Raw genomic sequence first — 57,671 nt, forward strand, 5'->3', positions numbered from 1 at the left:
TGCGCCGCCAGCTCACACAGCAGGGTATTGTCTATCCTCCCGCTTTTCAGCAGGTCAATCATTTCATCACTCAAACGCAGGTCTGCAAGATCGGCGTTTGGGTGATTTTTCATTTCAGACAGCCCCAGCAGATAATCAGCGGTCACACCGTAAAACTTCGCCAGCCGGATAAGGGCATAGTGGCTGATGTCCTTGAAGTCTTCCGTTTCGTAACTGCCCAGCGCAGACTTGGAAAGCCCGGTCTGCTCCGCAAGCTGCCCCAGCGTCAAGCCACGCTCCACACGTAGGTCTTTTAATCGCTCTTGTATGGATAAAGACATATTCACCCTCCTTGCTAGCTCAACGAAAGAGAAGCCGTTATGCTATGTACTATGCTCATAGCATAACGGCATAGGCATTTACAGTTTTATTTTACCATTTGCTACATCTTCACGAAATTTATCAACAAGCTTCGCTGTCAGCTTGGATTTACCGTAGTGTTCAAGTACAAAAGTACGATAACTTTTTCCATCTACAAGCACATCACTTTTTCTGGTCAACAACCAATTTCCGTTACCTCCTCCCTGTTCTCTAATATTCCAGTCTTTCCCATATCTTTTATAGATTTCATCTTTTTTACCTTGAACAGACATTGATTCGCTTGGAATATAAACAATTTGCATAATAGCTCCTCCTTTATTTTGTGCAAGAAGACCAGAAACCTGAATTTGTCTTTTATCTTTTTTTGATTATATCACAAATCCGAGAGCGTGGAAATAGGGAGTTTTTCAGGCTGATTTCCTACCTCTTGGATATACGGCACAGGCGGTCAAAAAGGTGTAGACTTGGGATAGTTCATCGATGGACAAGCACCTTGGAAACAGAACACGCCAAAGAAAACGGAGGGACGCATGAGCAAAAGACCCTATCAACACCTGCCGCCGCTGGAACACAGGCCGGACGGCTCCCCCTACCGCATAACCCCGCCCCAGAAGAGACGAGCCAGCGGCCTGATACGCCGGGAGTGCTGCAACTGCGAGGACGGAAACTGCCTTGCGCTGGACGATGGCGACACCTGCGCCTGTCCGCAGATGATTTCGTTCTCCGTCTGCTGCAAGTGGTTCCGCTGGGCGGTCTTGCCGCTGGACAGGACGCTGGAAGCGGAGATTTACCGGGACAGGGACTTGAAACGCTGTGCGGAGTGCGGCGGTGTGTTCGTCCCGAAGTCCAACCGGGGCAAATACTGCCCGGACTGCGCCGCCAGAGTTCACAGGCGGCAGAAAACAGAAAGTGAACGGAAAAGGAGGTCTGCTGTGGACAGTTAAGAGCGGGAAAAGCCTTGATTTGCAAGGCTCCGCAAGCCCTCAACCGGGGCGGCTGGTATCATTTATCATTCGCCCCGGAAAACGGGCCTCTAACCGTCCACAAAACACGCTATGACAAACACGATTTATATTCACCAGCCGGAAAAGGCGTTCAGTTTCACCCGGCTCCCCAATTTCCTTTTTGAAGCACCCACATTCCAGCCCTTGAGCAACGAAGCGAAGGTGCTGTATGCCTTTGTCCTGCGCCGGGCGGAGTTGTCCCGGAAGAACGGCTGGGCGGACGAGTACGGGCGGGTCTACCTGTACTACCCCATCTGCGAGGTGGTCGCTTTGCTCCGCTACGGGCGGCAGAAAGCGGTCAACACCCTGCGGGAGTTGCAGTATGCGGGGCTGGTGGAAATCCAGAAACAGGGCTGTGGAAAACCCAACCGCATTTACCCGAAATCCTATGAAGCGGTTCCAAACACCGACTTCAAGAAATCCGGTTATGGTACGCCGGAGGGCTGAAAACCGTACTTGGCGAGTACGAAAATCAATCCTCTTGAAGTACGGAAATCTGACGGTATATAGAAATACAGAGATTAAAACCATCTATTTACATTCATTCCATTCCAATCCTATCAGAGATATTTTCGGCGGGAAAACCCGCCGGAAAGGAATGGAATGGGGAAAGGAGTTCAATGGCACAACACGCAATTTTGCGATTTGAGAAGCACAAGGGCCACCCGGCGGGGCCGCTGGAAGCCCACCATGAACGGAAAAAGGAGCAGTACGCCAGCAACCCGGACATTGACACCAGCCGGAGCAAGTACAATTTCCACATCGTCAAGCCGGATGGCCGCTACTACCATTTCATTCAGAGCCGCATCGAGCAGGCCAGATGCCGCACCCGCAAGGACAGCACTCGGTTTGTGGACACGCTGATTACCGCCAGCCCGGAGTTTTTCAAGGGCAAGTCCCCAAAGGAGATAGCGGCCTACTTCCAGAGGGCGGCGGACTTCCTCATTGACCGGGTGGGCCGGGAGAACATCGTTTCGGCTATGGTACACATGGATGAAAAAACGCCCCATCTGCACTTGGTCTTTGTGCCGCTGACAAAGGACAACCGCCTGTGCGCCAAAGAAATTATCGGCAACCGGGCCAATCTGACGAAGTGGCAGGACGATTTTCACGCCTGTATGGTGGAGCAGTACCCCGACCTGGAGCGTGGGGAAAGCGCCAGCAAGACGGGCCGGAAGCATATCCCCACCCGGCTGTTCAAACAGGCGGTCAACCTCTCCAAACAGGCGAGGGCCATTGAAGCGGTTCTCTCCGGCATTACCCCGCTGAACGCCGGAAAGAAGAAAGAGGAAGCCCTCTCCATGCTGAAAAAGTGGTTTCCGCAGATGGAGAACTTCTCCGGGCAACTGAAAAAATACAAGGTCACAATCAATGACTTGTTAGCGGAAAATGAAAAGCTGGAAGTCAGGGCAAAGGCCAGCGAAAAAGGCAAGATGAATGACACGATGGAACGGGCGAAGTTAAAAAGCGAACTGGACGATATGCGGCGGCTGGTTGACCGTATCCCGCCGGAGATTTTAGCGGAACTGAAACGGCAACAGCGGCAGCATGGAAAGGAAAGGTGATCTTATAAGTAATATCAGATACAAAAAGGAAATCGAAATCGTGACTTTTCAGGGAAAGGAAATCACACTGGAAAATCTCTCCCCGGTGTTCACGCCGGAACAGGAAGCAGCCAAACGCCGGGAACTGGAACAGCAGCTTTATGAGGTGTTCCGCAAGTACGCCGACAAGCGGGAGAGTGAGGAAGCCGGGACATAAGGTTTTCCAAACCCATCATTGATTTGCGGGGCTGCTGGCGGTATAATAGAACTGTCAGCAGCTCCGTTTCTTTTTTAAGAAAAGGAGCGACAATATGAACAATCGGATAGACGCAATCTATGCAAGACAATCGGTAGACAAAAAGGACAGCATTTCCATTGAAAGCCAGATTGAATTTTGCAAATACGAGTTGAAAGGCGGTAACTGCAAGGAATACACAGACAAAGGGTACAGCGGCAAGAACACAGACCGTCCGAAGTTTCAAGAACTGGTGCGGGACATCAAGCGGGGCTTGATTGCAAAGGTCGTGGTTTACAAGCTCGACCGTATCAGCCGTTCCATTCTGGACTTTGCCAACATGATGGAGCTGTTCCAGCAGTACAATGTGGAGTTTGTGTCCTCTACGGAAAAGTTTGATACCTCCACGCCGATGGGACGGGCCATGCTGAATATCTGTATCGTGTTCGCCCAGCTTGAACGGGAAACGATACAGAAGCGGGTAACGGACGCTTACTACTCCCGCAGTCAGCGGGGCTTTAAGATGGGCGGGAAAGCCCCTTACGGCTTCCATACGGAGCCTATCAAGATGGACGGTATCAACACAAAGAAGCTGGTGGTAAACCCGGAGGAAGCGGCCAATATCCGGCTGATGTTTGAGATGTACGCCCAGCCCACAACTTCCTACGGGGACATTACCCGGTACTTTGCCGAACAGGGGATTTTGTTCCATGGCAAAGAGCTGATACGCCCCACGCTGGCGCAGATGTTACGCAATCCTGTCTATGTGCAGGCAGACCTTGATGTGTACGAATTTTTCAAAAGTCAAGGTACAGTCATTGTCAATGACGTTGCCGATTTTACGGGCATGAACGGCTGCTATCTGTATCAAGGGCGAGATGTAAAGGCCAGCAAGAAAAACGACTTAAAAGACCAAATGCTGGTACTGGCTCCCCATGAGGGTATCGTCCCCTCCGACACCTGGCTGACCTGCCGCAAGAAGCTGATGAACAACATGAAAATCCAGTCTGCCCGGAAAGCCACCCACACATGGCTGGCAGGAAAAATCAAGTGCGGGAATTGCGGGTATGCTCTTATGAGTATCTACAATCCCTCCGGCAAACAGTATCTCCGCTGCACGAAACGGCTGGACAATAAAAGCTGTCCTGGCTGTGGGAAAATCATCACTTCGGAACTGGAAGCGGTTGTTTATCAGCAGATGGTAAAGAAGCTGGCAAGCTACAAGACGCTGACAGGAAAAAAGAAAGCGGCAAAGGCAAACCCGAAAATCACCGCCCTGCAAGTGGAACTTGCCCATGTAGACAGCGAGATTGAAAAGCTGGTGGACAGTCTGACGGGGGCAAACAATGTCCTGTTCTCCTATGTGAATGTGAAGATAGCGGAACTGGACGGGCGCAAGCAGGAACTTCTGGCAAGGATAGCGGAGTTGACTGTGGAGGCCATCAGCCCGGAACAGGTCAGCCAGATTTCCGGCTACCTCGATACCTGGGAGAATGTATCTTTTGATGACAAGCGGCGTGTGGTGGATTTGATGATCACCACCATAGCCGCCACAAGCGACAGCTTGAACATCACATGGAAAATCTGACTGGCGGCACCCCTCCCGTCAGATACCTACCCTGTGTAGTCCCTTGTAAACTGTACTTTGGAGGAAACAAAAGAACAGTACCACCGTCTTTATGACGTGATCCATGCTTCTATCACCGAATATGAAGAAACCTACCAGACCCGTTTAAATCATTTCCAGATTGCGTCTCTGACCCTGATTTTCCGAAAGTTTATCAATCGGAATAAACTGGCCGGGCGCAACCGGAAGAAGCTGGTCATCGTAACGAACTCCTCTATTGAGAAGATTGATTTTTTTATGGAGCGAATGAAGTTCCGGGTAGACGCAGAACTTCTGGACGTCATCAACATCAACGAACTGTATCTTCTCCCCAAATATGACTATGACTTTCTAATCGTATTTTCCAATCGGATCGCAACCATGCTGGACGCCCTGGGATATTCCTGTGTGAAGCTGCATTTCTATCTGACAGAACCGGATTTTGATCTGCTGAACCAACTGGGCTTCTCGACCTCCAGAAGGAAACTGAAAATCCGTCCGTTTCTCTCGGAGCTTCAGGGAATGGACGAAAAAGCTGCTGCGGATTACCTCCTGGAACACTATTCAGATTATTTTCTGGAGTAGCGTGATAGACAGACAAACTCCCCGAGAATCCCATTTCCCGGGGAGTTTTGGTTTTTACTTTCTTTTAGTACCTGCAGTCCTCAGATCCGCTCCGGGCGTTCTTGCTGCTCTTTGCGGAGCTTCCGGACTTGGCGCTGTTTTTACCGGCGCTGTTTTTCGCGGAGCTTTTGGTATTGTTCATATCGGTGTAGTTTTTGCTCTCGCTGTTGTTCATGTTGTCGGTGTAATTTGCCATAGCTGCTGCCTCCTTGTGAAATGCTTTTTCTTTACACTTCTAGTATGACTGCTACGGCGCAAATTATTTTTCCAGTTTCTGGTTTTTCACCAGCCGCCAAACAACAGAATCAGCAGGCGTACCAGAAACAGCACAATCGCTATCGGAATCAGAACCGGCAGCACCAGGGACAGAATGCCTCCCACAATGGCACCAATCAGAATGAGAATCAGAATGATAACCACCGCCACCAGCAGCTTGCCGTACCAGGTATTGAAATTAAACCGCTTATACTTGATGTCAATGCCGCCGTCATCGTTAAACTCTGCATGGAAGCCCTTCTTAGCTTCCGGCTCTTCCTCATAGTACGTATAGATCGGGTCGCTTCCGTAGCCGTCGTTTCCCTGGGTATCGATGATAGTTCTGGCGATCAGCCTCGGATCCCCAAGCTGCTCCAGAACCTCCTTTTCGCTCTTCCCTGAAGCGATTTCCTGGGATATATAATTCTGGTAATAACGCACATTATCTTCTACGACAGCCGGTGCTACTTCTCCGGTCAACGCAGCGCGCAGCGTGCTTACAAATTCATTCCTGTCCATCTGTTACCTCTGCCCTTTCTCCGGTTTCCTCCGGCGTCTCGCTATCCTCATCCTCTGCTGCCTGAGCATTCTCCATCTTCCGGTTCTTTCTCTTTTTCCTCAGTTTCTTAATAACAAGCAGCACAATCAGCAGAATGACTACTGCCGCACCCGACAGGATATACAGCAGTATGCCGCCCGGCTCCTCTGTAACACAGAAGGTAATCTCAGCGCTGTCCGCGTCGAAGACCAGATAGCTTCCGTCCTTCTGATAGGAAAGCTTCTTCCAGCTTCCGTCCTCATTCAGGCGGTACAGTCCCGGCTTGCCCTTCATCTCCGGAGCGATAAAGCGAAGCTTATAGGATACACTGTCTGTCAGGATCGGATCCCGCAGGGTTGAGGTCCACTGCTCCAGTACCCTTCCTCTGGTGGGTACCTGCTCCGTATCCTCCTCTGCCTCCACCAGCACCAGCTTGGCGTCCAGACTAAAGGTTCCTTCCGCCAGCAGTGTAGAATGGGCCAGATCCCGCATCTGGTCGCTGGCTACTGCCGTAGATTCCGTGGTATACAGAACGTCCAGATCCTTCGAGAAGGTCATATCTGACAGATCCGCCTCTTCCCATTTTCCATTATATCCATCCTTCTTCGGAATATCCGGATACTCCACGTCAGACAGATCCGCGCCATACTTGAAGGGAACCTGTTTCAGCACCTGCCCGTCTGCCACAAACCGCAGCTCGAAGTTCAGGAAATCGGACGGGATCCCCGCCGTTGCCGCCACGGTCTCAAAGTCTGCCGGCTCTGCCTTTCCGCCATAGCTGATATCATCTACCGCACCGTAAGCATCACCCACAAAATAATTGCCGCTCAGCTCGCCTTCTCCGTCCCGGTCTCCTGCAATGCTTCCGATATACTCGTCTGCCTCTGTAACCTCGATCAGGCTGTAGCAGTCTTTGATGTCCCGTCCGTAGCCTGCGATACCACCCACGTAATTGCCGCCCTCCAGGGTGCATTTTGCGTAGGAACGGCGGATCTGCGATACGGAATATCCCGCGATACCGCCCACATAATTGCCGTTGGTGCTTAAGGCGCTGCCGTAGCCCTCGCTGTCCACAACCAGGCCCAGGGCCATATTTCCCACCACGCCGCCTGCGTTATCCTTCTTGGACGTAATTTCTCCCTTGTTGGCGCAGTGCTGGATAATCGCCTTGGTCTCCAGGGTGAAGTTCAGGGTACCCTCGCCGATCTTGCTGATGTCGTCCTCCGGATCCGTATCGTATTCAATCGCCATGGAACCGGCGATACCGCCCACGTTGACGTCGCCCTCGATCTCCCCGAAGTTCTGGCAGCCATAGGCCTTGCCCCGGGTGGTTTTTTCAATCTCTTCGTCAGACACGTCTACGATTTTATCCTCGATGGAGTCGCTGGTATCGTTGGCATCCGTCACCAGATCCAGCATGGTATTCATCACCTTGCTGAACTGGGTGTTGATTTTGCGGAAATCGTCGATGGTATCCTCCGTCATATCGGAAATCTGGTCTCCCAGCTTCTCCAGCTGCTCGGAGATCCCTCCCACTGCCGCGTACAGGCGCTCTCCGTCCGCCCGGTAGTCATCCCCGAATTTTTCAAAGGACAGATCCATGCCGGATATGTCCGCGCCCATTTTTTCCAGCGCCGCCTTCATAGCCGTCAGGGCTTCCTCAATCTCAGAGGACATAGAGCCAAGACCGTCCAGGGCTTTCTGTACCGCATCCTGGACGTCTGGATCCCCCAGCAGATCGCCAAGCTTCTTCTGGGCGTCGTTCCATGCGCTAAGGCCCGCGTTCATATCGTCCGCCGCGTCGCTCAGGCCGGTAATCAGTTTCGATACATCTTTATCGGAGTCATACTGCTTCAGCGCGTCGGAAGCTTTCCCGGACGCACTGGCCAGCTTATCCGAAGCCGTATTCATGGAATCTTTTACACTGTCCAGCTCGTCCTTATGGGCCGGACCGGTTATCGTATCCAGAATATCGTTTATCTTCCGGATTTCTTCATTGAGGCTGCCTGCCGCGCGGGAAAGCTGTGTCAGCGCCTCCCTGGCGTCCTCCACGCCGGCCTTAATTGCCGCCTCTGATTTACTGATTTTTTCAATATTGGTGTCGGCCCACTCTGTGGTTCTCTTTGTCAGGGACTTGGCGCTGCTTTTGGCGTCGTCCGTATAACCGGAAATCTTATCCATCCGGCTGGAGATACCGGAACGGGAATGGTCCATATGGCCAAGCGCATTGTCCACCAGATCGCCCAGCTTATTGATCTCTCCCCGCAGCTCTTCGATTTTGTCTTCATCGAACCGCAGCGTCAGATCCGGCGCCATCTGTCCGGTCACGCCGCCCACATCTTTCCGTCCCTCTACGGATCCGTAATTCTGATTTCCGCTTAAGTATCCGGAAGAACGGCCTGCGACGCCGCCCACGTTGTAGCCGATATGGGGATATCCGATTTTTCCTTCATTGGTGCAGTTCTGGACTGCTCCGGAGGAATAGCCGCAGATACCGCCGGTATCGGTCGTGGTGTTCACAATCTCGCTGGCCTTGTCGTCACCGGTCAGCTGCTTCAGATTCGTGTCCAGATTCAGGTTTTCCAGGCTTCCGCCCGCCTCGTAGTCCCCGGTATTGATTTCCGCTTCGTTCGAACAGTTGATAAGCTGACCCAGATTTCTTCCGGCAATGCCGCCGGTGCTGTGAGTTCCGCTGAAATTGCCGGAGGCGGAGGAATTGTAGATCGAACCGGTCTGTTCGTTGATTCCGACGATGCCGCCCACATTCGTCTCTGCCTTGATGGTTCCGTCAAAGGTACAGGACAGAATCTGTCCGCTGTTGCTGCCTGCGATACCGCCGATATTTTTCTTACTTCCGGTGGGCGCCAGGCTTCCTTTTATATGTAAATTTTTTACTGTTGCGCTTTCCTGCACATACCGGAAGAAGCCCTCGTTGGAGCCGTCCCCCTGAAAGCTTAAGCCGGAAATCGTATGTCCGCCGCCGTCAAAGGTACCGCCAAAGGTGGGAATGGATTTGAATTCCAAATCTGTCAAATCCAGATCCGCTGTCAGCACAACTGTCTTTCCCTGGGACCAGGTATCCAGCCTGCAGTTCTTCGCCAGCTTTATCAGATCCTCCGTGTTTGCGACAGTGATCGTTTCACTCTCCGCACAAACCGGAACCCCCTGGGAAAAAGCCAGGGACAGCGTCATCACAGCCGCCAGAACTACTTCTGCTGTCCGTTTCATTTTACCAGTCATCCTCTTCGTCCTCCTCTTCATCCAGCTTCTTCACCTGCTTGATATCCACGACTGCCGTAATGTCGCCGTCCACGACTCCGTGAATCTCCGCATCCACCTGTCCGGAGATATAGCCTCTCACACGGCCGTCCACATGAACCTTTCCACTGACGCTGTGGGTCCGCTCCGGGTATTTGATATTGAAGCTGCTGCGCTCCAGAATCTTATCGCCCAGAATCAGGATAGCCGGCAGGATCGCCATAACCAGAAACATGGAAATAATCGTTCCACGTCCCAGACACACGCCGATACCGTAGATAGCCGGGTTGGTGGTAATCAGCGCAATCAGGACGCCCGCCATTGCCAGAATAGCTCCGGAGGTGATAATCGTCGGAAACGCCTGATTCAGGGTCGTGACAATCGCTTCCTTTACGGACATTTCCTTCTTCAGCTCCGTATACCGGTTGGCAATCACGATGGCATAATCAATGTTGGCGCCCATCTGGATCGAGCTTACTACCAGGTAGCCCAGGAAGAACAGCGGCGTACCCGTCAGATAGGGCACGGAAAAGTTAATCCAGATACTGCCCTGGATCACGATAATCAGCAGAATCGGCATACCGACGGACTGGAAGGTAAACAGCAGGACAATAATAACGAACAGTGCCGACAGGATACTGATCATCAGATTATCCTGGCTGAAGCTGCTGGACAGATCATAGTCGCTGGTGGAATTTCCCACCAGATAAAGCTCCGCGTCCGCGCCGTAATGCTTCTGGGCCACCTTGCGGATAGTACTTAAGAATTCAAAGGTTTCGTCATTTTCCTCGGGCAGATTCAGGCTGATCAGCATACGGGTGTATTTTTCACTCTGCAGCTGCTCCTGACCCTTAATCAGCTGGTCATGCAGATCGTCCAGCTTATCTACCTGATCCTGGTCCAGATTTACATAATCCAGATGGTCATAGGCAAACAGGAACATATCCAGCAGCGGCACCTTATAGCCGTCCAGGTTGTTGATGATATGTCCGTATTCCTCATGATCCACTGCGTAGGCGGAATAGATAATCCGCGCTTGCTCAATGTCCAGATCCGCCAGCTCCGCAAACTGCCGGGGCGTCAGGGAATCTGTCAGCATATGGGAATCGGATTTCTTCGACTTTGCCGTCTGGGATCCGTCGTCCTCGTCCATGGATACCTCAATGTTGGAGAGACCCGTGGTATAATCCACCTCGTCGTAGGTTTCCAGCTCCTCCAGCACCGCCTTTTCCTTATCGTAATATCCGGACGGAACAATCAGCGCCATAATATTGGTATCGCCAAAGGTCGCCTTTATCTTTTTCTCTTCCAGCTGTGTCTCACTCTGATTCAATGTGTCAATATTGTTCTGGCTGAATACATAAGGGCATTTATTGGAAAAATAGCAGCCGAAAATGATAGCCACCACAAAGAGCGGCATCAACAGCGGATAGATCTTCGTAATCACCCTGCCCCAGCCGGAAATATTGGGAATAAACTCCCGGTGGTGGGTCCGGTCAATCCATTTGCTGAAAATCATCAAAAGTCCCGGCATCAGGGTAAATACCACGATCATACTGAAGATAACGGCCTTGATCAGCACGCGGCCCAGGTCGAAGCCTATCTGGAAATGCATGAACATCATAGCCAGCAGGCCGGACATGGTTGTCATGGAGCTGGAGGAAATCTCGATGATCGCCTTACTCAGCGCGGCAATGCAGGCCTCCCGGGTATCCAGGTTCTCCCGCTCCTCACTGAAGCGGTGACACAGGATAATCGCGTAGTCAATGGACAGGCCCAGCTGCAGAATCGAACAAACCGAGTTGCTGACAAAGGAAATCTCGCCAAATACAAAGTTAGTTCCCTGATTCAGGATAATTGCCGCGCCAAAGGTCAGCAAAAGCACCGGAATCTCCGCGTAGGTCTGGGATGTAAAAATCAATACCAGAATAATAATGACAATTACAATGCCCATGATCACGTTGATCTCCTGGGCCAGGGTCACGGACATATCATTGCCCACCTCACCGGACACCGATACATCATAGTCCGAAAGCAGCGTTTTGATATCCTCTAGCGCCTGCTCACTGACCTCACTGTCTGCCTCGTCCGTATAGGTAACCGTATACAGGGCGCTGGCTCCCTTAAAATGATCCTCGGTGTCGTCAAATTCCACCGAATCCACGCCCTTGACCTCTCCTATCTGCTCCACCAGGGCATCTGCCTGGGGATATGTAATATTGGAAATCATGATCCGGGAGGTTCCATAGGTAATGAAATTCTTGTTCATGATATCCAGTCCCTGCCGGGTCTCCGTCGTCTCCGGCAGATAATCCGTCAGTTCATTGTCCACCTTCACCCAGGACTTCGCGAAAATACTGAAGACAAACGCCGCAATATAAATCAGGAAAAACAGATTCCGTTTATCTACAATAAACGTGGCGATCTGCACCATGGGATTTTTTTTCTGTTTCTTTTCCTCCATAATAAAACGCTCCTCGTGTTGAATCGGGATTAAAGCTCCTGAAACCGCTGTACCAGATACGCGGTCATCTCTTCCATGGACTGTCTGCTGCTGTCCAGATAGATATCATAGCTCTCCGGCGCGCTCCAGTCCTTCCCGGTGTGGAATTCATAATATTTCCTGCGATCCTTATTGACCTTTTTAATCAGGGTCTCCGCCTCTTTTTCCGTAATATGCTTCTGCTCCGTCTTTCGCCTGATACAGGCCTCCATCGGCGCTGACACAAAGACGCTCAAGACCTTCGCGTCGGTTTTCCTCCGCAGGATATCGTCCGCGCAGCGTCCGATGATCACCGCGTCCGTCTTCTTGGAAATATGGCGGATCACATCTCCCTGGAGCTTGAAAAGCGCTTCCGACAGCGACGCTCCCTTTGGCACATGCCGGTTGCCTCCGGTCACCATCTCATACATCCAGGGGTTATGCTTTTTTTCATCAAACCGGGCCAGGTAGTTCTCTGCCAGGTCGCCGCGCTCTGCAGCCATGGAAATCAGATTCTGATCAAAAAACGGAATACCCAGGGCTTCCGCCACGCGCTCTCCCAGCTCGCGGCCACCACTGCCCAGCATTCTTCCAATGGTTAGTATTTTATGTGCCATAATGCCCTCCTCCGGATCGCAAACGTTCTCTTGTTCTCCATCTCTCTGTCTATATTATATAGCAGACTCCTGGGGAAATAACAATACACACTTTTATAAATTTTGTTACCTGAACGGTATAACGAAAAAAGGAACTCTGATTTCTCAGAATTCCTTTTTCTTCAGCGTGGGCGAGAGGATTCGAACCCCCGACCTTTTGGTCCGTAGCCAAACGCTCTATCCAGCTGAGCTACGCCCACATTTCAGTCATTCACAAGTGCTGTTTCTTGACTGCCTGATTATAATAACACATATCACAGGGTAATGCAAGCGCTTTTTTAAATTCAGAATTTTCTGTCTATTTATCACCCGCCTTATCCAGGGCATTGGCATCCACGCCAAAGTTCTGCAGCAGATACGGGCTTCCATATCCAGCTGTTCCCGGTATCACGGTAGTTCTCCTTTTTGCTTTGTAACGACGACAAAAAAGCTCCGAATTCTCATCTTACGTAAGAATTCGGAGCTTCTTTTCATGCCGGCAACCGGAATCGAACCGGTACGGGAGGTTAGTCCCGCAGGATTTTAAGTCCTGTGCGTCTGCCAGTTCCGCCATGCCGGCATAGCGACCCGAATGGGACTCGAACCCACGACCTCCGCCGTGACAGGGCGGCGCTCTAACCAACTGAGCCATCGGGCCATATGAAATTGTATGTGTAGTTCTTTAAAGTGGACCCACGGGGACTCGAACCCAGGACCGACCGGTTATGAGCCGGTTGCTCTAACCAACTGAGCTATGGGTCCGTAATGACTCCTACGGGAATCGAACCCGTGTTACCGCCGTGAAAGGGCGATGTCTTAACCGCTTGACCAAGGAGCCGCATGTTTTGTTGCCCCTGGGGGCCAAAGTGTCGCAGCACAGAAATGTCCTGAACATTAGATATGCTACCACACTTTTACCCATTTGGCAAGTATTTTTTTTATTCTTCCAGACCGAAAGCGTCATGCACTGCATTGACGGCTCTCTCTGCATCCTTTTCATTGATCAGAACGGTGATACGGATCTCAGATGTGGAAATCATATTGATGTTGATATTCTCATTAAACAGAGCCTCGAACATCTTCGCCGCAACACCCGGATTGGACATCATGCCGGCTCCTACGATGGACACCTTTACAACCTCCTTCGTGCATGAGATACTCTTGCCGCCGATACGTGTCATGTTAGCCTCGATGATCTTTACAGCCTCGTCTGCCTCGTCCCGGGATACGGTAAAGGAGATATCCTTACTGTTCTCACGTCCGATGGACTGCAGGATAACGTCTACATTGATTCCCTCTTTTGCCAGCATATTGAAAAGACGGAAGGCAATTCCCGGCTCGTCCTTCAGACCAATTACTGAAATTCTGGCTGTATTTCTGTCCAGCGCTACGCCGCTGATTAACATTCTTTCCACACTCGTTTCCTCCTTCACAACTGTTCCTTCATGATCGTTTAAACTGGAGCGTACCACAAGCTGTACGCCATACTTCTTTGCCATCTCCACAGACCGGTTGTGCAGGACGCCTGCGCCAAGGGTTGCCAGATCCAGCATTTCATCATAGGTAATCTCTTCCAGCTTCCGGGCCTTCGGTACAATACGCGGATCTGCGGTATATACGCCGTCCACATCCGTGTAAATCTCGCAGGCATCCGCATGCAGGGCTGCTGCCAGCGCTACTGCGGTCGTATCAGAGCCGCCGCGGCCCAGTGTGGTATAGTTGTCGTATTTATTCACACCCTGGAAGCCTGTTACAATCACGATACGGCGGTGCTCCAGCTCGTGCATGATACGGTCTGTATCGATGCGCTTCAGGCGCGCGTTGCCGTGTACCCGGGTGGTATGCATCATAACCTGGAAGGCATTCAGGGATACCGCCGGAATATCCATGGTGTCAAATGCCATTGCCATCAGCGCCACGGAGATCTGCTCCCCTGTGGTCAGCAGCATATCCAGCTCACGCTTGGGCGGATCCGGATTGATATCCTTCGCCTTGGCAATCAGCTCGTCTGTGGTTTTGCCCATTGCGGAAAGGACAAGTACAACATCGTTGCCCTTCTTGAAATCCTCTGCGCATCTTCTTGCCACATTCATAATGCGTTCCTTGTCGCCCACAGAGGTTCCGCCAAATTTTTTCACTATCAGCATTGCTTTTTTCTCCTCATTTTTTCTTGCATCTATCCAAACGTGGGTGGTATCTCTGCCATCTACGCGGAAAACAGTTTGTCTATCAGCTCATAGCCGTGAGCCACTTCTATGCCTCCGGCCTTCGCCGCCTTCTCATTGTATACGCCGACGCCGCCTTCCAGATCCTTTCTGCTGTCATAGAGCAGATAGGGAACCGGATCGCTGGTGTGGGTCCGCACCCGGATAGGCGTGGGGTGATCCGGAAGAATCATCATCCGGTAATCCTCGCCGGAGGCATCCAGCTCTGCCTTCAGCTTTGCAATCAGGCGCTGATCCAGATATTCGATAGCCTGGACCTTGCGCTCTACGCTGCCCTGGTGCCCCATCTCGTCAGGCGCCTCCACATGCACATACACAAAATCATAGCCGTCCTTTAAGAGCGCGTCCGCGGCTGCCTGAGCCTTGCCCTCATAGTTGGTGTGAAGCTGGCCGTTGGCCCCCTCCACCTCAATATTTTTCATGCCTGCTCCCACAGCAATTCCCTTCAGGAGATCCACCGCGGAAATCATGGCTCCGGTTTTCTGATTCTTTTCTTCAAATGAGCTCAGGGCCGGTCTGGTGCCTGCGCCCCAGAACCAGCAGGAATTTGCCGGATTCAGCCCCTGCTCCTTCCGTTTCTGATTCAGCGGATGCCCGGACAGGATCTCATAGCTTCGCTTCTGCATTTCCCGGAGAACCGGATCTGCCGGAAGGTGAGCGCCTACCTTCTGTCCCAGCACATCATGGGGCGGCGTCAGCTCTACCACGCTGCCCTTCTCCCAGATCAACAGATGACGGTAGCTGGTTCCTACATAGAAATGATAGCCGTCCTGTTCCAGTTCTTTCCGGAGGGCGTCCAGAAGAACTGCCGCATCCTCCGTACTGATTTCACTGGAGCTGTGATCCAGAATCGTCTTTTCCTCATAAGGCCCATCCCCGTCGGACACAGTAATCAGGTTGGTGCGAAGGGCGATATCATCGGGCTTCATATCCACTCCGATGCTTAAGGCCTCCAGCGGAGAACGTCCCGTATAATACTGCTTCGGATCATAACCCAGTACCGACAGATTTGCCGTATCGCTGCCTGGCTTCATGCCCTCGGGAATGGTGTGGGCCAGTCCTATCTCTGCGTTTTCTGCCAGCTCATCCATAGCCGGCGTCTCTGCGTATTCCAACGGCGTCCGGCCGCCCAGGGCCTCGATGGGCTCGTCTGCCATACCGTCGCCCAGTACAATCACATACTTCATCGCCGTCTGTTCCTCCTGCTTTCTTTGTTTTCTCTATTCTCTCGCCAGGATCTTCAGATAATGGATTCCCGGCTGGTTCTCTATCTGATCAATCATCGACGACACATCTCCCGTAGTCGGCAGAATATCCACCGTCAGGGTCAGAGCCGCTACTCCGTTGATGGGAATCGTCTGATGAATCGTCAGAACATTCCCCTTGTAATCGGCAATGGTTTTCAGAACCAGAGAAAGAAGACCCGGCTCGTCGTCCATCTGTAATACAAAGGTGATACTTTTTCCCTTGGAGTTATCATGGAAGGGAAAGATATCGTCCTTATATTTATAGAAGGAACTCCGGCTGATACCTACCTGATCGGTCGCCTCCTGCACCGTGATGGCCTTGGAAGATTCCAAAAGACGCTTGGCTTCCACCACCTTCAGGAGTACCTCGGGAACTGCCTTCTTGGTTACTACAAAATACTTACTGTTTTCTGACATATTTTCCTCCATGGTTTTGGCTTCTGTATGCCATTCAAAAACACTTGTGTGTCTGTCGTGGAATTGACTGTTAGAATAGTATCACACTCTAAGAAAGATTGCAAGCAAAAATGATATAGAAAATCTCCGGGATTTTCTATATCATTTTCAAAGCTTATTCTTCTTCCGGTTTAACGGTAATCCACTTCAGATACGCATTGATAAAGGGATCGATATTTCCGTCCAGCACTGCGTTCACATTGCTGATTTCCTGACCGGTCCGATGATCCTTTACCAGGGTATAGGGCTGCATGACGTAGGAACGAATCTGGTTGCCCCAGCCAATTTCCTTCACCTCGCCCCGGATACCGGAAAGCATCTCCTGATTCTTCTGCTGTTCCAGAAGATACAGCTTGGCCTTCAGCATCTGCATAGCCTTATCCTTATTCTGGAACTGGGAGCGCTCATTCTGGCACTGTACCACGATACCTGTAGGCAGATGGGTGATACGGATCGCCGATGAGGTCTTGTTGATATGCTGGCCGCCCGCTCCGCTGGAACGGTAGGTATCGATACGCAGATCCTCGTCCCGGATCTCCACATTGATGTCGCCCTCGATATCCGGCATAACGTCCAGGGATACGAAGGAGGTCTGCCGCTTGCCCTGTGCGTTGAAGGGTGAGATACGCACCAGACGGTGTACGCCCTTCTCGGACTTCAGATAGCCGTAAGCATTCTCGCCATTGATCTGGAAGGTTACAGACTTGATTCCCGCCTCGTCGCCGTCCAGATAATCCAGCACCTCCACGGTAAAGCCCTTCTTTTCTGCCCATCTTGTATACATCCGGTACAGCATACCGGCCCAGTCGCAGCTCTCCGTACCGCCTGCGCCCGCATTCAGCTTCAGAATGGCGTTATTTCGGTCATATTCTCCGGAAAGCAGGGTCTTGATGGTCATGGAATCCAGCTTCGCCGCAAAGGCCTCCAGCTCCTCCTGTACCTCCGGAACCAGCTCCGGATCAGGCTCCTCATTTCCCATCTCGATGAGGGTCTCGATATCCTCATACTGCTGCTCCAGGGCGCGGTAGTCCTCTGCCTCGTCCTTTAAGTTCTTCAGCTCCTTCATGCCCTCCTGGGACTTTTCGGGATCGTCCCAGTAGCCGGGAGCCTCCATCTCTCTCTCTAATTCTTCGATTCGCTTTGCCTTGTTAGCCAGGTCAAAGTGAATCCCTCAATTCTACTAATGGTCCCTGATAGCCGTTCAGTGTATATTTAAACTGATCTAATTCTACCATTTTCCCACCTCTTTCTTTTTCAAAATTCGCGCAGTCACGCTATTTTCTTAGTATAGCAAAAGGAGCCCTGTCCGTCAACAGAGCTCCTCTTTCTTCTTATTATATAAAGCATTATACCTCAAACATCAGGTCGCCGTAGGAGGGCATGGGCCACATCTCCTTATCGACGATCATCTCCAGAGCGTCAACCGGGGCGCGAAGCTCGGCCATAGCCGGTACGATTTCCTCATGGAAATAATGTGCCAGTTTGCTTCCCTCCGGAACCTCCTCAGATTTCTTATCCAGGTCGATCAGCTTCTGCAGGGCTACCTTGGTATCGGAAAGCAGTCCGCTGGTTTCAGCCAGGAGCTCGCTCTGTACGCTTGCCTCCGCGCCTGCCGCGGTTACGGAATTCACCGTGTCAGCCAGAGACTTGGTGTACTTGATGACCGCCGGGATAATCTGCTTGCTGGCAATATCGATCATAGCCTTAGCCTCGATGTTGATGGCCTTTGCGTAGGTCTCATACTGAATCTCCGCACGGGATTCCAGCTCGGCTTTGGTAAATACATGGAACTTCTCAAACAGAGCCACTGCCTTCTCGGTCGTCAGGGCCGGGATAGCGTCTACCATGGACTTGATATTGGGCAGTCCCCGGCGCTCCGCCTCTTCTACCCAGGCGTCGGAATAACCGTTTCCGTTGAATACGATTCTCTGGTGCTCGGTCAGATATTTCTTGATCAGGTCATGAACTGCCAGATCAAAGTCTTCCGCCTTCTCCAGTACGTCAGAAGCCTCCGCAAATGCCTCTGCCACGATGGTATTCAGCACGATATTCGGGGCTGCGATGGAATCCTTGGAACCGACCATACGGAATTCAAACTTGTTGCCGGTGAAAGCGAACGGTGAAGTCCGGTTCCGGTCGGTAGCGTCCTTGGTCAGATCCGGCAGGGTCTTGACGCCGGTCACAAGCTTGCCGCCCTTCAGGCTGTGTGTCGCCTCGCCGGTGCTGATCAGCTGCTCTACTACATCCTCCAGCTGCTCACCCAGGAATATGGAGATAATCGCGGGCGGTGCCTCATTTGCGCCCAGACGGTGATCATTTCCCACGTCTGCCGCTGACTCACGAAGCAGATCCGCATGAACGTCTACGGCCTTCAGGATGCAGGCCAGTACCAGCAGGAACTGGATATTCTCATGGGGTGTGGTGCCCGGATCCAGCAGGTTGATGCCGTCGTCTGTGGTAATGGACCAGTTGTTGTGCTTACCGGAGCCATTGACGCCCGCAAAGGGCTTCTCATGAAGCAAGCACTGCAATCCGTGACGGCAGGCTACCATCTTCAGGGTCTTCATGACGATCTGGTTGTGATCGACTGCCACATTGGCCTCCGCGTAAATCGGAGCCAGCTCATGCTGTGCCGGCGCTACCTCGTTGTGCTGGGTCTTGGCTGTCACGCCCAGCTTCCACAGCTCCTCGTTGACTTCCTTCATGAAGGCAGCGATACGCTGACGGATATTGCCGAAGTAATGATCGTCCAGCTCCTGTCCCTTGGGCGGCATAGCGCCGAACAGGGTACGGCCGGTGTAAATCAGGTCTTTTCTCTGCAGATATTTAGCCTTGTCAATCAGGAAGTACTCCTGCTCCGGTCCTACGGACGGGGTCACCTTCTTTGAGGTGGTATTTCCGAAGAGACGAAGGAGTCTCAGCGCTTCGGTGTTGATCGCTTCCATGGAACGTAAGAGTGGCGTCTTCTGATCCAGCGCCTCACCTGTGTAGGAACAGAAGGCGGTGGGGATACACAGAGTCGCTCCTGCCGCATCCTGTCTTACAAATGCAGGAGAGGTGCAGTCCCAGGCTGTATAGCCTCTGGCCTCGAAGGTGGCTCTTAAGCCTCCGGACGGGAAAGAAGACGCGTCCGGCTCGCCCTTGATCAGCTCTTTACCGGAGAAGCTCATCAGAACCTTACCGCTCTTATCCGGCGCGCTGATAAAGGAATCGTGCTTCTCGGCAGTCACTCCGGTCAGCGGCTGGAACCAGTGGGTATAATGGGTGGCTCCCTTTTCGATAGCCCACTCCTTCATTTCATGGGCAATGACGTCTGCGGTTGCCAGATCCAGCTCCTTGCCCTCCTCGATGGTCTTCATCAGCTCCTTGTATACCTTTTTCGGCAGACGCTCCTGCATGACAGCGTCGTTGAATACGTTGGAACCAAAGATTTCAGCTACATTTGTAAATTCACTCATGATAGACTCCACCTTTCTGTCGCAGTGTGATCACAATCAAAAGAGGGCGCTCCGGTTATCCCGGAACGCCCTCGTTCACATCGCTTTTTAATATGCTAATACCATACACCGCTTTTTTTCAAAAATCAAGCAAAAAATCGCAAACGGTCTATTTTTTTGCAATCTTACAGATTTATTTAAAATAATTTTTCAAATTTCTATAAAATTGCATAAACCTATACTTCAAACAGCAGATCGCCGTAAGAAGGCATGGGCCACATATCCTTGGCCACCAGCATTTCCAGCTTATCTACCGGCTGACGCAGGGCCTCCATGGCCGGAACCACTGCCGCCTGGATATATTCTGCCCGTTCCTTTCCTTCTGCTTTGCCGGCTGCCCTTTCATTTTCCTCGCTCAGGGCCTTTAAGGCTGCCTTGGTAGCGGCCAGCAGGGAAGAGCACTCCTTCAGGAGCTCAATCTGTACGCTGATGTTGGCCTCCGCGCAGGCAGAACGAATCTGGTTGATGGAGGTTGCCAGAGCCGTGGTGTACTGCAGGACGGAGGGAATGATATGCTTGCTGGCGATATCCACCATGGAGCGTGCTTCGATATTGATGGCCTTGGAATAGGCTTCGTACTGAATCTCCGCCCGGGATTCCAGCTCCGCTCGGGTAAATACGCCAAACTTCTCAAAGAGCTGTACTGTATTCTCCTCGGTCAGCACCGGAATGGAATCTACCATGGTTTTGATATTCGGAAGTCCTCTGCGCTCGGCCTCCGCCACCCACTCGTCCGAGTAGCCGTTGCCGTTGAAGACGATACGCTGGTGCTCCGAAGCATACTGCTTGATCAGGTCATGCACCGCCAGATCAAAGTCTTCCGCCTGCTCCAGTACGTCGCAGGCGTCAGAAAACGCCTCTGCCGCAATGGTATTCAACACCACATTGGGCTCTGCCACAGAATCCCGGGAGCCTACCATACGGAACTCAAATTTATTGCCGGTAAAGGCAAAGGGAGAGGTACGGTTCCGGTCAGTGGCGTCCTTGGCGAAATCCGGAAGGGTGCGCACGCCGGTGTGGAGATGTCCTCCCTTTAAGCTGTGAGTTGCCGCGCCGGTACTGATGAGCTGATACAGCACATCCTCCAGCTGGTCGCCCAGATAGACGGAGATAATCGCAGGCGGAGCCTCGTTGGCTCCCAGACGGTGATCGTTGCCCACATCGGAAGCCGACTCCCGAAGCAGGGCCGCGTGCTTGTCTACCGCCTTCAGAATACAGGTCAGCACCAGAAGGAACTGCACATTCTCATGGGGCGTTCTGCCCGGCTCCAGCAGATTGATGCCGTCGTCGGTCGTCAGGGACCAGTTATTGTGCTTGCCGGAGCCATTGACTCCCGCAAAGGGCTTCTCGTGGAGAAGACACTGGAGGCCATGCTGGTAAGCTACCTTCTTCAGGGTCTCCATGATCAGCTGGTTGTGGTCCACCGCCACGTTGCACTCGGCATAGATGGGAGCCAGCTCATGCTGTCCCGGAGCCACTTCATTGTGCTGGGTCTTTGCCGACACGCCCAGCTTCCACAGCTCCTTATTCACGTCCTCCATGAAATCCGCAATCCGCTCGCGGATGACGCCGAAGTAGTGATCGTCCAGCTCCTGTCCCTTGGGCGGCATAGCGCCGAACAGGGTACGGCCGGTAAAAATCAAATCCTTACGCTTCAGATACTTCTCACGATCCACCAGGAAATATTCCTGCTCCACGCCGACGGATGGGGTGACCCGGTGAGAGGTGGTATTGCCAAACAGTCTTAAAAGCCGCAGGGACTGCTTATTGATGGCCTCCATGGAACGCAACAGCGGCGTCTTCTGATCCAGCGCCTCGCCCTTGTAGGAGCAGAACGCCGTCGGGATATAGAGAATCGCCCGGGAGCCGTCCTGGTCCTTCTTTACAAAGGCGGGAGAGGTGCAGTCCCACGCCGTGTAGCCTCTGGCTTCGAAGGTGGCCCGCAGGCCTCCGGACGGGAAAGAAGATGCGTCCGGTTCGCCCTTTACCAGCTCCTTGCCGGAGAACTCCATCAGAACCTTTCCGTTTGCCTTCGGTGCGGATAAAAAGGCGTCATGCTTCTCCGCGGTCGCTCCGGTCAGCGGCTGGAACCAATGGGTGTAATGGGTTGCGCCCTGCTCCAGGGCCCACTCCTTCATCTCATGGGCTACTACGTCGGCCACCGCCAAATCAAGCTCCTTGCCCTCCCGGATGGTCTGCTTTAACTCCTTGTAAATCTTCTTGGGAAGCCGCTCTTCCATCACAGTATCGTTGAATACATTTTCGCCGAAAATCTCAGAAATGTTTGTTTTCCCTTCCATCATACTCTCCCTGTATCGTCTCGTAAAAAATTTCTTTGTCTACTACTCTAGCACGAAATATTTCTGCTGTCGATATAGAATCCCCCGATTTTTTATTAATTCTGCTACTATACTTTTATTACTTATCCCCGTCTTTCTCCAGCACCAGCTCCTCATGGAGCTCCTCCGGAATGCGGATCTCCACCGCCCTCTGATTATTCCTGATTTCCACCCGGGTGTGCTCGCCGCCGAACTCTCCGTCCAGGGTCCAGGGCACCGGTTCCTCAGATTCGATCACAACCCGGGAGCTCCGGAAGGAATACATGTATTTTGTATCAATCTGTTCAATCAAAAGCGCAGCCAGTATCTCCTGCAGCTCCATGGGGTTCTTCGGCCGGGCTATGAAGGTCATCTCAAAGACGCCGTCGTCAAAGACCACATTTTTGCCGATGATACTCTTAAAGCCGCCCACCGACTTGGAGTTGGTGATCATGCCAAAGAGGAAATCGCCCTCGAAGGAGGCCTCCTGGCTGGTTACCTTAAGCTTGTAGGACTTCACATTTACCAGCTGCTTCATGCCCTCCAGCACATAGGCCATATGCCCCAGCACATTTTTCACTTCCTGCTTGGTGGTATAGGACACATCGGTAAAGATGCCGAAGGCCGCCACATAGATAAAGGTCCGGCTATTGAAGGATCCCACGTCTATGGCATAATCCACGCCGTGTACGGCAACCTCTGCCGCCCGATCCATATTGACGGGAAGCTGTAAAGATCTGGCAAAATCATTGCAGGATCCCGCCGGGATATACCCCACCGGAAGCTTGTTTTTCCGCTGCATCATACCGGTCATCACCTCGTCCAGCGTGCCGTCGCCACCGCTGCAGACTACCAGATCGTAACCCTCCGGCAGCTCTCGGATCTGATCCACCGCGTCCTGGGGCGCCCGGGTCGGATAAATGGTAATGGCATAGCCAGCGTCAGCCATGACCTGTATGATACCGTACAGCTTTCCCCGGATATTTTCCTTTCCCGCATGGGGATTGTAAATAAAAAACAGTTTCTTCTCCAAATGCAGCATGATTCATCACCTCATTCAAAAATAGAATCCTGCGAAGCAGGATTCTCCGCCTGTCTTCTATGCAAAAATTCCACCGATTACCGTATAGGATAAAACGGTCATGATAAAGGACGCCAGCATAATTCCCAGAATCACTGCCGGGAAGGCCTTCTTGAACTTAATGCCAAGCAGGGCGGCAATCAGGGAGCCGGTCCACGCGCCGGTACCCGGAAGCGGAATGCCTACGAACAGCAGAAGTCCCCAGAACTCATACTTCTCAATCTGATCCTTTTTTCCCATGGCCCGGTTTTCCATCTTTTCCACAAAGGGCTTTAAGTGCTTCGTGCCCTTCAGCCAGGTAAAAATCTTCGTGATAAACAGCAGAATGAACGGCACCGGAATCAGATTGCCCACAATGCAGATGGGGATCGCGCGCCACATGGGCACATTCAGGAAAGCCGGTCCGGCTGCCAGGAGTCCGCCTCGAAGCTCCAGGATCGGAATCATGGAAATGATGAAAATAATCAGTTCTTTCGCTGCAGATCCTCCCAGATTCTGCACAAACCATTGTACCAGTGTCTCTGTCATAATAACTTAATTTCCTTTCTTTCTTAAAAATGCAAGCAAGGCATCCATCTCCTCATCTGTGCCTACGGTAATCCGCAGATAGTTGTCGATTCGCGGCGACGCGAAATAGCGCACATAGATGTCTTCCTTCTTCAGTTCCTCAAAGAGCTCCTTTGCTGGCCACTCCTTATGTGTGGCAAAAATAAAGTTAGACCGGGAATCCGGGAAATCAAAGCCGAGATTTCTCAGCTCCTTCTTGACCCGCTCTCTGGTCGCGATAATTTTTCCCACAGTTTCTTTAAAATAAGCCTCGTCCTTTACCGCAGCCGCTCCAAGTTTCAGGCTTGGCAGATTCATGGTATAGGAATTAAAGGAATATTTTACATCATTCAGGTACCGGATAAGCTTTGGCTGTCCCACCGCAAAGCCAATCCGCATGCCCGCCATAGAGCGGGACTTGGAAAAGGTCTGTACCACCAGAAGGTTCTCGTACCGATCCACCAGCTCCAGGGCAGAGGGGCCTGCAAAATCCACATAGGCCTCGTCTACGATCACAATGCTCTCCGGATTCTTCGCGATGATTTCCTCTACCTCAGAAAGCTCCATATAGATTCCGGTGGGCGCATTGGGGTTCGGGAAAATGATTCCTCCGTTTTCCCGGAAGTAATCCTCCTTCACGATCCGGAACTCCTTATCCAGCGCCGGACGCTCATAGGGAATCCCGAACAGGTCTGCCCAGACGCTGTAGAAGGAGTAGCTGATGTCCGGAAACAGCACCGGCTTCTTTGAATTGAAGAAGGTCTGAAAAGCCATGGCAATGACATCGTCCGATCCTACGCCCACAAAAAAGCAGGCCGGATCCCTGTGGTAATAATCCGCCAGGGCATTCACCAGCTCTGATGCCGCCGGATCCGGATAGAGACGGAACCGATCCAACTCCAGCTCCTCCAGGGCCTTTCGGACGCCCGGCGCAGGCGGATAGGGGTTCTCATTGGTGTTCAGTTTGATCATGCCCGGCCGGTTCGGCTGTTCGCCCGGCGTATAGGGAACGACCCTGCGGACATTTGCTTCCCATGCTTTTCTCATTTTCTTCACTCCTCTTTCTGATATCCTTACATCTTACAGTAGTCCCTGCTCTCTTACAACCCCTTTTTCAATTAAAAATACGGGTTTATATGACATCTTTGCCTGACGCAGGCCTTCCTCACCCAGATCCTCCTCCCGATTCAGGTAGGTGTAGGCTGCGCCCTCATGAAGTGCAAACTGCTGGTTGATAACCGTATAGGCTCCCTGCACCTCTGACAGAGCCTTCTCAATATGCACAATCATGGTATCCTTTTTATTGCCGGGCTCTCCCACTGTATAGGCCACGATTTTTCCGTTGACCCTGAGGGCGCCGCCCTTGAAATGCAGCTCCTCAAACAGCCGCAGGGCATTGAGAGCCACACAGATTTCCGCATGCTTCTCGTCGTCCGCGTCGCAGCCGTTCTCATTCCGCCAGGCCAGTCCCATCTGGAAGCATTCCTCCACATTTTCCTTCGTGATGGGCTCATAGGACCAGTCCGGGTACAGGGTCATAAACCGGTTCACATGATTCTTCTTACTGTGATATTTTCTGCCGGACAGCGTCGCCAGCTTTTCCGTCTCATAGACATAGTCGGCGTAATCCCGGTCAAACTTGATCGCAAAGCGTCCCGGATACAGCTCCTCAAGCTTCGCGAAATCCTCTTTCGTAATGTTATGAAGCTGGAAAATTTCTCCATTTTCCCTGCAGTGCTCCATCAGCACGTCCAAGGTCTTCTTCTTATCCCCCGGCCCCACCGGGTAGGTATAGGAATAGACGCCGTCCACTTCACCAAAAATCAGGTTGTCCTCCACAATGGCAAAGCCTGTATTGTAAAAGCGGGACCACAGATAGATGTTTCCGAAGGTCATCTCACAGCTTCTGGTATCCGCATAAGACAGATACCGTTCCAGCAATTCCCGGTCTTCCAGCTCCGGGCGCTTCATTTTTAATTCCATAAATCTCCTTTTGGCACTCTATGCTCACATATTGTACAGATTTTCGTAGACTCCGTGCAGATTCATCAGTTCTTCATGGGTGCCTTCCTCGGCGATTCCCTCCTCGGTCAGCACCAGAATCCGCTCCGCGTTGCGGATCGTAGACAGACGATGGGCGATGACAAAGGTGGTCCGCTCCTTCGCCAGCTTTTCCAGTGATTCCTGCACGATACGCTCGCTCTCGTTGTCCAGGGCGCTGGTGGCCTCGTCGAAAATCAGGATCCGCGGATTCTTCAGGAATACCCTCGCGATGGAGAGCCGCTGCTTCTGTCCGCCGGAGAGCTTCACGCCCCGCTGGCCGATATCCGTGTCATATCCGTCCGGAAGCTCCATGATGAAATCATGGGCGTTGGCATTTTTTGCCGCCTGAATAACCTCTTCCCGGGTGGCGTCCGGTCTGCCGTAGAGAATGTTGTCCATGACGGTGCCTGCGAAGAGATAGACGTCCTGCTGCACGATACCGATCTGGTTCCGCAGGCTTTTTAACGTCACGTCCCGCACATCATTTCCGTCGATGCAGACGCTTCCCTCCGTCACATCATAAAACCGGGGAATCAGACTGCACAGGGTTGTCTTTCCTCCGCCCGAGGAGCCCACCAGGGCCACATAGCTGCCCGCCGGTACCGTCAGATTGATATGATCCAGTACCTTTTCCGTAGCCTCCTCATAGCGGAAGGTCACATTCCGGAATTCCACCGTTCCATTCACGCTGTCCAACTCCTTCGCGTCCTCTTTATCCGCGATATCCGGCTGGATATCCATGATTTCCCGGAATCTGGTATAACCGGAATAACCGTTCTGGAACTGCTCCGTAAAGTTGATAAGCTTCTTCACCGGCTCTGTAAAATTCGCTATGTACAAAAGGAAGGTAATCAAATCCGGAATCTCCATGGTTCCGCCGATAATAAACCGTGCTCCGGCCAGCACCACCAGAATGGTCACCGCCGTCAGCATGGCGTTCAGCACCGAATGATAGGTTCCCATATAGAGATAGCTGCGGCGCTTGGTGGCCAGGAAGCGGTCATTTCCTTCCCTGAATTTTTTCATCTCAATGTCTTCGTTGGCAAAGGACTTCACTACCCGGATTCCCGACAGGTTGTCCTCGATCTGGCCGTTGATATCCGCCATCTTCACACGGTTCTGCTTGAATACCCGCTTCATCCGCTTATTGAGATATAAGGCAAATACCAGAATCAGAGGCAGGAAGCAGGCGGTCAGCAGGGTCAGCTTCTGATTGATCTGTCCCAGGATTACCAAAGCTCCCACAATCTTAATCAGGGAAATAATGATGTCCTCCGGTCCGTGGTGCAGAAGCTCTGTGATCTCAAACAGATCGTTGGTCACACGGGACATGAGCTGTCCCACCTTCTGGTTATCATAGAAGGTAAAGGAAAGCTTCTGATAATGCTCGAAGATATCATTTCGCATGCCGTATTCCATGCGGGCTCCCATGCAGTGTCCCCAGTAGGTGATGTAAAAATTACACACCAGCTCCACCAGAAGAAGGCCGCCCATCAAAAGGCTCAGGCGCACAATGGTCTGCCAGGCCAAGCCGCTTTCCTCATAAATCACCGTACCGGTAATGTACCGGACGATCAGCGGCAGCACCAGGCTCACGCCGGCTCCCAGAATGGCAAAAAACAGGTCCAATGCCAAAAGACCCTTATAGGGTCTGTAATAAGAAAAAATGCTTACTTTTTTGTGTTCTGTCTTACTCATATTCTACCTAATTTAAGGGCGCCGCAGGGACGCCCTTATCTGTTGTCAGCTTCTATCTGTCCTTCGTAAATTGTTTCAGGAAAACAGCTTCTCCTTGTATACGCCGTCCGCAATCAGCTTCTTAAAGGAATCTACTACAGACTGCTTGTCCTCCTTGTAAGTAACGCCAAACCATTTATCCTTGGTCTCCAGCACGCTTACGGTTGCTTTGCCGCTCTTCAGAAGACCGTCGATGATACCCGGAAGCAGGTACTCTGCCTTGATATCTCCGGGCTTAACGCCCTTTAAGAATTCCGCAAAGCCGGTCTCTACCACATCCAGGAACTCCGGCGTCAGTCCCCACATATTCATGGATACGTAGCTGTTCGCGTCGATGGGAACCAGCTTGCCATCCTCGCCCGGTACTGCCGCGCCGCCCTCGTATTTCACGATGCCGCCGGTCTCTACCACGTCTGTCAGGAAGCCGTCCTTCACCTGGCATACGCCTCTGGTTACCGCGCCGTTGTCACTTAAAGTATTGCCCAGAATGAAGCCTGCCATGCAGAAATCGAACTTTCCCGTCTCCTCATGATCGGCCACCAGGTAGTCATGTACCTTTACAAAGGCTTCCTTACCGTAATAATCGTCCGCGTTGATTACCACAAAGGGCTCCTCCAGAAGACCCTTGCAGCTTAAAACTGCCTGACCGGTTCCCCAGGGCTTAGTCCGTCCTTCCGGTACCAAAAAGCCTTCCGGCAGATTGTCGATGGCCTGGAACGCGTATTCTACCTCCGTAATCTTCTCGATCCGGTTTCCGATGATTTCCCTGAAATCCTTCTCCAGATCCTTGCGGATAATGAATACTACCTTATTGAAGCCTGCCTCCAGAGCGTCATGGATGGAATAATCCATGATAATCTCTCCGTTCGGTCCTACCGGCTCCAGCTGCTTAATTCCTCCGCCGAAGCGGCTTCCGATTCCTGCGGCCATTACTACCAGCGCTGTTTTTTTCATGTGTCATATCCTCCCTTTTTTTGGTATCTTCTACCTTTATACACTCTTCATTGCATTGATGATGTGTAATACATTCTCTTCACAAAGCTCATCTGTCAGGGCTTCCACCATAACGCGGAGCAGCGGCTCGGTACCGCTCTTTCTCACCAGAACGCGGCCCTCTGTTCCCAGACGCTCCTCCACCTCGCGGATGGCCTTCTGCACCTCCGGATGGTTCAGGGTTTCGTCCATATCCTGCACCCGGAGATTCTCCAGAAGCTGCGGATAGATCTTTACCTCGCCTGCCAGGGTACCCAGAGACGCCTTTTTCTCCAGCATAACCTCCATGATCTTCAGAGAAGTCAGGATTCCGTCTCCTGTGGTGGCATGCTTGCTGAAAATGATATGTCCGGACTGCTCGCCGCCCAGCTGATAACCATTTTTTACCATATTCTCATAGACATACTTGTCGCCCACTGCGGTCTTCTCATAACGCATTCCCACCTGATCGCAGGCCTTGTAGAGACCCAGGTTGGACATAACGGTGGTAACGATGGTGTTGTCTTTCAGGGCGCCCTGCTCCATCATGTACTTTCCGCACACATAGAGAATCCGGTCGCCGTCCACTACTTCGCCGTTCTCGTCTACGGCGATACAGCGGTCCGCGTCTCCGTCATAAGCAAAGCCCACGTCCAGTCCCTGCTCTTTGACAAACTTCTGCAGCACCTCGATATGGGTAGATCCACAGTTGGTGTTAATGTTGGTGCCGTCCGGCTCATTGTTGATCACATAGGTCTTGGCTCCCAGTGCGTCGAATACGCTCTTGGCGATAGCTGAGGAGCTTCCGTTGGAGCAGTCCAGTCCTACCCGGATATTCTTAAAGGAACGGGTGGGCAGAGAAATCAGATAACCAATATAGCGGTTTCTTCCCGCCGCGAAATCAATGGTTCTTCCGATATTCTCTCTGGTAGCCAGCGGACGCTCTTCGGTTTTACCGTCGATATAGGCCTCGATTTTCTCCTCTACCTCAGCCTCCAGCTTATGGCCCTGGCCATTGATGACCTTGATTCCGTTGTCATAGAAGGGATTGTGGCTGGCGGAAATCATAATACCGCAGTCAAAGCCCTCGGTACGTACCACATAAGACACGCTGGGCGTCGTCGTTACATGGAGCAGATACGCGTCCGCGCCTGAGGCTGTGATGCCTGCCGCCAGGGCGTACTCAAACATATAGCTGCTTCTTCTTGTATCTTTACCAATCACAATTTTTGCCTTGTGATCTCTTCCATAATACCATCCCAGGTATCTTCCTACCTTAAATGCATGTTCTACGGTCAGTTTTACATTGGCCTCTCCGCGAAAGCCGTCGGTTCCAAAATACTTTCCCATATTAAACTCCTTTTACTGTCAAAAGGGCGCACTGCGCCCTGACTCATTCTTTGCCCCTATTATAGCAGACTTTGGAAAATACACAAGATTTATTTTGCCCCCAGTCGCCCCGGCGGATGGATCCGGCAGCTTCCGACCAGCTCCCGGACGCTGTCCAGATAGGCCGCAAGATTCTGGGCTTTTTTTATCTTTTTCCCGTATTTTTCCCCGTGTTCAAAGAGATGGATCTGGTAAAACCAGAGCTCCTTCACCTTAAACAGCACGTTGCGTTCCCCGATATCCAGAGCCAGATATCCGTCCACAATCCGCCGGTGAAATTCCAGGAAGCTGTCCCGCTGCTGCTTTTCGTTCCATTCCTTTTCGCCCCGGATCACAGGCAGCAGCCCCGGATTCAGGATAAGCCCACGGCCCAGCATCAGCCGGTCTGTTTCCGGAAATTCCGCTTCGAATTCCTTTACCTGCTTTTCCGTAAACAGATCGCCGTTATAGCACAGGGGAGCCCTGCTCTCCTGCAGGGCGTAACGAAAGCTCTCTTTTCTTGGGGTATTTTTATAATAATCTGCCTGCAAACGGGGATGCAGAATCAACTCCTCCAGAGGGTACTGATTGTAAATGGCAAGTAATTTTCCAAATTCTTCCTCGCTTTCCATGCCGAGGCGGGTCTTTACCGACAGCCTCATGCCGGAGGGCAGCTTCTGAAAAACCTCCTCCAGAAAACAGTCCAGCTCCTCCGGATACGCCAGAAAGCCGGATCCCTTTCCCCGGGTTACCACCGTCCTGGAGGGGCAGCCCAGATTCAGATTGATTTCCGGATAACCCATTTCCTGCAGGATCTCCGCCAGCTCCAGAAAGCCCTCCGCCCGGTTAGTCAGAATCTGCGGCACCACATACAGTCCCTTATTGTGCTCCGGCAGAACCTCATTTTGCTCCTTCGTCTTCATGCTGCGTTTTTCATGGGGCTCCAGAAAAGGGGTAAAATATTTATCCGACGGGCCGTAAACGGCCGCCTGGGCATTGCGGTAAATAAAGGTAGTGACGCCCTCCATGGGGGCCAGATAGATCTGGGGTGACGGCATAGCGTGTGCTCCTGTTCTCTTTGGTTTTTTCTTTTTATCTTATCATACCATCGGTTCTTTGTGAACCTTTGGTTGACCCCTTCCGGCTTTTGCGCTATTCTATTTAAATAAGTATGTAATCCGGAGGTTTTTATGTATACACTTTCCTACTTTCTGCTGGCCCTGTTCAGCCTCTATATCAGCGGCTTTGCCTTTTTCCGCTGGGACGCTTCCTTCCTGCGGAATATGGACTGCGCGCCTGTACAGGCTCTGTTGATTCTGGCCTTTGGCCTTCTGCTTGCTTCTGCCCTGGTGCTGCTATACCGGCTGATCCGGGAGCTGTCCGAGGAACGTCAGAAGCGGCTGGGGCTTATCCTGTTTCTGATCCTGGCTCTGGGACAGCTTGCCTTTCTCGCCCTGATCCGCCCACAGCTTCGCTACGATCCCTTAAAGATCTTCGATATGGCTGTGGAAATGCTGCGGACCCGTACCATTTCCGGCACCTATGAGACGGGGTATTTCGCCCGCTACACCAACAACTATCCCCTGACCATTCTGACCTACTGGTTTCTCCGGCTGCTGACCGGACTGGGCGTACCGGAAAGCACTTTTATGCTTGCGGTGCAGCTGGTCAATGTGGCCTGTATCCTTATTTCCCTGGGGCTCGGCTATCTGATTTTAAAGGAGCTGAAAGGAAGAACGGAAGCTGTCTTCTTCCTCGGCGTCTGCGCGCTCTGTCCCCTGTCCTATGTGTGGGCCGGGTATTTCTATACCGCCAACTGCTCCATGCCCTTTCTGATGGGAATCCTCTATCTCTGGATCCGGATCAAGGGGCTGTATGCTTCCGCTGACCGGACCGTCGGCGCTCCCTTCCATTCGATCGTTCTTCGGCTGGCAGGGCTGTCCGCCCTTCTCGGGCTTGTCACGGTCTTTGGCTTCAAGCTCCGGGCGACAGCCGCCATCGGACTGATCGCAGCCTTTCTGGACGGCGCGCTGCTGCTCTGGCGCAGACGAAAGGAAGGCATGGCCGCCCTGGCCGGAAATCTGACGCGGACCCTGTGGGCCTCCGCCATCGCCTTTCTTCTGACGGCCTCCCTTTCCTTGGGCTTCTTCTCTGCGGCTGTAGATACTTATGTAAACTTTGATTACAAAAACACCGGCTTTCCCGCCGTCCACTGGGTCATGATGAGCGCCCGCTGGGACGGCTCCTTCGACCAAAACGATGAAAATTATACGGTAAGCTTTGCCACAAAGGAAGAAAAAACCGCTGCCGATGTAAAGGTCTTAAAGGAACGGCTGAAGGAGGCCGGACCGATGGGACTCCTTACCCTCTCCGGCCGGAAGCTTTTGAACACCTGGGTGGACGGCACCGACAGCTTCCGGGCCGAGGACAGCTACGCTTCCTATGGAAAGCCCTATGACTATCTGATTGGAAATAAGAGCGGCCTGCTGCTTATCTACACCCAGGCCTTCCGCGCTTTACAAATGCTGGTCATCGGGCTGGGATCCCTCTGTGCCCTCGCCGCGCTCCGGCGCAGGAAAAAGCCCTCCCGGATTTTTCTCCTGCAGCTGACACTGCTTGGCGGCATGGCCTTCCACCTTCTCTGGGAGACCAACCCCCTTTACAGTATCGGCTTCACCTACCTGTGCCTGATGCTCCTGGCCGACGGAATAGCCCGTTTTGCGAAAGCCCTTCCCGATTATACCCTGTCCGGTCGCCTCTGGCTGGTTCCTGCTGCAGGTACCCTTTTGCTTGCGCTGCTTCTGGCCTTTGCGAAAAAAGAGCTGGTAGATACGCCCATCGAGGCGTATGACTACGCCATAGATCAGTACCAGTACGCAGGCGGCTACGACGGCTACGTCACCTCCTACGACCAGACCTATGTACAGACCTTTGTGACCGACCAGCCCTTCAACCGGCTCTCCATCCGGGTTGTCAATCCGCTGGATGATTATAACCAGTCGGCCTTCTGTGTGCGTCTGACTGATGAAAATGGCGCAGTTGTCTACGAAAACAACCGCTTTCTGTCCGGTCTGGTGACAAAAAGCGCCCTCTATGAGTTTCTTCTGGAGGATATTGTGCCGAAGGGCAGAACAGCCTACACCTTGGAAATCTGGCCGGGATATATCGAAGACGAAAATAGTCTGGAATTCCTGTCCTACACCACCGGAAACTGGGATCTCTATCCGGACGGGCAGCTGACGGTAGGCGGCGAAACTGTGGAAAAGGGAGATCTGGCCTTTGCGGTGTACCGGTATCAGGTGACGACTTATTTCAGTCTGAAGCAGTATCTGGCGCTGTGCGCAGGGCTGCTGCTCCTCTCCGTCGCCGTGACGCTGCTGGCGCGGAAAGAGATTCTATAAATAAAGACGGCGGGAAATCAAACAAATAGGACGCTCATTTTCCATATCCCATGTTCGCCCGTTTCTCATTACAGCAGTATGTCTAGCTCGGACTAAAGTCCGTTCTATCCATACAGCTGTTTCGAAAAGGCGAACATCTGGATATTGGAAAACTGGCGTCCTTTAATCTTTATTTGCCAGCAGCAGATATTCCGCATTTTCATGCAGCACTTCCGTATTCTGTAATAGCTCTATATTCTCTTCGTAATGGAGCCGGTCTACGTAGAGAACCGCCCGGCCATCTTCCCGCAGGAAGCCTTCGATTCCGCCGTCCTCGCAGTGGAAATCTCCGCTGATCTCCGCCAGAAACAGCATATTCTGATCCCACTCCCCGATGTTCGTCGGGTCCTCCCCCGGCACATAAACGTAAGCTCTTTCTCCCGCGCAGGCGGCGTCCCGGCTGACGCTTTCCCGGATAAAAAGCTGGAAGGGATCCCCGTGGGCTTCCCGAATTACATGAAAATACGCGTTTTTCATGTAAATTGCAACAAGTATGACGCTGCAGATTGCGGCAGTTATACCCACCAGGGTGCGAAACCAGGTGAATTTTCCACTTGCGCATGTGATTTTTCCACTGTAGTCCACAGACTGCATTCTGAGAACCGCCGTTGCGTCTTCGGAATCTATAGCCTGTCTGCTATCCGGCAGGGTCTCTCCCGCCAGCGGCAGCCGTATGAGCCAGCCCAGAATCACCGCAGTCCCTAAAGCCAGCGGCACGGTACAGGGATAGCAATACCAGATAAGCTTGGTTCCAATAGCGGAAAAGCTTAAAAAGGGAAACATAAACCATAACAGGATTCCGCCTCCCTGCTCCAGCAGTTCCCGGTTCCATGCCTTCTTTTTCCACAAAACCAGCAGACCACCCAGAATTCCGACTGCGCAGATGAGCAGCTGCCAGCGATAGATAAAGCCCTCTGCCCCAAATACTGTGTCATAATAGAAACGGAAAGGAAACTGATGTCCCTCAAAGTTGGAGCTGCCGGTACGGGCCAGCAGATCTACCTCTATCATCTTTTTCAGAAAGAAGAGGCCGTCCTTTGTAAAGCGCCAGCCAAACCACAGCAATAGGGGAGCGAAAACGGACAGCAGAAAGCCGCCCCATTCTTTCTTTGTGAAACGCAGCATTTCCCCATTTGCCAGCAGATACATAGCGCCAATGGCCATAATCATACCCGCATGCCAGCTTTTGGTCAGAAAGGCCAGGGAGAACATCAGACCACAGAGATATACGTTTTTATGGTTCTTCTTCACGGACAGCATGGCCAGCATAGCCAGCGTAAAGAACAAAAGATACAGCGAATCCGCGTCGGCTGCCCGGGCCAGATGGGCAGACAGGGGGCGTTCATTGGCGCAGAAAAAGCCCAGCACCAGAAGGGAAGATTCCCTGTTGTACCGTTTTGCGAAGAGCGCACAGGCCAGACCCGTCAGCAGATAGGCCAGGGCCGAAGCAAACCGCAGGCCGAACACGCTGTAACCGAAGAGCCGAAAACCCAGCAGGATGCCCCAGTAGCTGACGGAGGGCTTCAAGTTCCAGTCGTCCACCTGACCATTGTAAGTGTGCTGGATATAATCCCCATTCCGGATCATTTCATAGGCGTTGACCCCGTGACGGGCCTCGTCCCAGGAATCCACATACGGTACGTCCAGGCAGCGGAAGCAGTAAAAGGCAAGCGCAAGGGCGCCTGCCGCAAAGAATACCCAGTAATATTTTTCGAACAGTCTAAGCAGGAATCGGTAACCTTCCGCGACTTTATCTGTCAGCTTTTTCCCTGTAACCATGTCATTCTCCCAACATACTCTCTAACGTGCCGCAGTACACACTGTACATGACCGCCGCGAACTGATCGTAGCCTGCTGCGCCCGGATGCAGGGCGTCGCCCTCTTCAAAGTTTGCCCCGCTGTTGTGCATCAGTCCCAGGGGAATCAGCACCACGTTTTTTTTATGACCAAACCTTTTTGCCATGGCCTTCATCAGATCCATCACCCGCTTGTCGGAACGGTTCTTGAACTCTCCCGGCAGGAAGGCCTTACCGTCCTGCTTCACCATGGTTCCGATTTTCTCCTGATCTCCCCAGTACAGGGTATTCACCAGATAAATGGGAATGTCGCTTTCGTGACGGCGGATATTATCCACCATCTGCGCGATGGCGTCTACCGTATCGGAAGGATCGTCCTTCAGACCGTTGGTTCCCAGAAAGATCTGAATCGCGTCCGGATCGATCCCGGTGGACAGCTTATAATACTTCCAGTCAAACATATTCTGAACCGGATCGTAAAAGGGCTGGACTCCTTCCTTTTTGCCATCAGAATAGAACTCCGTCGGCTCCAGATAGTCCTGTGCCGAAAAGCCGCTCCGTCCCTCATGGCTGTACCGCGTCCAGCCTCTTGTTCCCGCAAAGGTGATTTTGTCGCCGGACAGATGGTAAATGGTCCGGTACCATTCCCGTCCGTCTGACAGACTGTCACCGATATTTACGAGAGAATATTCCCCGTCCAGCTGCTCCACCACGTGGAGGGTGCTTTTTAGGGTTTTCACTTCATTTACATTGTAATCATATACCGTCAGAGTCAGGTCGTAATCACCCACCTGCTCCTTTTTTCCGGTCACGGAGAACCGGTCCTCCAGATTCTCGCCGATTTCGCAATCCCAGTTGCAGGCATAGCCGTCCCGCAGCCCGGACCAGACCACCTGGTCGTCATACAGCTCTACGGTGCTTCCCACCGCCACATAGATGTCCTCCGGCAGATAAGCTTCCACCTGCGGTCTGTATTTTTTCAGCTCCAGCTGCAGAATCACATTCCAGACCAGCAGCCCGATGATGACCGCCGCCGGAATCAGCAGAAGAAGCTTCTTTTTATCTCTGATTCTGCTCAACATTTGTCTCCTTACAGATGAAAATGGGCCGGTGCTTGGTTTCCATATAGGTCTTCGCCAGATATTCGCCCAGAATTCCGATACAGAACAGCTGGATACCGCCCAGGAAGATGATGATACAGGTCATGGACGGCCAGCCGGACACAGGATCCCCGTACAGAACGGTCCGTATGATAATAAAGCACAGGGCCAGGAATGCCACCACGCAGAAGAAGACGCCCAGAAAGGCAGCCATTACCAGGGGCGCCGTCGTAAAGCCTACGATTCCCTCGATGCTGTAAATCAGAAGCTTCCAGAAGGACCACTTGGTCTCCCCTGCGCTCCGCTCTACATTTTCATACTCCAGCCATTTGGTCTGAAAGCCTACCCAGCCGAACAGCCCCTTGGAAAACCGGTTATACTCTCCTAACCGCAGCAATTCGTCCACAAACTGTCTGGTCATCAGCCGGTAATCCCTGGCTCCGTCCACAATATCCGTCTTGGACAGCCGGTGCATCAGCGCGTAAAACCGTCTGGCAAAAAAGGAACGGATCGGCGGCTCGCCCTTCCGGGTCACACGGCGGGTTGCCACACAGTCATAATCCTCTGTGGTAATGATCTGATACATCTTCGGAAGAAGAGCCGGCGGATCCTGCAGATCCACATCCATAATCGCCACATAGTCGCCGTCCGCATAGGAAAGCCCCGCGTACATGGCCGCTTCCTTTCCGAAATTTCTCGAAAAGCTCACATATTTGATCCGGTCGTCCTGCTCTGCCAGCTTTTTCATTTCCGACAGGCTTTCGTCCTTCGAACCGTCATTTACAAACAAAACCTCCAGCCACGCCTGAGTCAGCTCAGCCGCAGTCCGGGTAATCGCCTCATAAAAGATAGGAATCGCTTCCTGCTCATTGTAGCAGGGAACAATAATCGAAATCTTGTCCATATCCTACTTCTCTTTCTCCTCGTCATCAAAGCCGCGAATCTGATCAATCAGGAAGGGCGGCCGGTTTCTCGCCGCGTCAAAGGCTCTCCAGATATATTCGCCCAGAATTCCCAGCATTACCATGGTCACGCCGAAGGAAAACAGCATCAATACCATCATGGACGTCCAGCCCGGTACGTCCTCCACGCCGGTCAGCCGCTGTACCATCAGTACGATGGCCCAGATCACTGCTCCTGCCGCGTAGACGCCGCCCAATCCGCTCATAAAGCGGACCGGAAAATAGGAGAAGCTCATCATGGAATCCACAACCAGCTTGATTTTCTTGGAAAGCGTCCACCGGGATTCTCCGATCTCTCTGGCCTTTCTGTGGAAATACACCTTCTCTGTCTTGAAACCCACCCAGAGCACTTGCAGGGTCAGCGCGGAATTCTTCTCGTCCAGCATCAGCAGTACTTCAATGACCTGACGGTCCAGAAGATAACAGTCGAAGCCGCCCTTGGGCATATTTTTCATGATCAGCTTCCGGGTAATGGTATAATACAGGTTCGCAAAGAACTTCTGGATAGCGCCCTCGTCCCGATCCGCGCGCACGGCCAGGACTACCTTATTGCCCTCTTTCCATTTCTCATAAAGCTGCAGAATCAGCTCCGAATCCTCCTGCAGATCGGCCTGCTTGGTTACCGCGCAGTCGCCGGTACAGACAGAAAGTCCAGCCAGAATTGCGGAATGCTCGCCAAAGTTTCTGGAAAGCTTTACCAGTCTCACCTTGTCGTCCATATCCCGGATCTGGTTCATGATTTCCCAGGAATTATCTCCGGATCCGTCGTCTACAAATACAATCTCATAATCCTCCAGCTTGTGTAGGATCTTTTCTTTCATATCCTCATAGAGGAGCATCAGGGTGTCGGAGTTCCAGTATACCGGAACTATAATCGAAAGCTTACTCATCGTCTGCGGGTTCCTCCCACCTCTTTGATAAATTCATCATAATCGCGGATATATTCATGACCGTCGTAGTGGGTATTGGCCAGTACCAGAAGTACGGAATCCGCGCTGAAATCGTACATATCCTTCCACAGCATGGTCGGCAGGTAAAGTCCCATACGGGGACGGTTCAGCTCGATGATCTCCTCCTCGAAGCCATTGTCCACCCGGACCTTGCTGGAGCCGCTCACATTGATAAGGACAAATTCCGAATTGCGGTTGGCATGCTGGCCACGGATTACCTCGCTGTCGGAGCCATAGATGTAGAACACTCTCTGAATCTCGAAAGGAATATCCTGCGCTCCCTCCACTACTACCAGTTTTCCGCGCTCGTCGCCCAGATCGCCGAATTCCAGAATCTTATACTGCTCTTTAATACTCATATTCTCTCTCCCAGATTTGATAAAATGCGTAACGCTTAGAAAGCATTGATTGCGTCAATTACATAGGACTGCTCTTCCTCTGTCATGCCATTGTACATGGGCAGGGAAAGCACCTGTGAAGCATACTGCTCGGTAATCGGCAGATCACCCTTCTTATGTCCCAGATATTGATATGCCTCGGACAGATGGGGCGGAATCGGATAATGGATAATCGTTCCAATCTCCTTTTCTGCCAGATACTGCATAAGCTTATCCCGGGCCTCGCTTCTTACCACAAACTGATGCCATACAGCGGTCGCTCCCTGCTGTACCTCCGGCAGAATCAGCTTGTCGTTATGGATCTCAGACAGATAACGGGCCGCGATCCGGCTGCGCTCCTCCTCACACTCCTCTACATGGCGCAGACGCACACGCAGAAGGCCTGCCTGCAGCTCATCCAGACGGGAATTGGCTCCGACTACTTTATTATAATAGCGCTTCTCGCTTCCGTAATTGCGGAATACACGGAAATCCTCCGCCAGACCCGCATCCTTTACCACCACGCCGCCGCCGTCGCCGAAGGCTCCGATGTTCTTGGATGGATAGAAGGAAAAGCAGCCCACATCTCCGAAGGTACCGGTCATCTGACCATCGAAGCAGGCTCCATGGGACTGGGCACAGTCCTCCACCAGCTTCAGATTGTACTTTTCTGTCAGCTTCTTCACCTCTGCCATATTGGAGGCCTGACCGTAGAGATGGACCACCAGAATCGCTTTTGTGCGCTCGGTAATCTTCTCCTCAATCTTCGATACATCGATGTTGTAATATGCATTCGGCTCTACGAAAACCGGAGTGGCGCCGTTCATGGTAATTCCCATCACGCTGGCAATGTAGGTATTGCCCTGGACGATGACCTCGTCGCCTTTGCCGATCCCCAGCAGCCGGAAGGCAATCCACAGCGCGTCCAGGCCGCTTGCCAGACCTACGCAGTGATTGCCGCCTGTATAGGCCGCAAATTCTTCCTCAAAGCTCTTTACTTCATTGCCCAGCACATACCAGCCGGAACGAAGCACCTCCAGAGCCTTTGCCTCAAACTCCTCCTGATACCGGAAGAAGCCTCTATCCATACGATTTGCCATAATTTTCATGTTACAGCTGCCTCACTTTCTATCTTCTGCAAATGCTCTTAAAAAAGAGCAGAGTTCTCCATTTAAAACACATTACTCATATTTATCATCATAACACGCAGTGAAAATTTCGTCAATCGGCTTTCCTTCCGCTTCCACCAATAGCCTTGTCAGCTTCTCTGCCCCGTTTCCATTCAGATGATCCACGTCGATATAATCCTCTGCCGTCAGCTGCAGGTATTCCGTCTTTGCCAGATTAAAATCCAGATATCCCACCCCATAACGCCTGGCCAGCTCCTTCACATAGGCATGGGCCGGATCGTAGGGACCGATGGCTTCCAGATACTGATCCAGACTGGGCGCCGTCACAAACACCAGTCGGATTCCCTGTTTTCTGCAGAAATCCACGATTTTTTCTATATAAGAGACCGGATACACCGTATCCAGCTTCATGTCATCGGCTACTTTCCCGAAATTGTCCCACCAGGTAATGGCCTCCGCATCCAGCTTGGCATCTGACCACACGAAGCCTCTGCCTGCGTATCGATCCGCTTCCACCGTCACCGGCGCGTAACTGCGGTAGCCTTCTGTCTGCTTTTTCTCCAGATTTTCCTTCAGATAAGCCGGATCGCCCAGTTTCTGCCAGTTCCGGCGGAAGGGGAAAAAGCGGTTGGTATAGTTCTTCGCCTCCGTGGTGGTCAGCAGAAAGGAAAGCTTATGAAAAGAAGGCCGCATATAATCCGTTATGATATTGGCCTGCACCAGATCCCGGTCGCTGCTGTCCATAAACAGGAATTTGTAGTGCATATCCAGATAGACCGTCTTCAGATCGTAAAGTCTGGCTGCTTCCCGCAGCAGATAATAAGAGGTGTCATAATTTTGTGAGGAAGAACCCAGATTGTAGGCGCTGTTTCCGGTCAGTTCTTCATAAAGCTCCGGGTCATAGGCCCGGTAGCAATGGGAGCTGCCCAGGAACAGAGTATCCATTTTCTCGCCTGCGTCGGCGCGCTCATAGAGCTCATGCATGGTTAGTCTTGTATAACTCTGGCTGTCGTCCACCAGAAGATAATTACAGAGTCTGATGAGGCCGCAGAGCAGGACTATGACTGCCACGAGCATCAAAAACCATCCGAACAGGGTTTGTTTTTTTGTTTTCATGGAAACAGAAGCCTCCTTTCTGATCTGATAGATGGACGGACGTTCGGTCGCGCTCATCTCATGCTTCTGTATAGCAGGATTCTTATGCAAGCATAAAATCCTGCCACACAGAAACATGGCCGAACTGTTACTTAAAACTGTGTATACAGGAATCCGCTGGTATCATAAGCCGCGCCGTACACGCCAAAGACAAGTACCGCACCGATCAGCACCGTGTAAATCAGGCATCTTACCACCGCATTCCGCTCCAGAATCCAGCTCCGGAACCCGAAGCCTTTTTCGTTCCAGATATCTTTCATGATCACAACCAAAATTCCCAGCGACAATAACACCCATTCAAAACCGCCAAGCTGCATACCCGCAAAATCCTGCAAACAGAAATTCGTGAGAATCACCAGCAGCATTCCCTTCAGATCTCCCAGGGAATTGACCCGGAACACCATCCAGGTGGCGTCGATAAACAGGAATATCAGTATGCGTTTCACTGCGCGCGTCAACTTCCAATTCTTAATATCGAAAATCTGTCCCATGCCATGCAGCAGTCCCCAGAGTAGAAAATGAAAGCCGGTTCCGTGCCAGACACCGCTGACCCCGAAGGTAATCAGGATATTCATGGCTCTGCGAAAGCGCCCTTTCCGGCTGCCACCCAGGGGAATATACACATAATCCCGAAGAAAGCTACTTAAAGAAAGATGCCATCTGCGCCAGAAATCCTGTACCGAATCCGCCTGATAAGGCCTTTTGAAGTTCGCAAGCAAATCAAAGCCCAGCATTCCGGCAATTCCTCTTGCCATATCCGTATAGCCTGCGAAATCGCAGTAAATCTGGAAAGCGTAAAGCACCGTCACCAGAAGGATTTCCACGCCGCCGAAGGCCCCAAACTGGCTGTACACCGCATTGACCGGAATGGCAATCCGATCCGCGATCAGGAGCTTTTCACACAGGCCCCAGAGCAGCAACAGGCCATTTTCCCGGATACGCTCTGCATCCCTTACCGGAAGCGCCTGTATATTCTGAATCTGCCGGAGCAGATTGCCGCTGCGCTCGATAGGCCCCTGCACCAGCTTCGGAAAGAAGGCCTGGAACAGGGCGAAGTTCAGGAGATTCTGCTCAGCCTGCACATTTCCACGGTAGACGTCGGTTAAATAGCCGATGGCCTGGAAGGTATAGAAGGAAATGCCGATGGGCAGGGCAATATTGCTGCGGTTATATTTGAAAAAGCAGAGGGCCGCCACATGAAATAGTACGGCCGCTGCGAAAATCACCGTTGCTCGATTTCCAGTTTTTTCCAATAATAAGCCAGCCGCCCAGGTCACCAGGGTAGACCCGATCAGCACCGCCAGATATTTTAGTCCGAAGCTGCCCAGGAATACATAGCTGGCCGCAAGGAGCCACGCTGCCCGGAACCGTCCGGGCAGAACCAGATAAATCACCCATACAATGGGAAAGAAGACCAGAAAAGCCAGTGAAGTAAATCCCATAGCACCCTCCCTTTAGCTGCGCTGTTTTCCGAAGAACCGGCCGTTCTCCGGCCATTTTCCATAAAGCAGGAAATCAAGCAGACGAATCCGTTTCGTCACCGCGATCACCGCCGCCGTAATCACACTCATGACCACGAAGGAGGCCAGCACGAACAGAAACCAGCCTGCAGAATACTGCGCGTAAACCTGTCCCCGGTTTAATACGGTGGCAAAATGGAAATGCACCACGTAGATCTCCAGCGTATAGCCTCCCAGCCAGGCCAGAAACTTTTTGAACCGGTTGGGCTTACATTTCACCAGCAGCCAGCAGACCGCGACGCAGCCCAAAAAGGAAGCGATAATCTGCCGCCCCAGTAAAAAAAGCGTGGTCACGTCCTGCAGATCCAGTAGTACCGCCATGGCAAGAAGCCCGCCAAGCGACAGAAGACCTCCGGCATTTTTCAGAATTTCCGGGCTCTCTTTCAGCTTTTCCCTGTATTTTCCGGCCAGATAGCCGGTCAGATAAAAGGGCAGATACAGGCGGGTCAGGCCAGGGCTCAGAAATTCGATTTCCAAAAGCGTCTCCAGCACCACGATGGCCGCCAGGCCCAGATACATCAGCCAGAAGCATCCTTTTTCAGCCCTGCTGCCCAGTCTTTTCCCTGCCAGGGAGCCCGCAAGCTCCGCCGTATAGATCATCCAGGTTAAGAGAAACAGGGTCATCAGGAACCAGAGCCCCCGATCCAGGCCGAACAGGGTTTCCCATATATTGGAAAACGGGTGGAGCGGATGCTGCAGCACAATCCAGAAGAAAAAGGGCGTCAGGTAAGCCAGCGCCCTCTTTTTTAGCTTTGTTCCATAGGCAGACAGTCCCACGACAGGCTGCCCCATTCCGCACAAATAGCCGCTGACCAGAATGAACAGCGGCATTTGAATGACTTTTATCACATCGTAGAGGATTCCGTCCTCCATATGGTTCCACACCAGGACGTGGCCCAGCATTACAAGCAGGATGGCCGCGCCCTTCAGTGCGTCTATGGTAAGACTGCGGGGTTTCTGACTCATACGCGTATTACTCACTAATGATTACTCCTCGTTCATCTTCGCCAGCTTGGCAGCCTGGTCGGCCGCGATACATGCGTCAATGATCTCCTGGATATCTCCGTTCATGATCTTATCCAGCTTATACAGGGTCAGGCCAATCCGGTGATCGGTCACGCGGCCCTGGGGGAAGTTGTAGGTACGAATCTTCTCGGAACGGTCTCCCGTACCGATCTGGCTTCTTCTTGCCTCAGCCTCTGCGTCGTGGGCCTTCTGACACTCGATGTCATACAGCTTGGCACGAAGCAGAGCGAAGGCCTTCGCCTTATTCTGCAGCTGGGACTTCTCTGTCTGGCTGTATACCACGATTCCGGTGGGGTAATGGGTCAGACGCACCGCAGAGTCTGTGGTGTTGACACACTGTCCGCCGTTACCGGAAGCACGCATAACGTCGATACGGATATCCTTCTCGTCGATCTGTACGTCTACTTCCTCTGCCTCCGGCATCACCGCAACGGTAATGGTAGAGGTATGGATTCTTCCGCCGGATTCTGTTTCCGGCACACGCTGTACGCGGTGTACGCCGGACTCGTATTTCATAACGGAATAAGCGCCCTGGCCATTGATCATGAAGGTTACGCTCTTCATACCGCCGATACCGATTTCGTCCGCTTCCATCAGCTCCACCTTCCAGCGGCGGCTCTCTGCGTAGTGGACATACATCCGGTAAATCTCTGCCGCGAACAGGGCGGCCTCGTCTCCGCCTGCGCCTGCGCGGATTTCCACGATAACGTTCTTGTCGTCGTTGGGGTCTTTCGGCAGAAGCAGAATCTTCAGAGTATGCTCCAGCTCCTCGATGCGGGCCTTTGCGTCGTTCAGCTCCTCTTTCAGCATCTCGCGCATTTCCTCATCATTTTCCTCTTCCAGCATGGAAAGGCTTTCTCCCACGGTCTCCTTGCATTTCTTATATTCCTTATAAGCATCCACGATAGGCTGCAGATCACTCTGCTCCTTCATCAGCTTCCGGAAACGCTCCTGATCACTGACCACGTCCGGCTCGTTCAGCTCGTTCATGATATCCTCGTAACGCAGAAGCAGGTCATCCAACTTGTCAAACATGCTCATTCCTCCATTAAAACTCTCTATCTGTAATATCCTTCTACGACCCGGTCAAGTCCCGCCAGGTCCTTTACTACCTTTACGTCCGAAAAGCCCTGCTGCCGCAGAAGCTCCGACACGCTCTCTCCCTGATCCCAGCCGATTTCCAGGAACAGGCCGCCGCCCTTTCTCAGGTATCCCGGCGCTTCCTCCACGATTCTCCGGTAAAAATACAGGCCGTCCTCATGGCCGTCCAGGGCCATATAGGGCTCGTGAAGCCGCACCTCGTCCATCAGGCTTTCGATCTCCTCCCTTTTGATATAAGGGGGATTGGACACGATCACATCAAAGGTGCCCTCTATCTTGTCAAATAAATCACTTTCTGTCAGTCTGACCTCCAGTCCCAGGCGCTCCCGGTTCTTTCCGGCTACCTTCAGGGCTTCCGGGGACAGATCCGCTCCCTCGCCCTCCGCGCCGGGCCGCAGGGTCTTCAGACTCAGCAGAATACAACCGGATCCGGTACACAGATCCAGATACCGCATCCCATCCTGCAGGAACTTTGCCGTCTCCTCCACCAGGATCTCCGTATCCTGTCTGGGAATCAGCACGTGCTCATTGACCAGAAAGGAAAGCCCCATAAATTCCTGCTCCCCGGTAATCTGCTGCAGGGGAATCCGCTGCGCCCGCCGGACAAGGGCCTCCCGATACTGCTCTTCCTGCTCCGGGGAAATCGCTTCCTCCGGGTATGCCAGATAGTGGCTTCGGCTCACGCCCGTACACCATTCCAGGAGATACCAGGCGTCCAGGTCTGCCTCCGGCACATTCGCGCCGGTTAATCTCTCCTTGCCAAATATCCAGGCCTCCCGGAGCGTCATGCCTTTTCCTCCGCGTCCTCTTCCAGAATCTCCTCCAGGTCACCGGCCTGTCTCTGGGCTTCCTCGCCCTCGTCTAGCACCTCAGCCTCGGTCTCCAGGGGTTCTCTGCCCTGCCATGCTCTCCAGTCAAAGACAGCCTCCACAGCAGCGATAGCCACCTCGATCATATCGTCCTCCGGCTCCTTGGTGGTCAGTCCCTGCATCCACATACCGGGACGGCTTAAGGCCAGGACCAGCTTATTCTCGCTTCTTCCGGCCAGACGGATAAACTCATAGGATACGCCTGCGATCACCGGCACCAGCGCAATCCGGAATACAACCCTGAGAATCGGAGATTCCACCCGGATAAAGATGAAGAAAATGATGCTGACAATCATAACGATCAGCATAAAGCTGGTTCCGCAGCGCTTATGCTCCTTGGAGCTGTTCCGGACATTCTCCACATTCAGCTCCAGGCCGTGCTCTACGCAATTGATGCACTTATGCTCCGCGCCATGATACTGGAACACCCGCTGAATATCCTTCATACGGGAGATCAGCAGGATATATCCGATGAAAAGCAACAGGCGGATGGCTCCCTCTATCAGCGCCAGAATCGTATCCGACACAATGACCTTGCGAAGCAGCGCCGCCGCGAAATAGGGCAGCACCATGAAAATCGCCACTGCCATAACAATGGAAAAAGCCACGGTCACTCCCATGACCACCTTCTCTGCCTTTTCTCCAAACAGCTTGTCTACCATCAGATCCGCCTTGGACGGCTGCGCCTCTTCCTCATCGTAGAAGCTTGCGGAAAAGGTCAGGCACTTCATGCCCAGCACCAGCGAATCCACAAAGCTTATGACGCCCCGCACAACCGGAAGCTTCTTCAGCTTTTTATTGCCGATTCCCTCATAGGTGCTTAAGTGTACTTCAATCTCTCCGTCGGGCTTGCGCACACCGATGGAATAGACATCCTGATTTTTCATCATGATGCCCTCCAGAACCGCCTGTCCGCCGATTCCTGAATATTTTGCCGTACTCATACGCGTACTTTTCCTCCATACTCTAAGCGTTCTTATTGTATGCAAAACGGGGTGAGATTGTCCAACCTCACCCCGTACTCACGTTGCTTATTATTTTGTGATGCCGTACTTACGATTGAATTTATCAATACGTCCGCGAGCTGCTGCTGCCTTCTGCTGTCCTGTGTAGAATGAATGGCACTTGGAGCAGATCTCCACGTGAATGTCCTTCTTTGTAGAACCTGTTACGAATGTGTTGCCGCAGTTGCAGGTTACGGTTGCCTGATAATACTCCGGATGGATTCCTTCCTTCATGATTTTCACCTCTTCAATATTATTTTGTGAACTTCTGGTTTCTGTTTCCCGGCCAATGCTGTTCCGATGTTTCCGCAGCAAGCTATCCCGGGCTATCCCTGCAAGTCCCTGCAGTTGAGCTGCATCTATAACAGCTTTTAGATTATAGCACAACGCAGACCGGATTACAAGCACAAAATCAGCTTTTTAAACTGCCTCGGTGCCTTTTTTCTTCTTAAAAAGCTCCTTGCCGGATGTATACACGATGATCACGCCCAACAGCATCAGCAGAACCGCCAGTACAAGCTGCAGTCCCTCTACCATAAACACACCGGTTCCGGCGGAAAATGCCTTTACCATGGCGATAGCTCTCTGCACCAGCGCAGTAAAGGTTACACAAAGCATCACGATAAGAGGCGGGAACAGGGTACGGTTCTCACGGCCGGTTACCTTCAGGAAGACACAGAGGGTAATCAGCACCAGAGCACTTAAGAGCTGGTTTGCGCTTCCGAACAGCGGCCAGATATTGGCATAACCTATCTGGGTCAGGATGTAGCCGAGCAGCAGGGTAACCACGGTGGAGAAATATTTATTGCAGAGCAGCTTTCTCCAGCCTTCCGCATGCTCCATATCGTCTACGCTGAACAGCTCCTGGAAGGACATACGTCCAATACGGGCTACAGCGTCCAGGCTGGTGAGCGCCAGGGCGGATACGCACATGGTCATGAAGCATCGGGCGACATAGACCGGCAAACCAAACATTTCCAGAAATCCGGCTACGCCGTTGGAGAAAATCTGGAACGGAGTTCCCACTGCTGCGGTTCCGTCCGCAGAGGCTGCAGCGCCTGCCACGCAGAGGGCCAGGACTGCCAGAAGACTTTCCAGAACCATGGCGCCGTAACCAACCTTTACCATATCCTTCTCATTTTCAATGGTCTTGGACGAGGTTCCGGAGGATACCAGGCTGTGGAAACCGGATACCGCGCCGCAGGCTACGGTAACGAACAGGATCGGGAACAGATTTCCCATCTTCTCATTCCGGAAACCGGTGTAGACCGGCAGGTTCATGTTCGGATGCGCTGCCAGAAGTCCGGCTACCGCGCCGAGAATCATGCCCACGAACATGAAGGTGGTCATATAGTCACGGGGCTGCTTCATCAGCCACATGGGCAATACTGACGCAAGGAAAATATAAGCAAAGGTTACATACAGCCATGCGCTCTTGCCTGCCACCAGCGGCAGATTCATGCCGAGCGCCAGGGCTGCGAAGGTGAACAGAAGACCCAGTACAACCTCTTTCCAGCCATCCAGCTTAAACTTCTTCTGAAGCAGTCCGAAGACTACCGCAAAGCCCATGAAGAACAGAGAAATGCTTCCGGCTGCGCCATTTACATTTGCAAGCTCTGCAAGTACGGTTGTGCCCTCCTCTGTAACCGTATAGGCGTTGAAGGTTCCGGCTACCATGTCGGCGAAGGCTGCGATAACAATCAGGGTAAACAGCCAGCAGAACAGCAGGAACAGCTTCCGTCCGGTTTTGCCGATATATTTCTCAATCAGCAGTCCCATGGACTTTCCTTCATTCTTGACACTGGCATACAGCGCTCCAAAGTCCGTAACGGCTCCGAAGAAAATGCCGCCGATGAGAATCCAGAGTAATACCGGAAGCCAGCCAAAGGCTGCTGCCTGAATGGCTCCGGTCACAGGGCCTGCGCCCGCGATGGATGAAAACTGATGGGCAAATACGACCCAGCCGCTGGTCGGTACGTAATCCTGGCCATCCTCTTTGGTCACTGCCGGGGTCTTGGCCTTCGGGTCAATGCCCCATTTATTCGCCAGCCAGCGGCCATATAAGGTGTAGCCGGCCAGCAGGCATACTGCTGCGATTACTACGATAACAAGCGTATTCATAATGTTACTCCTCCTCGATGTCTTTTGTATTTACGTCTTTGGTTTCGCCTGTCTCATGATCAAAAAAGCCCTCGTCTTCTCAGATTTCTCTGAAGAAGACGAAGGCTTTAAAATGCTCCGCGTTACCACTTCTCTTGTTGGTTCGATCGCTACCAACCACTCTGTCACGTCCTCGAGTCTGTCCGGTCTCTTTTGTGTTCCGGCTGCTTCCCGATTGAACATGTGCCCCGATAACGGCGGGCTTCCGGTTCCGACTACTTTTTGTAACATTTTCATCTGAACTGCTTGCAGGGGATGAATCTTTTCTCTGCCTGTCCCCTCGCACCAGCCGGGGACTCTCTGAAAAGCATTCCAAAAAAATCCGTGTCCTGTTCATTGCATTTGACTTATGAAACAGTATGGCTGCATTATAGTCCTCTTTTTTCAAAAGTCAAGAGGGGGTTTTGAAAAAATGTTGTTCTTTTTCCGGTACACATTTTTAGATAAATTTGTTCTTCTTGACGGTCTGCACAAATTCCGCGTTGTTCTTGGTGTGGGCGAACATATTCAGGATATTTTCCACCGCTTCCTCCGGCTTCAGGCCGTTCAGACCTTTGCGGATAATATCCATAGCCTCCAGCTCCTCCTCCGTCAGCAACAGATCCTCTCTTCTGGTTCCGGATTTGGGAATATCGATGGCCGGGAATACACGCTTCTCCTGCAGCTTCCGGTTCAGTACCAGCTCCATGTTGCCGGTTCCCTTAAACTCCTCGTAAATCACATCGTCCATCTTGCTTCCGGTCTCCACCAGGGCTGTGGCCAGAATGGTCAGGCTGCCGCCCTCGCGCATATTGCGGGCTGCGCCAAAGAACCGCTTGGGCATATGGAGGGCCGCCGGATCCAGACCGCCGGACAGGGTACGGCCGCTGGGCGGAACCGTCAGGTTGTAGGCCCGGGCCAGACGGGTAATGCTGTCCAGCAGAATCACTACGTCCTTGCCGTTTTCCACCAGACGCTTAGCCCGCTCGATCACCATCTCCGCCACCCGCTTATGATGCTCCGGCAGTTCGTCGAAGGTGGAATGGATGACCTCCACATTGGGACCCTCAATGGCCTCCTTAATATCTGTAACCTCCTCGGGACGCTCGTCGATCAGCAGGATCAGAAGCTGCATATCCGGATGGTTCCGGGTCACAGACTTGGCCACATCCTTCAGAAGCGTCGTTTTACCTGCCTTCGGCGGGGACACGATCATACCTCTCTGTCCCTTTCCGATGGGAGAAATCAGATCCACAATCCGCATGGCGGTGCTTCCGCCAGGGCGCTCCAGATGAATCCGCTGGTTGGGGAAAATCGGCGTCAGATCCTCAAAATTCCGTCTCCGGGCCGCCTCCTCGGGACGCAGGCCGTTCACCGTCTTCAGGTACAGCAGTGCCGCGAATTTTTCCGTCTGAGATCTTACCTTTATATTCCCGCAGAGAATATCTCCGGTTTTCAGATTATATCTGCGAATCAGGGCCGGGTTGATGTAAATATCATTTTCACCGGGCAGATAATTATCGCTCCGGATAAAGCCGTAACCGTCTACCAGTACCTCCAGAATGCCGTTGGCCACCTGTCCGCTGTCCAGATTCGTCGGCTGCTCCTGCTGGGGCTGGGGGGCTGTCTGTGCCTGTCCGCTCCCGTTCCGTTCATAAGAGAGACGTTCGGTTCTCACATAACGGTTCGGACGCTCGGTTCTCTCGGCCCGCTCTGTCCGTTCGGTCCGCTCGGCGCGCTCCGCCCGCTGTTCCTGGCGCTGCTCATAGCGCTCCTGTCTCTCCTTCTGTATCCGCTCTGCCTGGGCAATCTGCTCCTGGCGGCTTACCTCCTCGTCCTTCTCCAGCATCAGCGTAATCAGCTCGCCTTTTTTCAGCGTAGAAGTTCCCTTCATTCCTCTGGTTTTGGCGATCGCCTTCAGCTGTGCCAGCGGCAATGATTCATATTGTTCTCTGGTCATTCCCTGTCCTCCTCATTTTTTGCCGTATCTCTATGTCTGTCATTTAAATATGCAAGCTTCTGCATTCTTTTTCCTTGGGAATCCCGCCTGATAGATGGCGGATTGAACGTTCGAGATATTATAACCTATTTTCTTCCAATTTGCAAATCCAATTTTGCTTCACAATCCGTCAAAGTAATGTTAGAATAAGGAGAAACTTCATTTAAAGCATACAGGATGGTGTCAATTGTGATAAAGAAACTGCTTCTGCCCCTTTACCTGCGGGCACACCGGCTGATGATGAAAATCTGCTGGAATCTTTTTATTCATGCTCCGCTGGATCGCCGGAAGGTGGTCTTCAGCAACTTCAACGGCGGCGGCTACGGCGATAATCCCAAGTTTATCGCCCAGGAATTTCTGCGCCGGAAGCTCCACTGGAAGCTCTATTGGGTTTCCGCCTCCGACTATGACCTGCCGGAGGGCATCCGGCCTGTCCGCCCCAATACCATTGCCTTTGCCTGGCATATGGCTACGGCCGGAACCTGGGTCGACGATACCCGAAAGCTCTATTATTTCAAAAAGCGTCCCGGCCAGTTCTACATTCAGACCTGGCACGGCGGATTAGGACTTAAAAAAGTGGAAAAGGACTGCGAGGACGCCCTTTCTAAAGAGTATGTGACTTACGCGAAAATCGATTCCCAAAATATGGATCTCCTTCTGGCCTGCTGCCGCTGGGAAAGCGTATCCTACCGGGAAGCCTTCTGGTACGACGGGCCGATTCTGGAAAAAGGCATTCCGAAAAATGATATTTATTTTGAGGATCCGGCTCTCTATATCCGAAAGGTACATCAGCATTTTGGCCTGCCCGAGGGCACAAAGCTGGCGCTCTACGCCCCCACCTACCGGGACAGCCGCAAGACCGATATGTACAACCTGGATTACAACCAGCTTCTGAGCGCCCTTGAGAAGCGCTTCGGCGGATCCTGGGCCGTCCTGGTGCGGATGCATCCCAACGTCAGCTACAAGGATTACCCTCTGACCTACACGGACCGCATTCTGAACGCCAGTCCCTATGAGAATATGCAGGAGCTCCTGGTAGCCTCCGATATCATCATCAGCGATTACTCCGGCTGCGCCTTTGATTTTCCCATGATCGGGAAGCCCGGCTTCCTCTACGCCGAGGACTACGAGGAAATGAAGCGCACCAAAGACTATTATTTTCAGCTGGAGGATCTGCCCTTTACCCTGGCCCTCACCAACGGGCAGCTGATGGAGCAGATTGAGCATTTCGATGAGAGGGATTATCAGAAAAAATGTAAGGATTTCTGCGATATGCTGGGCTTTTATGACGACGGCCACGCGTCCGAAGCGGTAGTTGATCTGATTCTTGAAAAAATGAAATAAAGCCATGATTCTAAAACTGATTTCCTGGCCAAAAAAAGAGGCTGCCGCTTTATGCGACAGCCCCTTTCCCGTTTCGAGCCGTTTATACCAGATCCAACTGAATCCCTTTTTCCCGAATCCACTGAACCCATTCCCTTGAAAGCTTCTTATCCGTAATAACTCTGTCAAATATATCAATATCCGTCAGAAAACAAGGTTCTATTTTTCCGAATTTACTGGAATCGACAAGCAGAATTTTTTCTGCTCCTGACTGAATAATCGTTTGCTTTACTTCCAGCTCATAATTATTCATACAGGTGATTCCCATTTTATCATGCACTCCCGCCGCCGTAGCAAACACCTTTGTTGCCCTGACGTTTTTGATCAGCATAATATTCTCCGGCGATTCAAATAGAGTGGTATCCGGATGATAATAGCCTCCACCAAAAATAATAGAAATATTAGGATTACTGCATATCATATTTAAAATATTCAGGTTACATGTGAAAACAGTCATCCTTGTCTTTTTATCAATATTGGCTGCCAGATGCTCTACCGTAGATCCGTTATCAATAATCACACAATCATCCTGGTGGATCAGGGAGGCTGCATATCTTCCAATGCGTTCCTTTTCATCAATATGGGATTGGATTGCCTGGGTAAGCTGATAGCTGTCATCTCCTCCCATATAGTCATGACTCACATTTAAAACAGCAGCTCCCGGTATGTCCAACACAATGTTGTTTGCCTTAAGAGTATCCAGATCTCTGCGAATAGTCATCTCTGATACATTCAGCAGCAATGCCAGCTCTTTGATAGGGACACCTTTTTGCCTTTTTAATATTTCTATTAAGTTATTTAATCTCTCATCCTTTTTGCTCAATAGATCTCCCTCTCCGCACGTACCCTTTTTTCTTAAAAGAGTTCTTTTTTAATGCGCTCTACTGCCTGCTCTGCAGTAAAGCCAAATTTTTCAAAGAGCTGTGCAGCCGGTGCAGATGCGCCAAATCCGTCCATCGTAATATAGCATCCTTCCGTACCTACATAGCGTCCCCATGACATGCTGCTTCCTGCCTCAATAACTGCTCTCTTTGTCACGGACTTCGGAAGTACAGATTCCCGATATGCTTCATCCTGCTCCGCGAACAAATCCATACAGGGCATACTTACTACTCTGGCAGAGATATTCTCTTTCTCTAACATTTCAGCTGTCTCTAACGCCACTGCAACCTCAGAACCGGTCGCAATGATAATCAGATCTGCTGTATCCTTTGTTTCTTTTCTCAGGACATAACCGCCCTTTAAAGCCTCCTTACCGGTATGCTCCAGTACAGGCAGATTCTGTCTGGAAAGAACCAGGCAGGTAGGTGTCCGCTTCGCAGTTAATGCGCTTGCCCATGCTGCTTTTGTCTCTGTCTCATCTGCAGGACGGAATACATGCATATTCGGCATTGCCCGAAGCATAGTAAGCTGCTCTACCGGCTCATGGGTCGGACCATCTTCTCCAACACCAATGCTGTCATGAGTCAACACAGAAATCATCGGCAGTCCCATAAGAGAAGACAGACGGAGCATAGGCTTCATATAATCTACAAATACAAAGAATGTTGCCGCATAGGTACGCAGTCCACCATGCAGGAGCAATCCGTTTGCAATTGCAGTCATTCCAATTTCTCTTACGCCGTAATGGATATTTCTTCCTTCCGGATGCTCCGGGGAGAAGCTTTCCTCTCCATTCATAACAGTCTTATTGGACGGACCCAGATCTGCAGAACCGCCAATCAGGTTCGGCAGACTGTCTTTCACATAGTTAATCACCTTTCCGGAAATGCTTCTGGTTGCCTCTGCCTTACCGCTCTTCTCCCAGAACGCCTCATCGTCCAGCAGTTTATCCGCGCCATTCTCGTCATATGCCTGATCCAGCGCGCTTTTCAGTTCCGGATAACGCTTGCAGTACTCGTCAAACATTTCCTGCCATGCCGCTTCCTTTTTTGCGCCTTCTTCAGCTAACATACGGTAATGGGCATATACCTCTTCCGGCACCGCAAATGCTTCCTCAAGCGGCCAGTTCAGATTCTCCCGTAAAATCTTTACATTTTCCTCGCCCAGAGGCTCTCCATGAGCGCTGGCCTTACCTTCCTTTGCAGGAACTCCATGACCGATTTTTGTTGTAATCTTGATAAAGGACGGCTTTTCCTTTTCTGCTTTGGCCTGCTCAATTGCCGCTCCGATTGCCGCCGGATCATTTCCATCTTCTACAGACAACACCTGGAATCCGAAAGCCTCAAAACGTTTAGAAACATCCTCTGTAAACGCAATGTCCGTATTTCCCTCGATGGTGATAGAGTTGGAATCGTAAAGGACAATCAGTTTATCCAGCTTGTTGGTTCCTGCCAGAGACATAACCTCGGAAGAAATTCCTTCCATCAGACAGCCGTCTCCACACAGAGCATACGTATAATGATCAAATACCGGATATCCTTCTCGGTTGTATTTTGCAGCCATATGCTTCTCAGCCATAGCCATTCCTACAGCCATTCCCAGGCCTGCGCCCAGCGGCCCTGTGGTCGCTTCTACTCCTACTGTATGTCTGTACTCCGGATGTCCGGGAGTCAGGGAATCCATCTGACGGAAATTCTTCAGATCGTCAATCCCCAAATCACCATATCCGAATAAGTGAAGCAGGGAATACAGAAGGGAGGATCCATGGCCTGCTGACAGAATAAATCGATCCCGGTTCATCCACTGGGGATCCTTCGGATTATGATTCATATGATGAGCCCAAAGCTCATATGCGATAGGTGCAGCACCCAGAGGCAGTCCGGGATGTCCAGAGTTGGCCTTCTGTACCGCATCTGCCGATAAAATCCTGATTGCACTTACTGCTAACTGTTCGTTCATGCTACTTTCTCCTTTTTCTTCTTATTACCAATAACTCCCTGCATTCTCAGCTTTGCCATATAGGAACTGATTGCCAGAGCAATAATTGCAAAGATATACGGGAACATGGAGATAATAGAAGGTGAAACCTTCAGTCCCATCAGTTCCACACGGATTCCAATCGCATCGGTTAAACCAAACAGAAGGGATACCAGTGAAGCAAATACCGGATGCGAACCACCGAATACAAATGCGGTGTACGCCATAAATCCGCGTCCCTGAATCATATTCTCAGAAAACTGTGAAACAGAAACGGTGGAAAGGTATGCCCCTGCCAATCCGCACAACGCGCCGGAAATCAGGATTACCTGCCATTTCACTACAGCCGGTCTGATTCCTGCTGTCTTAGCTCCCTCTTCTGATTCTCCTACTGCACGAATGGAAAGTCCCATTTTCGTTTTGAACAATACAATATAGAATACAATCACAAGAACAATGGTCAGATAAGTTACTATGCTCTGTCCGCTCAGACAGCTTAAAATCGGGATATTCTTAATAACCGGAATCTGAATCATGTTCAGCTTATGAATCTGGTCCGGACTATATGCACCCTGTACTCCGAAAATCGCACGTAAAAGGAATGCTGTCAGACCGGTTCCCAACGTGTTCATCGCGATACTGGCTATAATATGGTTTGCATTGAATTTGACAACAAATACGCCATACAGCGCGCTGTAGAGAGCTCCGATTATCATAGCTCCTAACAATCCTGCCCATACGCTGCCGCCTGTAAACTGTACTACCGCAATCGCCGCAAATGAGCCTATCAGGGCAAAGCCCTCAAGGGCAATGTTGAAAACGCCTGCCCGGTCACATAAAAGTCCACCAAGTGCCATCAGCATAAGAGGCGTAGCGATACGTATCATGGATGCTAATGTATCTGAAACAATTGCTAAATTCATCCTAGTTTCCTCCTTCACTTGACGGCTTCTTTTCTGCCTTTTTGATCTTAAACTTCGGCAGTACAAACTTTGCACTGATTGTAATAAAGATAAGCGCCATTACAATTTCTGTCATAGCGGAAGGAACCTCGGTAAGACGCTCCATATTGATACCGCCGTTCTTTAATGCTCCAAAGAAAATACCTGAGAAAAGTACTCCAACCGGATTGTTGTTCGCAAGCAGTGATACAACGATTCCGTCGAAACCAAAACCCGGGTTAAAGCCTGCCAGCAATCTGTGCTGTACCGCTGTAACTTCAATTGCGCCAATGATACCTGCGATGGCTCCACTCATCGCCATAACCTGAATCAGGGTTTTTTTCGGTTTCATACCGGAGTATTCTGCAAGAACCGGATTTGCTCCGACAATCTTAATCTCATGTCCAAACGTAGTCTTGAAGAAAATAAACGCAAGGATAATCAATACTACAATCGCGATGTATGCTCCTATATTGGCAGAAGACGGCGCGAAATAAGAAAGTCGCGGAAGCCATGTATTATCCGGGAACACAGCACTCGCATTTAAGTTTGTTCCGGATACGGGGTCACGGAGAGGTCCTGCCACCAGGAATTCAATAAACAGCTCTGCTATGTAATTCAAAAGCAATGTGGACACGATTACGTTGGTTCCCAGATACACCTTCATCATTGCCGGAATCATTGCGAACAACGCGCCTGCCACCATAGCCGCGAGAAAAATCACAACGACGGATACGCCATGGTTCATGGAAGCCGGCATTTTCATCGCAACCGCTGTTGCTGCTGCAGCGCCCATGTAGAGCTGTCCATCTACACCGAGGTTGAACACCTCCGCCTTATAGGTTACACAGATAGCCAGACCTGCAAGCACCAGGGGCGTTGCCCACCGAACGGTTCCCGCAATATCTGAGGTCAGACCTTTAAAAATTCCATTTACAATCGCAAAGGGCTCATAACCGGAAACTGCCAGTGAAATCGTTGCCAGAGCCAGCGCTATCACAATCAGGCATACCTGTTTTCCGACGATCTTTGCCGCTGCTATTATCTTATTGTTCTCATTATTCTTCATCGTCATCACCGCCTTGCCTCTTTGCTCCAGTCATGTAAACTGCAATTTTTCTTTCGTCTGCTTCTCCGCGTTTAAATTCTGCCATAATCTCGCCTTCATACATAACAAGAATCCGGTCGGACAGAGAAAGAATCTCATCCAGCTCTGCGCTGACTAATAATACGCCTCTGCCGGAATCGCGTACTTCTACAATTCTATGATGGATCGACTCAATTGCTCCAATATCTACGCCACGCGTCGGCTGTGCTGCAATTAACAGATCCGGAGCTGCCTCCATCTCACGCGCAAAGATAACCTTCTGCATATTACCACCGGAGAGAGTTCCCATCTTATACTCAGAATCCGGTGTCTTTACTCCAAACTCCTTACACAGCTCTTCCGAGAAATTGTGAAGCTTCTTATTATCCAGAATTCCATGATTACTGTAAGGCTTCTGATAATACCGGTTCAAAATCAGATTATCACGTATGGTACAGGTCTTAGCGCTTCCCATTTTCAGACGATCCTCCGGAATATGGGACATACCGCCTTCCCGTCTCTTTCTTACGGAAAATTCTGTTACGTCTTCACCCTTAAGAATGATTTTTCCTTCTGTCGGACGCAGCATACCTGAGATAGCCTCAATCAGCTCTGTCTGTCCATTCCCCTCTACGCCTGCAACACCAACAATTTCTCCCCTTGCCACCTTAAAGCTGACGCCATTTAAGGCAGGAAGGCCTCGCTGATTTAAAGCGTGCAGATTCTGTACTTCCAGTACATCATCTCCGGGATTATATTCATTTCTTGGGATTTCCAGATTTACCTTTCGTCCTACCATCAT

49 protein-coding genes, 5 tRNA genes and 1 other annotated feature (2 of these 55 cut by a window edge) are annotated in these 57,671 nt (G+C 51.7%); of the genes, 8 read left to right on the forward strand and 46 right to left on the reverse strand.

The window, feature by feature from the left end; translation table 11 throughout:
* A protein-coding gene (locus ACTNCH_RS02155) for a helix-turn-helix domain-containing protein (RefSeq protein WP_441015201.1) crosses the window boundary here: on the reverse strand, nt 1-320 show its start. The gene continues 481 nt to the left of window position 1, outside the view; only the first 320 of its 801 coding nucleotides appear in the window; its start codon is at nt 318-320; its stop codon lies beyond the left edge, outside the window.
* Between the two features lie 78 nt (nt 321-398).
* The gene (locus ACTNCH_RS02160; RefSeq protein WP_002575859.1) at nt 399-662 is read right to left on the reverse strand and encodes a hypothetical protein; all 264 of its coding nucleotides are present in this window, start codon (nt 660-662) and stop codon (nt 399-401) included.
* 228 nt (nt 663-890) lie between these two features.
* Here ACTNCH_RS02160 and ACTNCH_RS02165 point away from each other — a divergent pair, with 228 nt between their 5' ends.
* The 6 genes from ACTNCH_RS02165 to ACTNCH_RS02190 all read left to right on the forward strand — a co-directional run bounded on the left by ACTNCH_RS02165 (nt 891) and on the right by ACTNCH_RS02190 (nt 5,334).
* Complete coding sequence (locus tag ACTNCH_RS02165) at nt 891-1,304, forward strand: cysteine-rich VLP domain-containing protein (protein WP_002575860.1); 414 nt, start codon at nt 891-893, stop codon at nt 1,302-1,304.
* Between the two features lie 111 nt (nt 1,305-1,415).
* A complete protein-coding gene (locus ACTNCH_RS02170) occupies nt 1,416-1,811 on the forward strand; it encodes a replication initiator protein A (RefSeq protein ID WP_441015198.1) in 396 nt (131 codons plus the stop codon).
* 173 nt (nt 1,812-1,984) lie between these two features.
* A complete protein-coding gene (gene mobV / locus ACTNCH_RS02175; RefSeq protein WP_002575862.1) occupies nt 1,985-2,929 on the forward strand; it encodes a MobV family relaxase in 945 nt (314 codons plus the stop codon).
* Nucleotides 2,930-2,969: 40 nt separating this feature from the next.
* Complete coding sequence (locus tag ACTNCH_RS02180) at nt 2,970-3,125, forward strand: hypothetical protein (protein WP_002575863.1); 156 nt, start codon at nt 2,970-2,972, stop codon at nt 3,123-3,125.
* 94 nt (nt 3,126-3,219) lie between these two features.
* Entirely contained in the window at nt 3,220-4,731 is a 1,512-nt protein-coding gene (locus ACTNCH_RS02185; RefSeq protein WP_002575864.1) for a recombinase family protein, read from the forward strand.
* Between the two features lie 57 nt (nt 4,732-4,788).
* Entirely contained in the window at nt 4,789-5,334 is a 546-nt protein-coding gene (locus tag ACTNCH_RS02190; protein WP_441015193.1) for a hypothetical protein, read from the forward strand.
* 64 nt (nt 5,335-5,398) lie between these two features.
* On the opposite strand, the gene ACTNCH_RS02195 is transcribed toward ACTNCH_RS02190, so the two are convergent.
* From ACTNCH_RS02195 to ACTNCH_RS02310, 24 genes are all read right to left on the reverse strand, one after another.
* Nucleotides 5,399-5,569: a hypothetical protein gene (locus tag ACTNCH_RS02195; RefSeq protein WP_441015191.1), complete on the reverse strand. Its 171-nt coding sequence runs from the start codon at nt 5,567-5,569 to the stop codon at nt 5,399-5,401.
* Between the two features lie 86 nt (nt 5,570-5,655).
* Nucleotides 5,656-6,147 carry a DUF1700 domain-containing protein gene (locus tag ACTNCH_RS02200; RefSeq protein WP_441015189.1) on the reverse strand — a complete coding sequence of 164 codons (492 nt, stop codon included), beginning with the start codon at nt 6,145-6,147 and terminating at the stop codon, nt 5,656-5,658.
* Nucleotides 6,134-9,394 carry a GLUG motif-containing protein gene (locus ACTNCH_RS02205; protein ID WP_441015187.1) on the reverse strand — a complete coding sequence of 1,087 codons (3,261 nt, stop codon included), beginning with the start codon at nt 9,392-9,394 and terminating at the stop codon, nt 6,134-6,136. Before ACTNCH_RS02205 ends, ACTNCH_RS02200 begins: the two co-directional genes overlap by 14 nt.
* 1 nt (nt 9,395) lies before the next feature.
* Nucleotides 9,396-11,888 carry an efflux RND transporter permease subunit gene (locus ACTNCH_RS02210; RefSeq protein ID WP_441015185.1) on the reverse strand — a complete coding sequence of 831 codons (2,493 nt, stop codon included), beginning with the start codon at nt 11,886-11,888 and terminating at the stop codon, nt 9,396-9,398.
* A 29-nt stretch (nt 11,889-11,917) separates the two neighbouring features.
* On the reverse strand, nt 11,918-12,523 hold the full coding sequence (locus ACTNCH_RS02215; protein ID WP_441015183.1) for an AAA family ATPase: 606 nt from the start codon (nt 12,521-12,523) through the stop codon (nt 11,918-11,920).
* Between the two features lie 165 nt (nt 12,524-12,688).
* A tRNA-Arg gene (locus tag ACTNCH_RS02220) sits at nt 12,689-12,762 on the reverse strand.
* 273 nt (nt 12,763-13,035) lie between these two features.
* Nucleotides 13,036-13,121 (reverse strand) — tRNA-Leu (locus ACTNCH_RS02225).
* 4 nt (nt 13,122-13,125) lie between these two features.
* Nucleotides 13,126-13,199 (reverse strand) — tRNA-Asp (locus ACTNCH_RS02230).
* Nucleotides 13,200-13,229: 30 nt separating this feature from the next.
* A tRNA-Ile gene (locus tag ACTNCH_RS02235) sits at nt 13,230-13,303 on the reverse strand.
* Between the two features lie 4 nt (nt 13,304-13,307).
* A tRNA-Glu gene (locus ACTNCH_RS02240) sits at nt 13,308-13,379 on the reverse strand.
* A gap of 100 nt (nt 13,380-13,479) precedes the next feature.
* Nucleotides 13,480-14,688: an aspartate kinase gene (locus ACTNCH_RS02245; RefSeq protein ID WP_441015181.1), complete on the reverse strand. Its 1,209-nt coding sequence runs from the start codon at nt 14,686-14,688 to the stop codon at nt 13,480-13,482.
* Nucleotides 14,689-14,747: 59 nt separating this feature from the next.
* The gene (locus ACTNCH_RS02250) at nt 14,748-15,953 is read right to left on the reverse strand and encodes a cofactor-independent phosphoglycerate mutase (RefSeq protein ID WP_441015179.1); all 1,206 of its coding nucleotides are present in this window, start codon (nt 15,951-15,953) and stop codon (nt 14,748-14,750) included.
* A 33-nt stretch (nt 15,954-15,986) separates the two neighbouring features.
* Nucleotides 15,987-16,430 (reverse strand): ACT domain-containing protein, encoded by a 444-nt coding sequence (locus ACTNCH_RS02255; RefSeq protein ID WP_441015177.1) that lies wholly within the window; start codon nt 16,428-16,430, stop codon nt 15,987-15,989.
* 154 nt (nt 16,431-16,584) lie between these two features.
* Nucleotides 16,585-17,704 (reverse strand): peptide chain release factor 2 gene (gene prfB, locus ACTNCH_RS02260; protein ID WP_441015175.1). Its coding sequence is split into 2 segments (ribosomal slippage): nt 16,585-17,628 and nt 17,630-17,704, totalling 1,119 coding nucleotides; the frame shifts between segments, so codons are not numbered across the junction.
* A gap of 111 nt (nt 17,705-17,815) precedes the next feature.
* Nucleotides 17,816-19,927 carry a glutamine synthetase III family protein gene (locus tag ACTNCH_RS02265; RefSeq protein WP_441015173.1) on the reverse strand — a complete coding sequence of 704 codons (2,112 nt, stop codon included), beginning with the start codon at nt 19,925-19,927 and terminating at the stop codon, nt 17,816-17,818.
* 215 nt (nt 19,928-20,142) lie between these two features.
* Nucleotides 20,143-22,266 carry a glutamine synthetase III family protein gene (locus ACTNCH_RS02270; protein ID WP_441015170.1) on the reverse strand — a complete coding sequence of 708 codons (2,124 nt, stop codon included), beginning with the start codon at nt 22,264-22,266 and terminating at the stop codon, nt 20,143-20,145.
* 118 nt (nt 22,267-22,384) lie between these two features.
* Entirely contained in the window at nt 22,385-23,326 is a 942-nt protein-coding gene (locus tag ACTNCH_RS02275) for a diacylglycerol/lipid kinase family protein (protein WP_441015168.1), read from the reverse strand.
* A 57-nt stretch (nt 23,327-23,383) separates the two neighbouring features.
* Entirely contained in the window at nt 23,384-23,893 is a 510-nt protein-coding gene (locus ACTNCH_RS02280; protein WP_441015166.1) for a COG2426 family protein, read from the reverse strand.
* Between the two features lie 6 nt (nt 23,894-23,899).
* On the reverse strand, nt 23,900-24,958 hold the full coding sequence (hisC, locus tag ACTNCH_RS02285; protein WP_441015164.1) for a histidinol-phosphate transaminase: 1,059 nt from the start codon (nt 24,956-24,958) through the stop codon (nt 23,900-23,902).
* A gap of 33 nt (nt 24,959-24,991) precedes the next feature.
* Complete coding sequence (locus ACTNCH_RS02290) at nt 24,992-25,894, reverse strand: DUF2156 domain-containing protein (protein ID WP_441015162.1); 903 nt, start codon at nt 25,892-25,894, stop codon at nt 24,992-24,994.
* A 24-nt stretch (nt 25,895-25,918) separates the two neighbouring features.
* On the reverse strand, nt 25,919-27,652 hold the full coding sequence (locus ACTNCH_RS02295) for an ABC transporter ATP-binding protein (protein WP_441015160.1): 1,734 nt from the start codon (nt 27,650-27,652) through the stop codon (nt 25,919-25,921).
* 75 nt (nt 27,653-27,727) lie between these two features.
* The gene (locus tag ACTNCH_RS02300; RefSeq protein WP_441015157.1) at nt 27,728-28,645 is read right to left on the reverse strand and encodes a nucleotidyltransferase family protein; all 918 of its coding nucleotides are present in this window, start codon (nt 28,643-28,645) and stop codon (nt 27,728-27,730) included.
* A 36-nt stretch (nt 28,646-28,681) separates the two neighbouring features.
* Entirely contained in the window at nt 28,682-30,013 is a 1,332-nt protein-coding gene (gene glmM / locus ACTNCH_RS02305) for a phosphoglucosamine mutase (RefSeq protein ID WP_441015155.1), read from the reverse strand.
* Between the two features lie 89 nt (nt 30,014-30,102).
* Complete coding sequence (locus tag ACTNCH_RS02310) at nt 30,103-31,089, reverse strand: tRNA dihydrouridine synthase (protein ID WP_441015153.1); 987 nt, start codon at nt 31,087-31,089, stop codon at nt 30,103-30,105.
* Between the two features lie 132 nt (nt 31,090-31,221).
* On the opposite strand from ACTNCH_RS02310, the gene ACTNCH_RS02315 reads away from it, so the two are divergent.
* Entirely contained in the window at nt 31,222-33,432 is a 2,211-nt protein-coding gene (locus ACTNCH_RS02315; protein WP_441015151.1) for a hypothetical protein, read from the forward strand.
* 162 nt (nt 33,433-33,594) lie between these two features.
* Here ACTNCH_RS02315 and ACTNCH_RS02320 read toward each other — a convergent pair whose 3' ends face one another.
* From ACTNCH_RS02320 to rho, 15 genes are all read right to left on the reverse strand, one after another.
* Nucleotides 33,595-35,250, reverse strand: a complete 1,656-nt coding sequence (locus tag ACTNCH_RS02320) for an ArnT family glycosyltransferase (protein WP_441015149.1) — start codon at nt 35,248-35,250, stop codon at nt 33,595-33,597.
* Between the two features lies 1 nt (nt 35,251).
* Nucleotides 35,252-36,346: an SGNH/GDSL hydrolase family protein gene (locus ACTNCH_RS02325; RefSeq protein ID WP_441015147.1), complete on the reverse strand. Its 1,095-nt coding sequence runs from the start codon at nt 36,344-36,346 to the stop codon at nt 35,252-35,254.
* Nucleotides 36,327-37,271, reverse strand: coding sequence for a glycosyltransferase family 2 protein (locus ACTNCH_RS02330; RefSeq protein ID WP_441015144.1), 945 nt, complete (start codon nt 37,269-37,271; stop codon nt 36,327-36,329). Before ACTNCH_RS02330 ends, ACTNCH_RS02325 begins: the two co-directional genes overlap by 20 nt.
* Nucleotides 37,272-37,274: 3 nt before the next feature.
* Nucleotides 37,275-38,219 (reverse strand): glycosyltransferase family 2 protein, encoded by a 945-nt coding sequence (locus ACTNCH_RS02335; RefSeq protein WP_441015142.1) that lies wholly within the window; start codon nt 38,217-38,219, stop codon nt 37,275-37,277.
* Entirely contained in the window at nt 38,216-38,638 is a 423-nt protein-coding gene (locus ACTNCH_RS02340; RefSeq protein ID WP_441015140.1) for a sugar 3,4-ketoisomerase, read from the reverse strand. The genes ACTNCH_RS02335 and ACTNCH_RS02340 overlap by 4 nt, the downstream gene beginning before the upstream one ends.
* Nucleotides 38,639-38,673: 35 nt before the next feature.
* The gene (locus ACTNCH_RS02345) at nt 38,674-39,765 is read right to left on the reverse strand and encodes a DegT/DnrJ/EryC1/StrS family aminotransferase (RefSeq protein ID WP_441015138.1); all 1,092 of its coding nucleotides are present in this window, start codon (nt 39,763-39,765) and stop codon (nt 38,674-38,676) included.
* Nucleotides 39,766-39,837: 72 nt separating this feature from the next.
* On the reverse strand, nt 39,838-40,902 hold the full coding sequence (locus tag ACTNCH_RS02350; RefSeq protein ID WP_441015136.1) for a hypothetical protein: 1,065 nt from the start codon (nt 40,900-40,902) through the stop codon (nt 39,838-39,840).
* 131 nt (nt 40,903-41,033) lie between these two features.
* Complete coding sequence (locus tag ACTNCH_RS02355) at nt 41,034-42,383, reverse strand: MBOAT family O-acyltransferase (protein WP_441015134.1); 1,350 nt, start codon at nt 42,381-42,383, stop codon at nt 41,034-41,036.
* Between the two features lie 12 nt (nt 42,384-42,395).
* Complete coding sequence (locus tag ACTNCH_RS02360; protein WP_441015132.1) at nt 42,396-43,427, reverse strand: acyltransferase family protein; 1,032 nt, start codon at nt 43,425-43,427, stop codon at nt 42,396-42,398.
* Nucleotides 43,428-43,448: 21 nt separating this feature from the next.
* Nucleotides 43,449-44,522 (reverse strand): peptide chain release factor 1, encoded by a 1,074-nt coding sequence (gene prfA, locus ACTNCH_RS02365; protein WP_441015130.1) that lies wholly within the window; start codon nt 44,520-44,522, stop codon nt 43,449-43,451.
* 23 nt (nt 44,523-44,545) lie between these two features.
* Nucleotides 44,546-45,376 (reverse strand): peptide chain release factor N(5)-glutamine methyltransferase, encoded by an 831-nt coding sequence (prmC, locus tag ACTNCH_RS02370; RefSeq protein ID WP_441015128.1) that lies wholly within the window; start codon nt 45,374-45,376, stop codon nt 44,546-44,548.
* Complete coding sequence (locus ACTNCH_RS02375; RefSeq protein WP_441015126.1) at nt 45,373-46,401, reverse strand: DUF1385 domain-containing protein; 1,029 nt, start codon at nt 46,399-46,401, stop codon at nt 45,373-45,375. The genes prmC and ACTNCH_RS02375 overlap by 4 nt, the downstream gene beginning before the upstream one ends.
* A 90-nt stretch (nt 46,402-46,491) precedes the next feature.
* Nucleotides 46,492-46,695, reverse strand: coding sequence for a 50S ribosomal protein L31 (gene rpmE, locus ACTNCH_RS02380; RefSeq protein ID WP_178038777.1), 204 nt, complete (start codon nt 46,693-46,695; stop codon nt 46,492-46,494).
* A gap of 186 nt (nt 46,696-46,881) precedes the next feature.
* A complete protein-coding gene (locus ACTNCH_RS02385; protein WP_441015123.1) occupies nt 46,882-48,582 on the reverse strand; it encodes a carbon starvation CstA family protein in 1,701 nt (566 codons plus the stop codon).
* A gap of 91 nt (nt 48,583-48,673) precedes the next feature.
* Nucleotides 48,674-48,967 (reverse strand) — a binding site (T-box leader).
* A gap of 93 nt (nt 48,968-49,060) precedes the next feature.
* Nucleotides 49,061-50,560, reverse strand: a complete 1,500-nt coding sequence (gene rho, locus ACTNCH_RS02390; protein WP_441015121.1) for a transcription termination factor Rho — start codon at nt 50,558-50,560, stop codon at nt 49,061-49,063.
* A gap of 228 nt (nt 50,561-50,788) precedes the next feature.
* Between rho and ACTNCH_RS02395 the strand changes: the two genes are divergently transcribed.
* Nucleotides 50,789-51,943, forward strand: a complete 1,155-nt coding sequence (locus ACTNCH_RS02395) for a CDP-glycerol glycerophosphotransferase family protein (protein ID WP_441015119.1) — start codon at nt 50,789-50,791, stop codon at nt 51,941-51,943.
* 82 nt (nt 51,944-52,025) lie between these two features.
* On the opposite strand, the gene ACTNCH_RS02400 is transcribed toward ACTNCH_RS02395, so the two are convergent.
* The 5 genes in view from ACTNCH_RS02400 to ACTNCH_RS02420 are tightly spaced (at most 32 nt apart) and all read right to left on the reverse strand, a layout consistent with a single transcriptional unit that may run on beyond the window.
* On the reverse strand, nt 52,026-52,805 hold the full coding sequence (locus ACTNCH_RS02400) for a DeoR/GlpR family DNA-binding transcription regulator (RefSeq protein ID WP_441015117.1): 780 nt from the start codon (nt 52,803-52,805) through the stop codon (nt 52,026-52,028).
* A gap of 32 nt (nt 52,806-52,837) precedes the next feature.
* On the reverse strand, nt 52,838-54,823 hold the full coding sequence (tkt, locus tag ACTNCH_RS02405; protein WP_441015115.1) for a transketolase: 1,986 nt from the start codon (nt 54,821-54,823) through the stop codon (nt 52,838-52,840).
* Entirely contained in the window at nt 54,820-55,764 is a 945-nt protein-coding gene (locus tag ACTNCH_RS02410; RefSeq protein WP_441015113.1) for an ABC transporter permease, read from the reverse strand. Before ACTNCH_RS02410 ends, tkt begins: the two co-directional genes overlap by 4 nt.
* A 1-nt stretch (nt 55,765) precedes the next feature.
* Nucleotides 55,766-56,857: an ABC transporter permease gene (locus tag ACTNCH_RS02415; RefSeq protein WP_441015111.1), complete on the reverse strand. Its 1,092-nt coding sequence runs from the start codon at nt 56,855-56,857 to the stop codon at nt 55,766-55,768.
* Nucleotides 56,841-57,671 carry the 3' portion of an ABC transporter ATP-binding protein gene (locus ACTNCH_RS02420; protein ID WP_441015109.1) on the reverse strand. The gene runs 702 nt beyond the window's last position, so 831 of the gene's 1,533 nt are visible here — the last part of the coding sequence; its start codon lies off the right edge, out of view; its stop codon occupies nt 56,841-56,843. Before ACTNCH_RS02420 ends, ACTNCH_RS02415 begins: the two co-directional genes overlap by 17 nt.

Source organism: Candidatus Merdisoma sp. HCP28S3_D10, assembly GCF_052065835.1.
Taxonomy (GTDB): domain Bacteria; phylum Bacillota; class Clostridia; order Lachnospirales; family Lachnospiraceae; genus Laedolimicola.

Bases quoted from the DNA above. Each gene is read 5' to 3' on its own strand.
- ACTNCH_RS02160 (WP_002575859.1), bottom strand. From the start codon at position 662: ATGCAAATTGTTTATATTCCAAGCGAATCAATGTCTGTTCAAGGTAAA.
- ACTNCH_RS02165 (WP_002575860.1), top strand. From the start codon at position 891: ATGAGCAAAAGACCCTATCAACACCTGCCGCCGCTGGAACACAGGCCG.
- ACTNCH_RS02170 (WP_441015198.1), top strand. From the start codon at position 1,416: ATGACAAACACGATTTATATTCACCAGCCGGAAAAGGCGTTCAGTTTC.
- mobV (WP_002575862.1), top strand. From the start codon at position 1,985: ATGGCACAACACGCAATTTTGCGATTTGAGAAGCACAAGGGCCACCCG.
- ACTNCH_RS02185 (WP_002575864.1), top strand. From the start codon at position 3,220: ATGAACAATCGGATAGACGCAATCTATGCAAGACAATCGGTAGACAAA.
- ACTNCH_RS02195 (WP_441015191.1), bottom strand. From the start codon at position 5,569: ATGGCAAATTACACCGACAACATGAACAACAGCGAGAGCAAAAACTAC.
- ACTNCH_RS02200 (WP_441015189.1), bottom strand. From the start codon at position 6,147: ATGGACAGGAATGAATTTGTAAGCACGCTGCGCGCTGCGTTGACCGGA.
- ACTNCH_RS02205 (WP_441015187.1), bottom strand. From the start codon at position 9,394: ATGAAACGGACAGCAGAAGTAGTTCTGGCGGCTGTGATGACGCTGTCC.
- ACTNCH_RS02210 (WP_441015185.1), bottom strand. From the start codon at position 11,888: ATGGAGGAAAAGAAACAGAAAAAAAATCCCATGGTGCAGATCGCCACG.
- ACTNCH_RS02215 (WP_441015183.1), bottom strand. From the start codon at position 12,523: ATGGCACATAAAATACTAACCATTGGAAGAATGCTGGGCAGTGGTGGC.
- ACTNCH_RS02245 (WP_441015181.1), bottom strand. From the start codon at position 14,688: ATGCTGATAGTGAAAAAATTTGGCGGAACCTCTGTGGGCGACAAGGAA.
- ACTNCH_RS02250 (WP_441015179.1), bottom strand. From the start codon at position 15,953: ATGAAGTATGTGATTGTACTGGGCGACGGTATGGCAGACGAGCCCATC.
- ACTNCH_RS02255 (WP_441015177.1), bottom strand. From the start codon at position 16,430: ATGTCAGAAAACAGTAAGTATTTTGTAGTAACCAAGAAGGCAGTTCCC.
- ACTNCH_RS02265 (WP_441015173.1), bottom strand. From the start codon at position 19,927: ATGAGTGAATTTACAAATGTAGCTGAAATCTTTGGTTCCAACGTATTC.
- ACTNCH_RS02270 (WP_441015170.1), bottom strand. From the start codon at position 22,266: ATGGAAGGGAAAACAAACATTTCTGAGATTTTCGGCGAAAATGTATTC.
- ACTNCH_RS02275 (WP_441015168.1), bottom strand. From the start codon at position 23,326: ATGCTGCATTTGGAGAAGAAACTGTTTTTTATTTACAATCCCCATGCG.
- ACTNCH_RS02280 (WP_441015166.1), bottom strand. From the start codon at position 23,893: ATGACAGAGACACTGGTACAATGGTTTGTGCAGAATCTGGGAGGATCT.
- hisC (WP_441015164.1), bottom strand. From the start codon at position 24,958: ATGAGAAAAGCATGGGAAGCAAATGTCCGCAGGGTCGTTCCCTATACG.
- ACTNCH_RS02290 (WP_441015162.1), bottom strand. From the start codon at position 25,894: ATGGAATTAAAAATGAAGCGCCCGGAGCTGGAAGACCGGGAATTGCTG.
- ACTNCH_RS02295 (WP_441015160.1), bottom strand. From the start codon at position 27,652: ATGAGTAAGACAGAACACAAAAAAGTAAGCATTTTTTCTTATTACAGA.
- ACTNCH_RS02300 (WP_441015157.1), bottom strand. From the start codon at position 28,645: ATGAAAAAAACAGCGCTGGTAGTAATGGCCGCAGGAATCGGAAGCCGC.
- glmM (WP_441015155.1), bottom strand. From the start codon at position 30,013: ATGGGAAAGTATTTTGGAACCGACGGCTTTCGCGGAGAGGCCAATGTA.
- ACTNCH_RS02310 (WP_441015153.1), bottom strand. From the start codon at position 31,089: ATGCCGTCACCCCAGATCTATCTGGCCCCCATGGAGGGCGTCACTACC.
- ACTNCH_RS02315 (WP_441015151.1), top strand. From the start codon at position 31,222: ATGTATACACTTTCCTACTTTCTGCTGGCCCTGTTCAGCCTCTATATC.
- ACTNCH_RS02320 (WP_441015149.1), bottom strand. From the start codon at position 35,250: ATGGTTACAGGGAAAAAGCTGACAGATAAAGTCGCGGAAGGTTACCGA.
- ACTNCH_RS02330 (WP_441015144.1), bottom strand. From the start codon at position 37,271: ATGGACAAGATTTCGATTATTGTTCCCTGCTACAATGAGCAGGAAGCG.
- ACTNCH_RS02335 (WP_441015142.1), bottom strand. From the start codon at position 38,219: ATGAGTAAGCTTTCGATTATAGTTCCGGTATACTGGAACTCCGACACC.
- ACTNCH_RS02340 (WP_441015140.1), bottom strand. From the start codon at position 38,638: ATGAGTATTAAAGAGCAGTATAAGATTCTGGAATTCGGCGATCTGGGC.
- ACTNCH_RS02345 (WP_441015138.1), bottom strand. From the start codon at position 39,765: ATGAAAATTATGGCAAATCGTATGGATAGAGGCTTCTTCCGGTATCAG.
- ACTNCH_RS02350 (WP_441015136.1), bottom strand. From the start codon at position 40,902: ATGAAAACAAAAAAACAAACCCTGTTCGGATGGTTTTTGATGCTCGTG.
- ACTNCH_RS02355 (WP_441015134.1), bottom strand. From the start codon at position 42,383: ATGGGATTTACTTCACTGGCTTTTCTGGTCTTCTTTCCCATTGTATGG.
- ACTNCH_RS02360 (WP_441015132.1), bottom strand. From the start codon at position 43,427: ATGAGTCAGAAACCCCGCAGTCTTACCATAGACGCACTGAAGGGCGCG.
- prfA (WP_441015130.1), bottom strand. From the start codon at position 44,522: ATGTTTGACAAGTTGGATGACCTGCTTCTGCGTTACGAGGATATCATG.
- prmC (WP_441015128.1), bottom strand. From the start codon at position 45,376: ATGACGCTCCGGGAGGCCTGGATATTTGGCAAGGAGAGATTAACCGGC.
- ACTNCH_RS02375 (WP_441015126.1), bottom strand. From the start codon at position 46,401: ATGAGTACGGCAAAATATTCAGGAATCGGCGGACAGGCGGTTCTGGAG.
- rpmE (WP_178038777.1), bottom strand. From the start codon at position 46,695: ATGAAGGAAGGAATCCATCCGGAGTATTATCAGGCAACCGTAACCTGC.
- ACTNCH_RS02385 (WP_441015123.1), bottom strand. From the start codon at position 48,582: ATGAATACGCTTGTTATCGTAGTAATCGCAGCAGTATGCCTGCTGGCC.
- rho (WP_441015121.1), bottom strand. From the start codon at position 50,560: ATGACCAGAGAACAATATGAATCATTGCCGCTGGCACAGCTGAAGGCG.
- tkt (WP_441015115.1), bottom strand. From the start codon at position 54,823: ATGAACGAACAGTTAGCAGTAAGTGCAATCAGGATTTTATCGGCAGAT.
- ACTNCH_RS02410 (WP_441015113.1), bottom strand. From the start codon at position 55,764: ATGAATTTAGCAATTGTTTCAGATACATTAGCATCCATGATACGTATC.
- ACTNCH_RS02415 (WP_441015111.1), bottom strand. From the start codon at position 56,857: ATGACGATGAAGAATAATGAGAACAATAAGATAATAGCAGCGGCAAAG.